Annotated in this window: 57 protein-coding genes and 2 riboswitches (1 of these 59 running past the window's edge); of the genes, 40 read left to right on the top strand and 17 right to left on the bottom strand. The window is 41.4% G+C overall.

Going from position 1 to position 57,671, the window contains the following annotated elements; genetic code table 11:
* Together L1611_RS18470 and L1611_RS18465 are read right to left on the bottom strand one after the other, a co-directional pair.
* On the bottom strand, positions 1–1,014 hold the 5' portion of the coding sequence (locus tag L1611_RS18470) for a sodium:solute symporter family protein (protein WP_236315188.1). 672 nt of this gene lie to the left of the window's left edge; 1,014 of the gene's 1,686 nt are visible here — the first part of the coding sequence; its start codon is at positions 1,012–1,014; the stop codon falls past the left edge of the window.
* Positions 1,011–1,337: a DUF4212 domain-containing protein gene (locus L1611_RS18465; protein WP_236315187.1), complete on the bottom strand. Its 327-nt coding sequence runs from the start codon at positions 1,335–1,337 to the stop codon at positions 1,011–1,013. Before L1611_RS18465 ends, L1611_RS18470 begins: the two co-directional genes overlap by 4 nt.
* Before the next feature lie 347 nt (positions 1,338–1,684).
* Here L1611_RS18465 and L1611_RS18460 point away from each other — a divergent pair, with 347 nt between their 5' ends.
* From L1611_RS18460 to L1611_RS18445, 4 genes are read left to right on the top strand one after another with little or no spacing between them, the layout of a single operon-like run.
* Entirely contained in the window at positions 1,685–2,512 is an 828-nt protein-coding gene (locus L1611_RS18460) for an electron transfer flavoprotein subunit beta/FixA family protein (protein ID WP_236315186.1), read from the top strand.
* Entirely contained in the window at positions 2,512–3,546 is a 1,035-nt protein-coding gene (locus tag L1611_RS18455) for an electron transfer flavoprotein subunit alpha/FixB family protein (RefSeq protein WP_236315185.1), read from the top strand. The genes L1611_RS18460 and L1611_RS18455 overlap by 1 nt, the downstream gene beginning before the upstream one ends.
* On the top strand, positions 3,530–4,825 hold the full coding sequence (locus tag L1611_RS18450; RefSeq protein WP_236315184.1) for an FAD-dependent oxidoreductase: 1,296 nt from the start codon (positions 3,530–3,532) through the stop codon (positions 4,823–4,825). Before L1611_RS18455 ends, L1611_RS18450 begins: the two co-directional genes overlap by 17 nt.
* Positions 4,825–5,124, top strand: coding sequence for a ferredoxin family protein (locus L1611_RS18445; RefSeq protein WP_225064517.1), 300 nt, complete (start codon positions 4,825–4,827; stop codon positions 5,122–5,124). The genes L1611_RS18450 and L1611_RS18445 overlap by 1 nt, the downstream gene beginning before the upstream one ends.
* A gap of 423 nt (positions 5,125–5,547) precedes the next feature.
* Here the strand turns inward: L1611_RS18445 and L1611_RS18440 are convergent, their stop codons facing one another.
* The 5 genes from L1611_RS18440 to L1611_RS18425 all read right to left on the bottom strand — a co-directional run bounded on the left by L1611_RS18440 (position 5,548) and on the right by L1611_RS18425 (position 9,925).
* On the bottom strand, positions 5,548–5,874 hold the full coding sequence (locus L1611_RS18440; protein ID WP_236315183.1) for a hypothetical protein: 327 nt from the start codon (positions 5,872–5,874) through the stop codon (positions 5,548–5,550).
* 233 nt (positions 5,875–6,107) lie between these two features.
* The gene (locus L1611_RS18435) at positions 6,108–6,311 is read right to left on the bottom strand and encodes a YjcZ family sporulation protein (RefSeq protein WP_407681746.1); all 204 of its coding nucleotides are present in this window, start codon (positions 6,309–6,311) and stop codon (positions 6,108–6,110) included.
* 166 nt (positions 6,312–6,477) lie between these two features.
* Positions 6,478–8,241 carry a Rieske (2Fe-2S) protein gene (locus tag L1611_RS18430; RefSeq protein WP_236315181.1) on the bottom strand — a complete coding sequence of 588 codons (1,764 nt, stop codon included), beginning with the start codon at positions 8,239–8,241 and terminating at the stop codon, positions 6,478–6,480.
* A 129-nt stretch (positions 8,242–8,370) separates the two neighbouring features.
* Positions 8,371–8,835 (bottom strand): CBO0543 family protein, encoded by a 465-nt coding sequence (locus tag L1611_RS20985; RefSeq protein WP_407681745.1) that lies wholly within the window; start codon positions 8,833–8,835, stop codon positions 8,371–8,373.
* Positions 8,759–9,925, bottom strand: coding sequence for a DUF2515 family protein (locus tag L1611_RS18425; protein ID WP_236315180.1), 1,167 nt, complete (start codon positions 9,923–9,925; stop codon positions 8,759–8,761). The genes L1611_RS20985 and L1611_RS18425 overlap by 77 nt, the downstream gene beginning before the upstream one ends.
* A 68-nt stretch (positions 9,926–9,993) precedes the next feature.
* On the opposite strand from L1611_RS18425, the gene shc reads away from it, so the two are divergent.
* From shc to L1611_RS18285, 28 genes are all read left to right on the top strand, one after another.
* Positions 9,994–11,877: a squalene--hopene cyclase gene (shc, locus tag L1611_RS18420; protein WP_236315179.1), complete on the top strand. Its 1,884-nt coding sequence runs from the start codon at positions 9,994–9,996 to the stop codon at positions 11,875–11,877.
* Between the two features lie 315 nt (positions 11,878–12,192).
* Positions 12,193–13,173 carry a ketoacyl-ACP synthase III gene (locus L1611_RS18415; protein WP_322972582.1) on the top strand — a complete coding sequence of 327 codons (981 nt, stop codon included), beginning with the start codon at positions 12,193–12,195 and terminating at the stop codon, positions 13,171–13,173.
* A 30-nt stretch (positions 13,174–13,203) separates the two neighbouring features.
* Positions 13,204–14,229: a serine hydrolase domain-containing protein gene (locus L1611_RS18410; RefSeq protein ID WP_236315178.1), complete on the top strand. Its 1,026-nt coding sequence runs from the start codon at positions 13,204–13,206 to the stop codon at positions 14,227–14,229.
* A 446-nt stretch (positions 14,230–14,675) separates the two neighbouring features.
* A complete protein-coding gene (nikA, locus tag L1611_RS18405; protein ID WP_407681748.1) occupies positions 14,676–16,190 on the top strand; it encodes a nickel ABC transporter substrate-binding protein in 1,515 nt (504 codons plus the stop codon).
* Positions 16,191–17,135 carry a nickel ABC transporter permease gene (nikB, locus tag L1611_RS18400; protein WP_236315176.1) on the top strand — a complete coding sequence of 315 codons (945 nt, stop codon included), beginning with the start codon at positions 16,191–16,193 and terminating at the stop codon, positions 17,133–17,135.
* Complete coding sequence (gene nikC, locus L1611_RS18395; protein ID WP_236315175.1) at positions 17,135–17,989, top strand: nickel transporter permease; 855 nt, start codon at positions 17,135–17,137, stop codon at positions 17,987–17,989. The genes nikB and nikC overlap by 1 nt, the downstream gene beginning before the upstream one ends.
* Positions 17,986–18,786: an ABC transporter ATP-binding protein gene (locus L1611_RS18390; protein WP_236315174.1), complete on the top strand. Its 801-nt coding sequence runs from the start codon at positions 17,986–17,988 to the stop codon at positions 18,784–18,786. Before nikC ends, L1611_RS18390 begins: the two co-directional genes overlap by 4 nt.
* Entirely contained in the window at positions 18,783–19,544 is a 762-nt protein-coding gene (locus L1611_RS18385) for an ABC transporter ATP-binding protein (RefSeq protein WP_236315173.1), read from the top strand. Before L1611_RS18390 ends, L1611_RS18385 begins: the two co-directional genes overlap by 4 nt.
* 217 nt (positions 19,545–19,761) lie before the next feature.
* Positions 19,762–20,244 carry a PCYCGC domain-containing protein gene (locus L1611_RS18380; RefSeq protein ID WP_236315172.1) on the top strand — a complete coding sequence of 161 codons (483 nt, stop codon included), beginning with the start codon at positions 19,762–19,764 and terminating at the stop codon, positions 20,242–20,244.
* A 542-nt stretch (positions 20,245–20,786) separates the two neighbouring features.
* Positions 20,787–20,968, top strand: a riboswitch (cobalamin riboswitch).
* Between the two features lie 132 nt (positions 20,969–21,100).
* Positions 21,101–22,072 (top strand): ABC transporter substrate-binding protein, encoded by a 972-nt coding sequence (locus L1611_RS18375; RefSeq protein WP_236315171.1) that lies wholly within the window; start codon positions 21,101–21,103, stop codon positions 22,070–22,072.
* On the top strand, positions 22,035–23,096 hold the full coding sequence (locus tag L1611_RS18370; protein ID WP_236315170.1) for a FecCD family ABC transporter permease: 1,062 nt from the start codon (positions 22,035–22,037) through the stop codon (positions 23,094–23,096). Before L1611_RS18375 ends, L1611_RS18370 begins: the two co-directional genes overlap by 38 nt.
* Before the next feature lies 1 nt (position 23,097).
* Positions 23,098–24,567: an adenosylcobinamide amidohydrolase gene (locus L1611_RS18365; RefSeq protein ID WP_236315216.1), complete on the top strand. Its 1,470-nt coding sequence runs from the start codon at positions 23,098–23,100 to the stop codon at positions 24,565–24,567.
* A complete protein-coding gene (gene cbiB, locus L1611_RS18360) occupies positions 24,519–25,529 on the top strand; it encodes an adenosylcobinamide-phosphate synthase CbiB (protein WP_322972581.1) in 1,011 nt (336 codons plus the stop codon). The genes L1611_RS18365 and cbiB overlap by 49 nt, the downstream gene beginning before the upstream one ends.
* Positions 25,504–26,583 carry a threonine-phosphate decarboxylase CobD gene (cobD, locus tag L1611_RS18355; protein WP_236315169.1) on the top strand — a complete coding sequence of 360 codons (1,080 nt, stop codon included), beginning with the start codon at positions 25,504–25,506 and terminating at the stop codon, positions 26,581–26,583. Before cbiB ends, cobD begins: the two co-directional genes overlap by 26 nt.
* Positions 26,562–27,125 (top strand): bifunctional adenosylcobinamide kinase/adenosylcobinamide-phosphate guanylyltransferase, encoded by a 564-nt coding sequence (locus tag L1611_RS18350; protein WP_236315168.1) that lies wholly within the window; start codon positions 26,562–26,564, stop codon positions 27,123–27,125. The genes cobD and L1611_RS18350 overlap by 22 nt, the downstream gene beginning before the upstream one ends.
* The gene (locus L1611_RS18345; protein ID WP_236315167.1) at positions 27,122–28,624 is read left to right on the top strand and encodes a cobyric acid synthase; all 1,503 of its coding nucleotides are present in this window, start codon (positions 27,122–27,124) and stop codon (positions 28,622–28,624) included. The genes L1611_RS18350 and L1611_RS18345 overlap by 4 nt, the downstream gene beginning before the upstream one ends.
* Positions 28,625–29,416 carry an adenosylcobinamide-GDP ribazoletransferase gene (gene cobS / locus L1611_RS18340; RefSeq protein ID WP_236315166.1) on the top strand — a complete coding sequence of 264 codons (792 nt, stop codon included), beginning with the start codon at positions 28,625–28,627 and terminating at the stop codon, positions 29,414–29,416. It begins immediately after the preceding gene.
* Entirely contained in the window at positions 29,374–29,991 is a 618-nt protein-coding gene (locus L1611_RS18335) for a histidine phosphatase family protein (RefSeq protein WP_236315165.1), read from the top strand. Before cobS ends, L1611_RS18335 begins: the two co-directional genes overlap by 43 nt.
* Complete coding sequence (locus tag L1611_RS18330) at positions 29,943–30,383, top strand: bifunctional adenosylcobinamide kinase/adenosylcobinamide-phosphate guanylyltransferase (RefSeq protein WP_236315164.1); 441 nt, start codon at positions 29,943–29,945, stop codon at positions 30,381–30,383. The genes L1611_RS18335 and L1611_RS18330 overlap by 49 nt, the downstream gene beginning before the upstream one ends.
* Before the next feature lie 12 nt (positions 30,384–30,395).
* On the top strand, positions 30,396–30,986 hold the full coding sequence (locus tag L1611_RS18325) for a cob(I)yrinic acid a,c-diamide adenosyltransferase (protein ID WP_236315163.1): 591 nt from the start codon (positions 30,396–30,398) through the stop codon (positions 30,984–30,986).
* Complete coding sequence (locus L1611_RS18320) at positions 30,983–31,474, top strand: ECF transporter S component (protein ID WP_236315162.1); 492 nt, start codon at positions 30,983–30,985, stop codon at positions 31,472–31,474. Before L1611_RS18325 ends, L1611_RS18320 begins: the two co-directional genes overlap by 4 nt.
* A complete protein-coding gene (locus L1611_RS18315) occupies positions 31,471–32,181 on the top strand; it encodes an ATP-binding protein (RefSeq protein ID WP_236315161.1) in 711 nt (236 codons plus the stop codon). The genes L1611_RS18320 and L1611_RS18315 overlap by 4 nt, the downstream gene beginning before the upstream one ends.
* A gap of 473 nt (positions 32,182–32,654) precedes the next feature.
* Positions 32,655–33,167: a ribonuclease H-like YkuK family protein gene (locus L1611_RS18310; RefSeq protein WP_407681747.1), complete on the top strand. Its 513-nt coding sequence runs from the start codon at positions 32,655–32,657 to the stop codon at positions 33,165–33,167.
* Positions 33,168–33,408: 241 nt separating this feature from the next.
* On the top strand, positions 33,409–34,551 hold the full coding sequence (locus tag L1611_RS18305; RefSeq protein ID WP_236315159.1) for a processed acidic surface protein: 1,143 nt from the start codon (positions 33,409–33,411) through the stop codon (positions 34,549–34,551).
* Positions 34,551–35,204, top strand: coding sequence for a class D sortase (locus L1611_RS18300; RefSeq protein WP_236315158.1), 654 nt, complete (start codon positions 34,551–34,553; stop codon positions 35,202–35,204). Before L1611_RS18305 ends, L1611_RS18300 begins: the two co-directional genes overlap by 1 nt.
* A gap of 220 nt (positions 35,205–35,424) precedes the next feature.
* Positions 35,425–35,518, top strand: a riboswitch (cyclic di-GMP riboswitch).
* 76 nt (positions 35,519–35,594) lie between these two features.
* The gene (locus L1611_RS18295; protein ID WP_236315157.1) at positions 35,595–37,232 is read left to right on the top strand and encodes a GspE/PulE family protein; all 1,638 of its coding nucleotides are present in this window, start codon (positions 35,595–35,597) and stop codon (positions 37,230–37,232) included.
* 23 nt (positions 37,233–37,255) lie between these two features.
* Positions 37,256–38,113, top strand: a complete 858-nt coding sequence (locus L1611_RS20845; RefSeq protein WP_236315156.1) for a response regulator — start codon at positions 37,256–37,258, stop codon at positions 38,111–38,113.
* A gap of 111 nt (positions 38,114–38,224) precedes the next feature.
* A complete protein-coding gene (locus L1611_RS18285; protein WP_236315155.1) occupies positions 38,225–39,256 on the top strand; it encodes a serine hydrolase domain-containing protein in 1,032 nt (343 codons plus the stop codon).
* A gap of 116 nt (positions 39,257–39,372) precedes the next feature.
* On the opposite strand, the gene L1611_RS18280 is transcribed toward L1611_RS18285, so the two are convergent.
* The 3 genes from L1611_RS18280 to L1611_RS18270 all read right to left on the bottom strand — a co-directional run bounded on the left by L1611_RS18280 (position 39,373) and on the right by L1611_RS18270 (position 40,619).
* Positions 39,373–39,672 (bottom strand): hypothetical protein, encoded by a 300-nt coding sequence (locus tag L1611_RS18280; protein ID WP_236315154.1) that lies wholly within the window; start codon positions 39,670–39,672, stop codon positions 39,373–39,375.
* Positions 39,673–39,829: 157 nt separating this feature from the next.
* Positions 39,830–39,973 (bottom strand): hypothetical protein, encoded by a 144-nt coding sequence (locus L1611_RS18275; RefSeq protein ID WP_236315153.1) that lies wholly within the window; start codon positions 39,971–39,973, stop codon positions 39,830–39,832.
* A gap of 55 nt (positions 39,974–40,028) precedes the next feature.
* Positions 40,029–40,619, bottom strand: a complete 591-nt coding sequence (locus tag L1611_RS18270; protein ID WP_236315152.1) for a guanylate kinase — start codon at positions 40,617–40,619, stop codon at positions 40,029–40,031.
* A gap of 170 nt (positions 40,620–40,789) precedes the next feature.
* Here L1611_RS18270 and L1611_RS18265 point away from each other — a divergent pair, with 170 nt between their 5' ends.
* Together L1611_RS18265 and L1611_RS18260 are read left to right on the top strand one after the other, a co-directional pair.
* Positions 40,790–41,119, top strand: a complete 330-nt coding sequence (locus L1611_RS18265) for a four-helix bundle copper-binding protein (RefSeq protein ID WP_236315151.1) — start codon at positions 40,790–40,792, stop codon at positions 41,117–41,119.
* 168 nt (positions 41,120–41,287) lie between these two features.
* The gene (locus tag L1611_RS18260) at positions 41,288–42,493 is read left to right on the top strand and encodes an MFS transporter (protein ID WP_236315150.1); all 1,206 of its coding nucleotides are present in this window, start codon (positions 41,288–41,290) and stop codon (positions 42,491–42,493) included.
* 94 nt (positions 42,494–42,587) lie between these two features.
* On the opposite strand, the gene L1611_RS18255 is transcribed toward L1611_RS18260, so the two are convergent.
* Positions 42,588–43,955, bottom strand: a complete 1,368-nt coding sequence (locus L1611_RS18255; RefSeq protein WP_236315149.1) for an LVIVD repeat-containing protein — start codon at positions 43,953–43,955, stop codon at positions 42,588–42,590.
* Positions 43,956–44,698: 743 nt separating this feature from the next.
* On the opposite strand from L1611_RS18255, the gene L1611_RS18250 reads away from it, so the two are divergent.
* The 3 genes from L1611_RS18250 (at position 44,699) to L1611_RS18240 (ending at position 49,910) form a co-directional block, all read left to right on the top strand.
* Positions 44,699–47,578 (top strand): 2-oxoglutarate dehydrogenase E1 component, encoded by a 2,880-nt coding sequence (locus tag L1611_RS18250; protein WP_236315148.1) that lies wholly within the window; start codon positions 44,699–44,701, stop codon positions 47,576–47,578.
* Positions 47,575–48,867, top strand: coding sequence for a 2-oxoglutarate dehydrogenase complex dihydrolipoyllysine-residue succinyltransferase (odhB, locus tag L1611_RS18245; RefSeq protein WP_236315147.1), 1,293 nt, complete (start codon positions 47,575–47,577; stop codon positions 48,865–48,867). The genes L1611_RS18250 and odhB overlap by 4 nt, the downstream gene beginning before the upstream one ends.
* A 200-nt stretch (positions 48,868–49,067) precedes the next feature.
* The gene (locus tag L1611_RS18240) at positions 49,068–49,910 is read left to right on the top strand and encodes an MBL fold metallo-hydrolase (protein WP_236315146.1); all 843 of its coding nucleotides are present in this window, start codon (positions 49,068–49,070) and stop codon (positions 49,908–49,910) included.
* Between the two features lie 253 nt (positions 49,911–50,163).
* Here the strand turns inward: L1611_RS18240 and L1611_RS20730 are convergent, their stop codons facing one another.
* Together L1611_RS20730 and L1611_RS20725 are read right to left on the bottom strand one after the other, a co-directional pair.
* Positions 50,164–50,832, bottom strand: coding sequence for an FAD-dependent oxidoreductase (locus L1611_RS20730; protein ID WP_322972580.1), 669 nt, complete (start codon positions 50,830–50,832; stop codon positions 50,164–50,166).
* On the bottom strand, positions 50,729–51,517 hold the full coding sequence (locus L1611_RS20725; RefSeq protein WP_265738513.1) for an FAD-dependent oxidoreductase: 789 nt from the start codon (positions 51,515–51,517) through the stop codon (positions 50,729–50,731). Before L1611_RS20725 ends, L1611_RS20730 begins: the two co-directional genes overlap by 104 nt.
* Before the next feature lie 156 nt (positions 51,518–51,673).
* Between L1611_RS20725 and L1611_RS18230 the strand changes: the two genes are divergently transcribed.
* Complete coding sequence (locus L1611_RS18230) at positions 51,674–52,297, top strand: flavodoxin family protein (RefSeq protein ID WP_322972579.1); 624 nt, start codon at positions 51,674–51,676, stop codon at positions 52,295–52,297.
* A 386-nt stretch (positions 52,298–52,683) separates the two neighbouring features.
* Here the strand turns inward: L1611_RS18230 and rnjA are convergent, their stop codons facing one another.
* Positions 52,684–54,345: a ribonuclease J1 gene (gene rnjA / locus L1611_RS18225; protein WP_236315145.1), complete on the bottom strand. Its 1,662-nt coding sequence runs from the start codon at positions 54,343–54,345 to the stop codon at positions 52,684–52,686.
* Between the two features lie 523 nt (positions 54,346–54,868).
* Entirely contained in the window at positions 54,869–55,060 is a 192-nt protein-coding gene (locus tag L1611_RS18220) for a helix-turn-helix domain-containing protein (RefSeq protein ID WP_225064476.1), read from the bottom strand.
* Between the two features lie 184 nt (positions 55,061–55,244).
* On the opposite strand from L1611_RS18220, the gene L1611_RS18215 reads away from it, so the two are divergent.
* Complete coding sequence (locus L1611_RS18215) at positions 55,245–55,400, top strand: hypothetical protein (RefSeq protein ID WP_236315144.1); 156 nt, start codon at positions 55,245–55,247, stop codon at positions 55,398–55,400.
* A 155-nt stretch (positions 55,401–55,555) separates the two neighbouring features.
* A complete protein-coding gene (locus L1611_RS18210; protein ID WP_236315143.1) occupies positions 55,556–56,689 on the top strand; it encodes a zinc-dependent alcohol dehydrogenase in 1,134 nt (377 codons plus the stop codon).
* 66 nt (positions 56,690–56,755) lie between these two features.
* Here the strand turns inward: L1611_RS18210 and L1611_RS18205 are convergent, their stop codons facing one another.
* Both L1611_RS18205 and L1611_RS18200 read right to left on the bottom strand, forming a co-directional pair.
* Complete coding sequence (locus L1611_RS18205) at positions 56,756–56,935, bottom strand: YjzC family protein (RefSeq protein ID WP_236315142.1); 180 nt, start codon at positions 56,933–56,935, stop codon at positions 56,756–56,758.
* Positions 56,936–57,057: 122 nt separating this feature from the next.
* Complete coding sequence (locus tag L1611_RS18200; RefSeq protein ID WP_236315141.1) at positions 57,058–57,471, bottom strand: CBS domain-containing protein; 414 nt, start codon at positions 57,469–57,471, stop codon at positions 57,058–57,060.
* Between the last annotated feature and the right edge of the window lie 200 nt (positions 57,472–57,671).

Raw genomic sequence — 57,671 nt, 5'->3', positions numbered from 1 at the left:
CCCATCACCATTTTTATCTTCCAATGACAGGAGTCCTGTTTCCTCCCATTTGGTTACCCATGCCTCTTCACGGACTTGTTCAATTGATTGATCATTGAAGCTGTTGATCAGGTTGTATTTCGCAAATACTCCGATCGCAGGTGCTGTTGTATAAAGGAGGGCGATAAAGAGTAAGGCCCAGCCAGCTGACCAGCGTGCCGCACGGACATTTTTCACCGTATAGAAACGGATGATCACGTGTGGCAGTCCTGCAGTACCGATCATAAGTGCAAGGGTGACAGCAAATACATTCAGTGCCGACATGTTTGTAAATGGTGCCACATACTCCGTCAAGCCTAATTCAACCTGCAAAACACTCAGCTCTTTAGCAATATCACTGAAGGTCAATGCTAACTGCGGCACTGGATTCCCGGTCAATTTTAATGAAATGGCAATCGCCGGGATCAAAAAGGCAACGATCAGGATCGTATACTGGACAACTTGCGTCCAAGTGATTCCTTTCATACCGCCAAGTACGGCGAAGAAGGCTACAATCGCCATACCTATCAATACGCCGACAATGATATCAACTTGTAAATAACGGCTGAAAACAATTCCCACACCACGCATCTGACCCGCTACGTATGTAAGGGAGATAAAAAGCGTTGCGACTGCTGCAACCGCTCGTGCACCATTCGAGTAATAACGATCTCCAATAAAATCGGGTACCGTATAGCGACCGAACTTACGAAGATAAGGTGCAAGCAAAAGGGCAAGAAGGACATAACCGCCTGTCCAGCCCATGAGATAGATCGTGCCGTCGTATCCTAAGAATGAAATCAGACCAGCCATCGAAATGAATGATGCTGCTGACATCCAATCTGCTGCAATCGCCGCACCATTCGCTGCTGCAGGAATATCATTTCCGGCTACGAAAAAGTTACTCGTATCTTTTACTTTCGAACGCCATCCGATATACAAATAGATCGCAAATGTAATCACAACGAGGGTCAGCGTCAGAGCTTCAACACTCATGTCGATACCCCCTTGTCCTTGTCCTTAGATGAAGGTTCTTCCGTCAAAATTACTTCTTGGACGTCATATTCCTTATCCAGTTTATCCATCCTTATCGCATAATAAAAAATCAAAAATAAGAATATGATGATCGATCCTTGTTGGGCAAACCAAAATGATAATGGAATACCAAAGAATTGTATACCACTAAGAGGTTTTGCAAGGATAATCGCAGCAACTAAAGAAACAAGTGCCCAGATTACAAGTAAAACTCGGATCAATCGCGTATTTTTCTTCCAATATTCTTTCTGCTTACGTGTCAAATCCTGCTGTGTTTCCTTCATGATATTTCACCTCCATACATCATTCCGTGACAAAAAGGCCTGATTCCAGTGACTATGACTTTCCATCGATCACCCCCTTTAAGCAACATATCGACATGAAAGCCCTACCATTTCTTTATTTACTAGAAATTATACAATAGTTATTTGAAAGTTCAAAATATTATGAAGGGTATATTTTAATCTACCATTCTTACATCCTCTGGATGGGTTTATAAAAATAGGGCATTATAGGGGGATTCTTATTAAAAATCAGCATTTATCTTCAAATCCTTCAATATAGTAGGAGTAGATAGGCATACTTAGCATTTTACAAAAAAGCGATTTTCGTAGTAAAGGAGAGGTGTCAAATGCTTCATATCATCGCTTGCATCAAGCAAGTGCCTGATACGAAAATCATCAAGATGAATCCTAAGACGAACACAATGGATCGGGCAAGTGCACCTGCGATTTTGAATCCTTATGATGCACATGCCGTTGAGGAAGCGGTACGGATTAAAAAGAAGTATGGCGGAATCGTTTCGGTTTTGACAATGGGGCCGCCGCCAGCAGTTAAAGCTATCAAGAAATGCATCGAAATCGGAGCAGATGAGGGGTACATGATCTCAGATCGAAGGTTTGCGGGGGCAGATACACTCGCGACCAGCTATGCCCTTACCAAAGCTTTGGATAAGATCCAGAAAAGCCGACCAGTGGATCTCATTTTATGCGGAAAAATGACCATTGATGGTGATACTGGACAAGTTGGACCCGGTATCGCGCGGCGTCTGGATATTCCACCGCTTACATCGGTGAAAAAAGTAGAGTCTGTTCATCAAGAAGAGGGACATATCATCGTTCACCGTAAGATCGAAGACGGCCATGAAGTGATCCAATCAACCCTTCCATGCTTACTATCGGTTGAAAAAGAAATCAATGAAGTTCCTTACTCCTCATTCCCGAATATGATCAAAGCTGCCAGGTACGATCCTGTAATCTGGTCAGTTGATGATCTTGAAGATGTAGACATCAAACAGCTCGGACTGAAAGGTTCCCCAACCATTGTGGCAAAAGTCTGGGCGCCGCCGAAACCTGAAGGTGGAAAAATGTTGGAGGGGAGTCCACACGATCAAGTTGATCAAATTCTCTCGGTCATATTAGAAAAGAAAGAATTATTTCAAGCGAAAGGGGGATCATGATGAATCTCGAGGAGTATCATGGCGTATGGGTTTTTATAGAGGAACAGGAAAATACAATCGCCCCCGTTTCGCTAGAGTTGTTAGGAGCTGGAAGGCAGTTGGCCGATAAACGGGGGGTAGAGCTTGCTGGTGTGATCATCGGCAGTCAAGTGACAACCCTTGCCTCAACAGTATTCGAGTATGGAGCAGATGTCGTCTATGTTTACGACCAACCGATTTTCAAGGATTATCGTACTGAATCCTATATGAAAGCACTCCTGCATTGTTGTGAAACATATAAGCCTGAAATCATTTTATTCGGGGCGACTTCTACGGGAAAAGACCTGGCAAGCGCAGTAGCAACTGATCTCCCGACTGGATTGACCGCTGATACGACGGAATTGGATGTCGAAGAAGATACGGGCTTGTTACTTGCGAGCAGACCTGCATTCGGGGGAAACATCATGGCGACGATCCTTTGTAAAAAATACCGTCCACAAATGGCTACCGTAAGACCAAAAGTCATGAAAGCACTCGAAAAGGAACCTGGAAGGACAGGGAAATTGATAGAAGAACAGATTAATATAAAAGAAGACGATATCCGGACGAAGGTGTTGGAAATCGTTCGGGCAACCACAAAAAAAGTCAGGATAGACGAAGCTGACATCGTTGTCGCTGGTGGTAAAGGGTTGGGAAGTGCTGAAGGATTCCAGCTGATCCACCGGTTGGCAGAGACCCTGGGAGGAGCTGTCGGCGCCAGTCGGGATGTCGTCGAAGCTGGGTGGATCGAGCATCATCATCAGGTTGGTCAGACAGGGGTCACCGTTACACCAAAGATATATTTTGCAATCGGCATCTCCGGGGCGATCCAACACCTTGTCGGAATGAAAAACGCCACTATGATCATTGCGATCAATAAAGACCCTGATGCTCCGATTTTCGAAGCTTGCCACTATGGAATCGTCGGGGACGCCTTCGAAATCATACCACTTTTAGTTGAACAATTCAGTCGAGCTATAGCAAAAGAGGAGGTCAACCATGTCGGAGAGGTTTGATTGTATCGTTGTCGGAGCAGGCCCAGCCGGAATCGCCTGTGCGTATGAGCTTGCCAAAGGCGGTGCGAAGGTGGTCCTCATAGAACGCGGGGAATATCCAGGCTCCAAAAACGTCATGGGAGGTGTCCTCTACCGACAAATGATGGAGGACGTCATCCCAGGATTTTATCAAGAGGCTCCTTTAGAACGTCCGATCGTCGAACAGCGATTCATGATGATGGATAAAGAATCCGCCGTCACATTCGGATATAAAGGAATGGAATGGGGGAAGGAGCCTTACAACAATTTTACCGTATTGCGGGCTAAGTTCGACCAGTGGTTTGCTTCCAAAGCGGTTGAACAAGGTGCTTTACTGATCAATGAAACGGTTGTAACAGAATGTATCGTTGAAGAGGGAAGGGTGGTCGGTGTCCGGACGGATCGCCCTGATGGTGAGGTATATGCTGATGTTGTGGTGCTTGCTGACGGAGTCAATTCATTATTGGCGAAATCACTCGGTTTTCATAAAGAGTACAGACCAGATGAAGTCGCCCTTGCAACAATGGAAATTTTAAAATTAGATAAAAAAGTTATCGAAGACCGGTTCAACCTTGAACCGAATCAGGGATGTACAATCGAGTTATTCGGTGATGCGACCAAAGGAATCCTCGGGACCGGTTTCCTCTATACGAATAAAGACTCGTTAAGCATAGGAGTGGGTACGTTACTATCCGGGCTCATCAAGCATAAAATCAGACCATACGAACTTTTGGAATATGTCAAGGATCATCCGATGATCCGCCCTTATCTACAAGGCAGCGAGCAGCAGGAATATTTGGCTCACCTCATTCCCGAAGGCGGTTACAAATCGATGGGTAAGGTTGTCGGAGATGGTGTGATTGTTGTTGGAGATGCTGCTCAGCTTGTCAATGCCATCCACCGTGAAGGTTCCAATCTAGCCATGACATCGGGACGTATTGCTGCGGAAACGATTCTTTTAGCCATGCAAGCTGGTGATTTTTCAGAGGCGTTACTGGACCGGTACCGTGTAAAATTGATGAATAGTTTCGTAGGTCAAGATATGAAAAAATATAAAGATTCTACCCATCACTTCGATAAGTTCCCACAGTACTTTGATCAATATATCCCGATGATGAACCGTGCTGCAAGTCAAATGTTCACTGTAGATGGAAAATCAAAATGGGAAAAACAAAAGAAAATCTGGAAGGACATCGGGTCACCTCGGGAGAAAATCAAAATTGCTCGAGACGCTTATCGGGCTTGGAGGGTGATGAAATAATGAGTGAAGAGAAGAAAAAGGGACAGTCAATCGAGGAAAAACAATACCTTGTCCGTTTCAACGCTGATACAAAATCCCATCTTCATGTAAAAAATCCAGAAATCTGCATGACCGATTGCCCCGATAAAATTTGTACGATTTTCTGCCCGGCTGAAATCTACAAATGGGAAGACATCAGGATGCATATCGGTTATGAAGGCTGTCACGAATGTGGCAGCTGCCGGATCGGATGTCCGCACGAAAACATCGACTGGGTCTATCCGAAAGGTGGCCATGGAATCATCTTCAGGCTGGGATAAGGGAAGGCATGTGAGAGCGAGCATTCGGTTCTCACATGTTTTATTTTGTATAGAGTGCAGTTTTTGTTACAGCACATTTTCGAACCGATAAAATCAGTCACACGAGGTAATTGTGTGTGTGGCCTCCCAGGTTCAGCGTGGTCGAATGTCCGTATAGAGCATTTATGGAGCACTTTCACCCGATTTTTCTCGCTACGAATGTCCGTATTGAGTATTCATAGAGTCAGGTCCATTAAGTGGTGTAAAATTCATATACATTGTATTTAACTATGTTATGTAAGACCTTGATATAATTTTATATGGAGGAATACCTGGGGATGAAAGAGGGGATCAAGGAGAGTTATGTATCCGTCTTACTTTGTACATTGTTTCACATATGTGATCAAAAAGAGAGAAAATTAGTTCAGATTTTTTTCTCTTTTTTTAATTGGCAATCTTACATAGTTGATCTTCTTTTGCTTTCTTTTCGAGCTGAACGGTGTAATCAATAGCTTCATGTATCGATTGGAAGCATTTAGATACATAGAATGGTTGATGGTAGTTGAATCCTCCGCATTTTTTGGAAGGGAAGACAAAGACATTCCATTGGTATGCACCCGTTACTTTATCTATTTCAGTTCCTTCAAGGGCAATGAGCCAGTGAGTGAAAAATTCACTCTCCGGTTTTTCCTGGACTGATAGGGAGTCATCTTCACCAATCAACACTAATGATCTCTGATAGAACTCGCCATAATTAGGGGCGTTTTTCATAGGCATCACTCCTTTTTAGAATTATAACCTGTCTTATTTTTACAGGTTAGTGAATGATTGATATTACATTCAGTATATGTTCCATTTTCCATAAAGATTTTAATTTTTTATAATTTTAAAAATATTTATAAGGCTGAAAGGAGTGATCACGGTTGCTGAAAAAATGCTGAACATCTACTGGTGTGTCCACTAAAAAGAGGACCTCTGATAACGAAGCCCTCCGAACAAGTATTTTAGTAGCCATATCCTCCGTCGCAGCAGCCACCATAGCCGCCATGACTGCCACCATAGCCACCGCCATAGCCGTCACCGTAACCGCCATGACCGCCACCGTAACCACCATAACCACATGCTGTAGCTCCGATGATCACCAACAAGATGAATAAAACGACAATCAACGCAAAAATACGTCCATGGCCAAATCCTTTACCACTCATATTTTTCATCCTCCTAAAAGTTAATCGACACAATAGCAATATATGTGGATAAAAAATGATAGTCTACATATTTGGACGAAAAACCCTAAAAATAGGCATCTGAATACTTGTCTCGTAAACATAGACCTAATTTAAGCAGGATCAGCCAAGAATTTTCTTCGTTACATCAATCTTCCTCAAAAAGTTTTTCACCTTTGTGTAGTCTCATTGCAATACGAGCTGTATGTGGCATTTCCCGTGCTGTGGGAGCATGCCCAGCTAAATACCTGGTAATGGCAAGGATCAGCGTTTCTTGTGCTCGTTCCGATAATGGCGAATCATCCTTAGCCCAGTAATCATGTTCCACAATCCCAGCTTCATACATTTGGAATGAATGGAACTCAGCATCTTCTCTTAACAGGGCATGGCCCAGCGTATTAAAGAGCGCTCCTTTTTCGCCCCCGCTGCCCAAATAAGTCACCACCCAACGAGCACTTTCTGCTACCTGTTGTTGTTTGTTCATGAGATTGAGCAATTCGGATGGATCTTGGGGTTCGGTTATTCCTTCAACTGGTTGAGGTTTTCGTGCAGCTGGCATATTCAAGAACCGATCGAGATAGACACTCATCGCCCCATGGAAAACTGCCCTTGTCAATTCAACCGTTGTAGAACGTCTTAAACTTTGGTGTACAGCATGTGCGTGTGTAAAAGTGTGAAGGACTGTGATCCAATCACTGAAATCATTCTGGGTGTGAAATCGTGCAATTCTTTCGGCAGCCGCCAAAGCGACCAACTGTGATAACCGTACCGGAGAGACTCCTGACTCCAAGGCATCCATCATCCTATCAACCGTTTTGACGGGCTGATCAGACAATAACTGTTCGACGAATGCTTCTTCATCAAACGTTTTTCCATCTATCACGTTTTTTCTGCTAATGATGTCTGGCAACTTTTCAAAAGCTTTTTTTAATGGAGTGACTAAGTCCACGGGTGATTGCCAACTGTGGGATTCTTCACTTCGTGAGACATCCGATATTCCGGGAAGTAATGACGTAAGCACATAAGATCGATAATCATTCCCGACATGTCCCAGCACTTCAAAGGCCTTATTATGGAAATCGAGGGTATGACCAGCATTAATATAAAAATGATCAGTAACTGCGGTCATCATCATATCCGCTAGTTGATCCTCTGACCATCCAGATCTAATCGCGGTAAGCAAAACTCTTTCAGCACCTTGTGAATCACGGACTTCTACACAATGACGGTACCATTTCGTCAACGTTTCAACAGATTGTGTTTCCATTTCATCCGACCCTGGAAGCGAGCCTAGTAGGAATCGCGTTCCCATCCCTGAACTTTCCCTTGCCACATGGACAAGCCCCTGATACAACGCAAGAATCTGGCCGGTTTTATCAAGTTTGGGTAAAATATTCGTCATTGCTGTCAAAATCGTGAGTCCTGATCGCCATCCGCTTTGCCGGTGCTTCGTACCGAATTCCACACCGACTTTTGCAATTTCACCTGGTACTATGCCTGCCTCAACCAATCCAACGACCGCTTTTGCGATTACCAGGCTTAAACTCTGTTCAAGGCCTTCTCGAAGGCGTCGTCGTAATTTCTCAACGGTGACTTTTTGATGTGGTACAGTGTGGACCCAAACTTCACCATTCTTCACTTCTACAGGATAGGTAGGTACATCATCCGCCCAAGGATCTAACGTCCCGCCGCTTTTTACATCGAATCGTGCATGGTGCCAGTGACAAGTTAAGATACCGTCACAAAGGCTGCCCATATGTAGAGGAAAGCCCATATGAGGACACCGGTTATCGACTGCGTGAAGCTCTCCTTCATGAAAAAACACAGCAATGCCAAGGTTCCCATCTTTTACGATTTTCGCACCATCCATTTTCAACTTCTCAAGTGGACCAACAAGGATTGATTCTGCCATGGAATACACTCTCCTTTTTTTCGATTATCCGTACTTCTCACCTACTACTTTAAATTAATTATCAATAAGCGAAATCCTTCATAAGTTGAAGATTTTCTCATTCGAAAGTCTGAGATTCAAATGAGGTGTTTACGAGGTTTTTCTTGCTGTCCACTTGAATATGGTCCAAATCATCATAAAGAAAAGCATATATCCGAAAAAGGAAAATGCATGGGACCACTGAGGGCTATGTACTAGTAAACCGATATTATCGCTGATCATTTCACCGACCATCATAATGAAAGAGGTAACAAACAGAAAAACGATCCTTGCTTGTTTTTCCAATATAGTTAAAGCAAAAAGGACTAAAGAGGTCACTACCGGGACACCAATCAATGTAAAACGGATATCGATCGGGAATAGTTGAGGGAAGGGACGTTGCGGAAAAGAATAAAAGCCAAGCCCTGTAAAAAGCAATTCCAGATAAGTGCATGACAAAGCGCTGGTTAATACCACAACAATATAAGGGATAATATTTTTACCCCTTCCTGAGAAAGATCGCCTTCTTTGTAAAGATCGTAAAGGCGAGTTTTTCAAGCGATTTACAATAGGCATGCTGAATCTCTCCATTCACTCTATCTGGAATATTGATCAGATGATTGATTGTCTTGCTATCCTTGCACCAATCCCCCTGGGAGGGTCCATTATGCTTGATATCACCCCACGCAAATTGAAGTGGAGGGCTGTACAAATGGCTTGCTCCTTGTTTAAGATTGCAATCTTTAATTTGTGGATTGTAAAGCCGTCCAGGAATCGTTTCCTTTACCTTTTTGAAAAGGTTGGACCAATAATCACTTCTCGATCCGGTGTGTGGATGATCTGTGGCCCATTGAAGAAAATCGGCATATTTCGTTGCATCGGAAAATAATAATGTGTACATTCGTTTACCTAGCTCTATTCTTTCGTGAAGAGAAGTGAATTGGTGCAATGTTTGTCCCATTAATTTTGTCTTACCATTCCGAGCAAAGGGGAAAAGGATGTGGTTCAGGCTTAATACATCCTGGAGGCTGAACTCGATCGTATGAAGAACATTCGTATAGTGTCCATCCTTCAGCAATTTTTCTTCCAAATAACTTTGCTCATTGATAATCAATGAAACAGCCAACAAAGGACGATCTCCCCATCGCCAGAAAAAATCCCAAACCGTCTTCATAAATACGGAAACCGAAAGGCATGGCAGGAGATGAAATAAAGGCCGCTCAAGCTGTCTGCTTTTTTCATAAAGAAGCAGCTGCGGAAAAACATCCTGGAAAATCAACCAATTTCCTCGTTCCAAAAAAAGAAAGAAATCCTGCTGTTCCCTCTCGGTCAGAAGCCGGGAAAGGAACTCACCTTTCAAATCCGTCATATTCCACCCACCGTTACGGGAGACCATATGCCCTAAAAAGGCCCAGTGAATTTCTGGATTCCGCAAATAAAAATCAAGGTAAGCCTGCGTTCTGGTAACATTGTTTAAATTAAAATCTCTTGTTCTTGTATTTATGTCTTCCATAATCATCCTTTCAAATTTTGATAATTTTGAATTTGTAAGACCCGATGAATATGGCTGATTTGACAGGTTATCTTCAAGTTCTTCTTGCAGGAGCAGTAGATATCCAGGAATCGTTTGATGAAAAGAATTTTTCTTGATGAATTTGTAAATCATGACCTGCTCCTCTCATATGAATTCTAATAACATGAAACGAATATGTATGGTTGTAGTATGGGAGGTTGATGAACTTGAAAGATGGTATTGAGCGTGAGATGAATCGACTTATTTCAATCTTGTTAAGAGATCAGACCCGTGACGGTTCATGGAATTATGCATTTGAAACAGGAATTGCAACAGATTCCTATATGATCATATTATTACGATCATTTAAAATAAATGATGAAAGGTTGATCCAAGCACTTATCAGAAGAATAATCAATAATCAGGAGGAGAACGGTGGATGGAAGTTATTTCATGATGCGGGAGAAGGAGACTTGTCATCTACCATACAAGCCTATTACGCATTATTGTATTCAGGATATCTCGATAAAAATGACCCGCGTATCATAGCAGCGAAAAACTTTATCATTGAACAAGGGGGTATTGAGAGAGCAGAGACTTTCACCAAAACCCTTTTGGCGATAACGGGTCAATATTCATGGGACTCACTCGTTCCATTACCGATTGAAATCATGTTGTTCCCACAGAGTTCCCCGCTCAACTTCTATGACTTCTCTGTTTTCGGGAGAGCCAACATAGCACCCATTCTCATCCTTTCTCATTTCCGTTATCATCGAAAAACCTCTCATACTCCCGATCTTTCTGATCTGTATGTCAACCACATGACGGGTCAACCCGGTAAAAGGAATGAAGAATGGCGTAATTTGCTAAGCTTTATGAAGGATCAACTACAAAAACTGACCACTAAACCAGCAGAAATAAAAAAGAAGGCAGTAAGCTCCGCTAAGCAATATATACTCAAACGTATTGAGCCTGATGGTACTCTATTAAGCTATTTCAGTTCAACCTTCTTGATGATTTTTGCACTGAATGCTCTCGGATATAAGCTCGATGATCCTTTGATCAGGAATGCTATTGACGGATTAAGATCCATGGCTATCAGGATTGACGACGCTATTCATATGCAATATACAACGGCAAATGTTTGGAACACAGCACTGATTTCCCATGTGCTGCAAGATGCAGGTTTACCCAGTAAAAATGCCGCGATACAGCGTGCCAATCACTATTTGTTGTCTCGCCAGCATACCCGGTTCGGAGACTGGGTATTGAGGAATCCGAATACCATGCCTGGTGGTTGGGGATTTTCCAATATCAATACGATCAACCCTGATGTGGATGACTCGACGGCCAGCCTCCGATCGATTTGTGAGCTTGTTGAAATTGAACCCGCCTATCAACAAGGCTGGACTAGAGGAATCAGATGGGTATTATCAATGCAGAATGACGATGGGGGGTGGCCCGCTTTCGAGCGTGGCGTCAACAAAAAATGGTTGGCAGTCGCTCCGATCCAGGGTGCTGAACATTTGTTACTAGACCCATCCACATCGGACTTGACAGGGAGGACGCTTGAGTTCCTAGGGAATTATACTTCATTAAATAAAGATTCACCCATAATGAAAAAAGGTGTGAATTGGTTGAAGAATAACCAACGAGAGGAAGGATCATGGTATGGGCGATGGGGGATCTGCTATATATATGGTACATGGGCGGCTTTGACTGGCATGGCTGCTGCCGGAAAAACATTACACGACCAATCTGTCCAGAAGGCAGTAGAATGGCTTCATTCGATCCAGAATAGCGATGGGGGATGGGGGGAATCATGCAAAAGCGACATTGAAAGAAAGTATATCCCATTAGGTGAAAGTACACTGACACAAACGGCATGGGCATTAGATGCGTTAATTGCAGTTACGGATGAAAGTACAGCCGAAATTGAAAAGGGAATAGTATTCTTGATCAGAAATGGCGGAAAAGACGACTGGACGACCCGATATCCGAAAGGCCAAGGGATGGCAGGCGGGTTCTATATACACTACCACAGCTATAGATATATCTGGCCATTGCTCACATTAAGCAATTATCAAAAAAAGTTCACCGGATAAAACCAACTTTCAAACCGTCAATTAACCCTTCTCCTGTTGGTAACAGGTTCAATTTTTGAAAGGCACGCAGTACAAATACACACACGAAATCACCTTCGTTTTCCCATAAAAACGAAGAGGCTGTCCCATAAGTCAGGTTCTCACCGTTACTAACAACATGTAGAGAAAAAGCATGGTTTTATACAAATATTATTTTGGTGGTATCAAACACGATTGTTTTGGGTCAGCCTATTATTTTTTTGTGTTTAATTAGTACCTGGTATTAATAGTTAGTGTTAAAATATGAATAGAATCTTAAAAAGGGAGGAATCGAATATGATGTCAAAAGCATCTATCAAGGCTATAGGATCCTATGTACCTGAGAAGAGGCTTACAAATCGAGATTTAGAGGAACTGGTTGATACAAATGACGAATGGATTGTTAAACGCACCGGAATGAGAGAACGCAGAATAGCGGATGAAAATGAATATACAAGTGATCTAAGTGTGAAAGCTGTAAAAAATTTGATTAAACGGTATGATAAACAAGTAGAAGATGTAGATATGATTATCTGTTGTACGTTAACTCCTGATTTTAAAACACCTAGCACAGCTTCATTAGTTCAAGCCAAGCTGGGTATCAAAAATGCTGGAGCCATTGACCTAAACGCTGCTTGTGCTGGATTTACATATGGATTATATGTGGCGAATGGTTTGATAACGTCTGGTCTAAACAAGAAAATCTTAGTGATTGGAGCAGAAACACTTTCAAAGATTACCGATTATAGTGATCGGACAACGTGTGTATTATTTGGTGACGGCGCAGGTGCTGTCCTTATCGAATATGACGAAAAGAGTCCATCTTTTATTTCTGCCCACGCTGGATCCGAAGGGGAAATGGGCGACAGTTTATATTGTACTGACCTATCCAACAACATGTTTGATGAACAATTGAAGGATAGCGGCTACATCGTTCAAAATGGAAGAGAAGTATATAAATGGGCAGTCAATACGGTACCTGAAGGAATAAACACTTTATTGGAGAAATCAAGGATCCAGTTGGGGGATATTGACTGGTTTGTTCCCCATAGTGCCAACTTAAGAATTATTGAATCCATATGTGATAAAAGTAATATACCCATTGAAAACACTTTGTACAGCCTTGAGTATTATGGGAATACTTCATCAGCTACAATACCGCTGTCTCTGGATATGGGAGTTCGAGAGGGTTTATTGCTCCCGGACCAAACCGTTCTGCTATATGGATTCGGCGGAGGATTAGCCTATGCTGGCCAGATTATTAAATGGACGGTTTAATTTATTTTCATTGAAACGGGGGATATCAGGTTGTCAAATATAATTGACCAATCCTATCTTGATGACATTACGTCAAATGCTGTATCTAAAAAAAACATTTTTGGTACAGTAATTTGTGTAGAGAAAGGTGATGGCTCTTTATCTCTTATAAGTAATGCAGGTAATTTGACTGCAGACCAACCCTTTTTTATTGCAAGTGTAACGAAATTATACGTTACAGCTGTTTTACTAAAATTAAGAACTGAAAATCAACTTCAATTAGAAGACAAAATTTCCAGTTATCTCTCAGATGATATCCTCCATAAACTTCATGTCTATAGAGGTGTTGATTACTCCAAGGAAATTACAATTAAACATCTAATGTCAAATACATCAGGGATTCCAGATTATTTTTCAGCCAATGCTGTTTCTGAATTAACTGCAGGGAAAGACCAAAAATGGGGCTTCGATAAAACGATTACTCATGCAAAACGGAAGAAACCAAAATTTGTACCGGGAAAAAAGGCTCAGTATTCCGATACAAACTTTCAACTTTTAGGAAAAATCATAGAAATAATAACAAAAAAAGATATAAACACAGTCTTCAAGGAACATATATTTAATGAACTGAATTTAGTAAAAACATATTTATATGAAGATGTAAATGATTCTAGACCAGCTCCGTTATTTTTCAAAGATAAGGAGCTGCATTTACCGGTGTATATGTCATCTATAGGGCCTGAAGGTGGTATTGTCTCCACCGCAGAAGAGACTATGATCTTCCTGAAAGCTTTTTTTAGTGGGTGCTTCTTTCCGAAAGAAGCTTTCAATGAGCTGAAAAGTTGGAAACTTCTTTTTGGTCCTGGATTATTTTATTATGGGACTGGTATTGCAAGCCAGCCAATCTCATTGTTAGAGTTAAAGGACGGACTAATAGGGCACTGGGGTCAATCTGGTTCATATGCCTTTTATCACCCCAAGACTGATCTTTACTTTTCTGGAACCGTTAATCAGTTTTTCGGACATAGAATAGCAGCAAAACTAATGATGAAAATTATAAAAATTCACAAAAAGTGATCGTTTACTATTGGAATCATTTTCATTAAAACAATCGGGAAGCTCTACTTTTTTACTGTTTAAACATTTGTAGTTCATTAAATTTGATTTAAAATCGGCTTGGCAGTCAATTCGTATCGTTCATTATACTCCTTCATAAAGAGCACCTCTTCTGTTTAGATGAGGTGTTTTTTGTTTGTCAAAGAGCATATTGTCAAGGGTTGCATCAAAGTATTACATATCAGGGACACATTGAATTGCCAGGTGTGAAGCTTAAGTAATTAAGCTGGTGAAAAACGTTTGGATCAGAACCTATGTTTTTCCTTGTCAAATTAGAAGCATTCCTATAATATATAAATCGAAATGATTACGATATACTATAAATCGGAATGATTACGCCAAAGGGGAGTTCACACATGATAACAAATAAGTATTGGCAAAGCTACATCAGTTTCAAAAGGATTAAAATGGCGATTTTATTGGTCTGTGTCAGTTTGTTAAGTGCTTGTACGCAATCAACAGGAAGTACAGGTGAGAAAAAAGCAGAAGACAAGCACATCAGCTTTCTCTATAATTTCTCTACTAATTCTCTAGATCCTCATGTTGATTCAAGTTATGTACCGTTAAGAGCGGGGATAACTGAAACGCTAGTCCGACTAGATGAAGATAATTTAACCATTGCCCCATGGCTAGCGGAAAGCTGGGAGGGTGAGGATGGGCAACATTGGACGATTAACCTCCGTAAAGATGTCACATTTCAAAATGGAAATAAAATGGATGCTGAAGCAGTGAAAGCCTCCCTTGAACGAGCCCTGAAAGAGAATGTTGCGATTCAAAATGCACTTAAAATCGATAAGATTGAAGCAGATGGCTATACATTACATATCACAACAAAGGAACCTTTTCCGGAATTCGTTTCGGAGCTTGTCAATCCAAATGTTTCGATCATTGACGTAACAGAGGAGGACATAGTCAACAAACCGGTCGGTACAGGACCATTTGCATTGAAGTCGTTTACACCTGGAAGCAAGCTTGAACTCGAGCGCTATGCTGATTATTGGGATGGGGCTTCAAACCTTGATTCAGTAACATTCGCTTTTAATGAGGATGCTAATGCTCGTACGCTTGCGCTTCAATCTGGGCAGGTGGATATTGTTTATCGTCCAGAGGTGGTAAGCTTGGAATCGTTACGAACACAAGATGGGATTGAAGTTGAATCGACAGCGACATTCCGTGTACATCAAATGACAATGAATATGGATCGCGAAAGTTTACAAGATGTCAATGTGCGTCGCGCTGTTGATGCCTTGATTGACCGCGAGAAGATTGTTGATTCAATTCTTTTAGGGTATGCTGAACCTGCTGTTGGGCCATTTTTGCCATCACTGCCGTTTGCCCCATCATATGAGAAGAAGGAATCAGGAACGGATATAGCTGTCAAATACTTGGAGGAGGCGGGCTATTCACTTGAAAACGGGGTGATGCAAAAAGATGGAGAGCCTCTTGAATTTACCCTTTTAACTTATAGCGCAAGAGCAGACTTGCCATTAATCGCTCAAGTTTTTCAATCGACCGCAAAAGGGATCGGAATTGATGTTAAAATTCGCCAAATCGACATCCCTGAGGAATATATGGCCACAAACCGTGGCTGGGATTTGGCTACGTACAGTAATTTAACAGCCCCGCGTGGTGATGCTGGTTATTATTTGAATGCAACCTATCACCCTACTGGTGCTCTCAATTTTAGCGGCGCTCATGAGCCTGAACTGACTGAAATCATTGACAAGCTCAATCAAACGGTCAGTCAAGAAGAACGAGCTGTTCTTGCAGAGCAGGCGGCTGATTATGTTCATGACAATATGATCAATTCATTTGTCTTGCATCCTTCCACCATTGTTGCGTATAACGAAAACAAAGTTAAAAATTGGGTGACGACACGAAGTGAATATTACATGATCACCAACGAGCTGGATGTGAAGTAAATGGTTCAGATTCTTGCTCGGAAATTCTTTGAAGTTCTATTTTTCATGTTATTTATCACATTTGTTAGTTTTTTGTTTGTTCGGCTAGCACCTGGGGATCCTGTTTTGACAATTTTGAATGTTGATGAGCTGTCGGTTAGTCAGGAGCAAGTGGAGGAATTACGAGAGGAAATGGGATTTAACAAGCCATTGTTCGTCCAGTACGGACTTTGGCTGCTTAAATTTATCCAGCTTGATTTTGGGGTGTCTTATGTCACTGGCCAACCTGTAATGGATATGATTGTAATGGGGTTGCCTGCCACTATGGAATTAGCCTTTGGTTCGTTGGTTGTCATGCTGGTCGTATCAATTCCATTAGGATCGCTATCTGCTCTTTATCGTAATAGCTGGATTGATCAAGTGAGCAGAATTCTATCTATTCTTGGTGCGGCCATCCCAAGTTTTTGGCTTGGCCTTATTTTTATTAATTTATTCGGTGTACGTTTCAACTGGCTGCCAACCATGGGGAGGGATGGCTTCGTCTCATTGATCTTACCCTCATTGACACTTGGTCTGGCCATTTCAAGCGTGTATGTCCGTTTGCTTCGTTCCAGCTTGCTGGATTCGCTTAGCCAGGAATTTATCCGTGCAGCGAGAGCACGTGGGTTGTCGGAAAGGCGAATTTTTCTGACCCATGCATTTCGACACAGCCTTCCTCCTGTTATTACCGTATTTGGAGTCAGTTTAGGAAGTCTGATTGGCGGTGTTGTAGTGATTGAAGTTTTATTTGCGTATCCAGGGATAGGAAAGCTTGTCGTTGATGCGATACGTCAACGTGATTATCCCCTTATACAAGGGTATATTTTAATCATGGCGATCATTGTTTTCTTTGTAAATACATGTGTGGATTTATCTTACAGATATTTAAATCCCGAGATGAAACTAAAAGAAAGGGAGACCAACTGATGAAAGGATTGTCTGTAGGTATAGGTTTGCCAAAGGTAAAAAAACACAGTTGGCAAGGGCTTATGGCGGTGATATGTGTTATCTTTGTTTTTGTAGTCGCCGTATACGCTTTTTTTTATTTACGGCATGATCCCACATTAACAAATCTCGATCATCGACTTCAGGATATGAGCCTTCAACATCCTCTTGGGACAGATCAGCTCGGTCGGGACGTACTGACCAGACTCTTACTGGGTGGTCAGCAAACAATCGGTTATAGCTTGCTGGCGCTGATTGTCGCCCTTATCATCGGGATCCCCTTTGGTCTTATTTCCGGGTATAAACGCGGGTTGGTAGACCGGATATTCATGCGGATTGCCGATGGATTTTTAGCCTTTCCGGATACGATTGTCGCCATTGTTCTAAGTGGTCTACTTGGACCGGGCATCGGTAACCTCGTGCTTGCTATTGTGATGGTCAAATGGGTAAATTATGCCCGTCTTGTCCGTAGCACGGTTTTATCAGAATCCCAAAAAGATTATGTGCTGATTGCCCGTATTAATGGCCTACCTTCAAGTGAAATTATGCGTAAGCATTTATTTCCTCACATTATGGGGCATGTTTTTGTACTCGCAAGTCTTGATCTAGGCAAAATTATTTTGCTCATTTCTGCCTTTTCATACATTGGACTTGGAGCACAGCCCCCAGTTCCTGAATGGGGGGCAATGCTGAATGATTCTCGTCCATATTTTCAGTCAAGACCTGAATTAATGATATATCCAGGTTTAGCTATTATGGTTGTTGTGCTGTTAACGAATATGCTGGGAGATTATTTACGTGACCATTATGATGTGAAGAAAGAGGTGCAGCAATGATTTTATCAATTGAACAATTATCCATCAGCAGCAAAGAAAAGAAAATTATCGATAATGTATCACTCTCTATTCGTGAAGGAGAATGGTATGCGCTGGTTGGACAAAGTGGAAGCGGCAAAAGCTTACTTTCACAGGCAATTGGAAGAATGCTTTCACCTAATTTGCAGGTTGAGGGAAAGATTCTTTTTAAAGATGAAGATTTACTATCGTTATCTCCAAAACGGATGAGGTCATTCCGTGGCCAAAAATTGTCTTATGTTTTCCAAGATTATCAAGGCTCTTTTACACCGTTTAGAACTATCGCACAACATTTTGAAGAATATCAGAAAGCCCATGGTATTCCCGATACCAAAGACCAGCAAATAAATTCAATGGAAGCACTTGACTCAGTTGGGTTAGATGAAGCTTTGTATAATCGATACCCTTTTCAATTAAGCGGGGGGCAACTTCAGCGGGTTTCGATTGCTATGGCACTTTTGCTGTCACCTGATTTATTGATTGCAGATGAGATAACCACAGCACTTGACAGCGTCTCCGGCCACAGGATTCTAGAATTGCTTGCAAAGCGGCAAAAGGAAACAGGCTGTACGATTTTATTCATCACCCATGATTGGCGCCATGTCAGACGCTATGGGACTCGTCTAGCTGTCATGAAGGAGGGGAAAATCGTTGAATCCGGCGGTAAGCATCGTATACTTGACCATCCGCAGCATGAATATACCAAGCAGTTGATCCAAGCTGCACCCAGGATAGGACACGACCTTCCATCTGGGTTAAAAGAGGTTGAAAACGTATGAGTCTGCTTACTGTTGAACGACTGAAAAAATCATACCAAGAAACAAAAACAGCGGTGAACAATCTCTCATTTGAACTGAACAAGGGTGAATGTCTAGGCCTCGTCGGTGAAAGTGGTTGTGGTAAAAGTACTTTGGCTCGTTGCTTGCTGAGGATCGAACCAATTGACAGTGGCTCGATCTATTTTAATGATGAAGCAATTGAAAAGCTTAGTGAGCGTCAGTTGCACCCTTACCGGAAAAAGATTCAAATCGTGTTTCAAAATCCATCAGCTGCTTTAAACCCAAAGCTTAAAATAAAGGATTCACTGATTGATCCTTACGCCCAGTACAGGAAGGAACTTAATCTAAACTATTTTTCTTACACCTCTAGGGATGATTTTGTAAAGCAGCTTCTTGAAGCCGTTGAGCTTCCGGCTGGCCTGGCTGATCGATATCCCCATGAATTAAGTGGTGGACAACGTCAACGTGTGACGATTGCCCGTGCTATCAGCATTGAACCAGAGATTATTGTTCTCGATGAGCCAACTGCAAGCCTTGATGTAATCTCGCAAGGGGCAGTGCTTACTTTATTGACAGAACTTCGCGAAATGTTAAATCTCTCTTACTTGTTTATTTCACATGATCTGGCAGCTGTCAGCCAAATGAGCCAACGGATCATAGTCATGAAAGAAGGGAAGCTTGTCGATCAATTCAACCGCGATCATTTATTTAGTGAGGAACGCCATCCTTATACTAAAGAGCTAATTTCAATTTTTTAGATAGAACGATAGTGAACTGGCACCTATTCACTCCATTTCATCCATATCGTATTTTAATAAATTGAGATGGAATCTTTGGGAAGAGAATTTAATTTCTCATCTAAGGGATTGAAAAATGATAATGCGAGTGTCACAAAGATAAAACATTTTAATCCCCCTCTATTGAAAAGATAGTGGTATGATAGATGTGAAAATCCACAATGGAGTGAACTTGGAAATGAAAAAGTACAGCAGTTTATTCTTGGTATTTATCCTTAGCCTTCCGCTTTTGGGTGCTTGTTCTGATGAAGAACACAAGGATCATGATGGGGTCCATCAAGCATCAAACGGTGATTTACGGGAACAAACGGAATCGGCGGAAGTCATTCCAACATTTTTGGATGACAAGTCTGAGAATATGCAAAATATATATAGAGCAGCAGCCATGCATCAAGATCTCCTGGAAAATATCCCTTGCTATTGCGGTTGCGGCGAATCAGCCAACCATAAAAACAACTACGATTGTTTCATACATGAAAACAAGAAAGATGGCTCTCTTGTATGGGATGATCATGCTACTAGGTGTAAAGCATGCTTGGATATCGCAGTGAAATCTATATTGGAATATAAAGACGGAAAATCGATCAAAGAAATCCGTACCATGATCGATGAACAATACAAGGATGGATTCGGAGAACCGACACCTACACCTGAAGTTTAAAAAGCCCCTGTCAAGGGGTTTTTATTTTTTCGAAATAACTACAATGAAGAATAAGAGCAACGGGTTTTGTTTTGGTTGTACACATTTATAATTCGCACGTAAAAAACGTAAGTGGTTTTTACATTCAGGATCTTGTTTATATTTCAAATGCTTTCGTAAGATTCATCATCTAGACCTTTACTTCGAAAGTTCGTCAGTTCCTATTTCAGAAAACGATTCGTACCTTAAGAAGGAACTTATCCACTCCGAAGGGGCTGACCCAATGGGTCAGCCCCTCCAATTTATCTATATAAGAAGGGGGTAGGTAGGGGAGGTGCTTGGCATCCCCTATAAACTGATCATAACAATTTAAAAAGCTTGTTTTATAAATATGTGATACTTTTGATAATTGTGTTAGTAAGAGCTTTATCTATAAATCGTATTGAAGTCATTAAATTTACAAGAGGTTTAGTCCGAGGATGTCTTTTTATATTGAAATTTATCAGAAAGACCTTGCCTATAGCAGTCGATTGTAGTGTATAATCAAACATAGCGGAAAATTTCATACATATAACAGAGTTGGTGTCTTTTTGAATGAAGACTTGAAAGGGAAGTTGGTTAGATTCCAACGCGGTCCCGCCACTGTAATTGGGAGTTCACTGCAAAATGCCACTGTTTATCGTACGGGAAGGCGCAGTGAACGATGATCATGAGCCAGGAGACCTGCCAACATCTGTATGCACTGAAAACCTACGCGGATAGGGGGTGTGTCAACCGGTAGATTACTAATTTTACATTTAAAATCTATTTCCCGGCATCTCCATGTTCTATGTGGAGATGTTTTTTTATTCCATCAATCAATAGGAGGCTTTATGAAATGAATAAGTTACTATCACTCATACTCATGTTATTATTATCAATCGGATTGGTAGCTGGATGTGGAGATGACAAAACTCCAGTTGATGAAACCACTACTAATGAAGGTAGTCAAGAAAGTAATCAGGGTGAGGCATATCCAGTAGCCATAAAGGATGCCCTTGATGAAGAAGTCATCATTGAGGAACAGCCTGAAAGGATCGTTTCGCTTATCCCCAGTAACACGGAAATAGCCTATGAATTAGGCCTTGGTGAAGAAATTGTAGGGGTTTCAGACTTCGATAATTATCCAGAGGATACGGCAGACAAAGAGAAAATCGGCGGCCAAGAAATGAATATTGAAAAGATCATCTCTCTTAAGCCTGACTTAGTATTAGCCCATGCATCAAGTGCACATAATTCAACTGAAGGATTCCAGCAATTGAAAGACGCAGGTATCCCAGTACTTGTCGTAAATGAAGCTCAAAACTTCGACCAAGTCTATGAATCTATCGAAATGATCGGAAAGGCATCTGGAAAACAACAAGAAGCTGGTCAAATCGTAAGTGAAATGAAAGAAGAAATAGAAGCAATCAAAGAAAAAGCCCAAAGTATTTCACAAAAAAAATCCGTGTTCATTGAGGTTTCTCCAGCACCAGAAATATATACTCCAGGAAAAAATACATTCATGGATGAAATGTTATCCATCATCAATGCAGAAAATGCATCAGGTGATTTAGAGGGTTGGGCAAAAATCGATCAAGAAGCAGTTGTCGAGAAAAACCCGGATGTCATTATCACAACGTATGGCTACTATACTGAAAATGCAGTAGAACAAGTCTTGTCAAGAGACGGATGGAAAGATGTAACGGCTATAAAAGATAAACAAGTCTATGACGTTCATTCAGATCTTGTAGCCCGCTCAGGGCCTAGGCTTGCTGAAGGAGTAGAAGAACTTGCAAAGGCGGTTTATCCAGAAACGTTTAATAAATAATAGAATACTAGCTTACCTATTTGCAATTACTTTTCTAATCATTTCAATCATTTTAGGCATTTCAGTCGGTACCGTTTCTGTTCCTGCCTCTATGATCATTCAAATAGTAGGTCATGAAATTTTTCCGTTCTTATCGATCGATGCTATCGACTCAATGTACACAAGCATTGTCATGGATATCCGACTTCCAAGAGTGATTCTTGCTGGTCTTGTAGGTGCTGCTCTCGCTATAGCGGGTGCAGCCTTCCAAGGTCTTTTAAGGAACCCCCTAGCCGATCCATATACGCTAGGTGTATCATCAGGCGCTTCTGTAGGGGCTGTCATAACTCTTTTTTTCCAACTATCGATTCCGTTCATCGGGTCTTTTACACTGCCTTTGTTGAGCATTCTCTTTTCATTTATCACGATTTTCCTTGTCATCAGTTTTGCACGAAAAATTGAACGTTCTATGAAAGTCGAAACCATCATTTTGACAGGGATCATTTTCAGCTCCTTTCTTGGAGCGCTCATCTCCCTAATGATTGCGTTGACAGGTGATGAATTGAGGCAAATCATCGGATGGCTATTAGGGAGTGTTTCCATGAGAGGGTGGGAATACATAAAGATCATATTTCCATTCTTCGTGATTGGTTCAGCGATTCTTCTAATAAATGCAAATGAATTGAATGCAATGTCATTCGGTGAAGAAAGGGCTCATCATCTTGGAGTGAATGTTCAACAAAGAAAGTTGATTGTGTTGACTGCTGGTTCGATATTGACGGGAGCTGCAGTAGCCGTTTCAGGGACGATTGGATTTGTCGGTTTGGTCATTCCACATTTGACAAGGTTGTTATGGGGACCGGACCATAAACATTTATTGCCATTGTCGATATTAACAGGAAGCGGGTTCTTGATCCTTGCAGATCTTGTAGCAAGGACAGTGATTTCACCGACTGAGCTTCCGATCGGTGTCATTACAGCTCTAGTAGGAGCACCTGTATTTGGACTGATTTTAATCAAGCGCAGGACGGAAAGAAGTGGTTGAATTGCTATACGTAGAAAACCTATCAGGCGGTTATGGCGAAACGGACATTTTGAAAGAGATAACTTTTGAAGTGGATAAGGGGGAAATGTTTGGTGTCCTAGGTCCGAATGGGAGTGGAAAGACCACCTTGCTGAAAATGATCAGCGGGATCCTGGGCTTCCAACAAGGCATGGTTTCCGTCAAAGGAAGACCTATTGAAAGCTATTCATCAAAAGAATTGGCGAAAATCATTGCCGTCCTTCCACAGCACTCTGATCAAGGGTTTTCGTATTCGGTAAAAGAAACGGTTTCTCTAGGAAGGTATGCCCATCAAAAAGGCTGGTTCCAGTCATGGAGCATAGAAGATGAATCCATTGTCAAAAAAGTGATGGAGCAAACAGGGATCACAGAATTTCAGGATAAAAATATCCAATCTCTTTCCGGTGGGGAACGTCAACGAGTTTTTTTAGCTCAAGCTTTAGCCCAAGAACCTGATATCTTATTGTTGGATGAACCGACGAATCACTTGGACCTCTCCTTTCAGAAAGAGCTGTTGGATTTGTTGAAACAGTGGACAGAGGATCGGGGATTAACGGTCATATCGATTTTCCATGATTTGAATCTGGCGGGATTGTACTGTGACCGGCTGTTGCTATTGGAGAAAGGTGTTATCAATATCCAACATACGCCGAACGAAGTCTTGCGTCAGGAAAGGATCCAATCCGTTTATCAGACGACAATCGAAAAGCAGCCGCATCCGAAAGTTCCAGCACCTCAAATGGTACTGCTTCCAAAACAATCGTCCGACCGACGGAACGTAGTCCGAGTCGATTCCTCAAACGTTACCATATCAGATGAACGAATCGTACTACGTACGCCGATTCCATTAAAAACGATGTCTTCAGGTGTAGTCGGATCTGGAACAGGCTGGCACCAGACCTTCATCAACAGGCATGTCGCTCTTGATTATGACTGCACTGACCATAAGCAGGAAATGGTCCAATATTTGAAAAGTCATGGATTTGAACCTTCTGACACTGTCGGGATGATGACAGCGGTCCAGTTGAAAGACGCAGCATTACGTTCTTATGAAGGAGATGGATTTTCCATTTTCGTCCTCATAACAGCCGGAGTAGGAAACGCCATCGACGCCTCTAAAAGTTACCTGCATGACTTTCAAATCCAGCCAGGAACCATCAATACATGGATATTCGTCAATGGGGAAATGACAGAAGAAGCATTTATCCAAAGTATGATGACAGCCACAGAGGCTAAAGTCAAAGTGTTGCATGATCAAGGGGTAACGGATAAAGTAAGCTGTACATTTGCAACAGGGACGTCCACTGACAGTATTTTGATCGCTGCTGCCCAGACCGGAAGAAAGCTTGAATTTGCAGGTACGATCACACCTCTTGGAAAACTGATCAGTAAAGCAGTTTATGAATGTACGAAAGAAGCGATTCAAAACTACGAAAAAAGGAAACAGTCATGATTCTCTTTCACCTGTACGCAATTACACTTGCCTTGGTTATTGATGCACTAGTCGGTGATCCTCCAGAGTGGCCGCATCCAGTCCGATGGATAGGAAGATTGATAGCCTGTTTGGACATAAAAATGAATAAGGTACCATTTCGATTGCAAAAAGGAGTTCTCATGCTCCTTTTTGTCATATTGACAACCGGAACGATCACATTCTTGTTCGTATGGTTTACTTATCAAGTGAATCCGTTCATAGGCGTATTCATAGAGGGGTTGATCATCTCGACAACCATTGCCAGAAAGAGTTTGAAGCAGGCTGCAATGGAGGTCCATCAGCCACTCTTACAAGGTAATATCGACAAAGCTCGTAAAAAACTTTCCTACATAGTCGGTCGTGATACTGATAATTTGGATGAGGGAGAAATCACTCGTGCTACTGTTGAAACCGTTGCCGAAAATACGAGTGATGGGATCACCGCACCATTGTTCTGGGCTCTGATTGGCGGCGCTCCATTTGCCATGATCTACAGGGCAGTCAATACCTGTGACTCTATGGTTGGATACCGGAATGACCAATACCGACGATTCGGCTGGGCTTCTGCCAGGATGGATGATATTCTTAACTGGATTCCGAGCCGATTGACTGCTTTTGTTATGTTAATATGCAATAGACCGAAGCATCACTACAGAATGACCACCTGGAAGTTGCTTTTCCGGGATGCAAAAAAGCACCCAAGCCCTAACAGTGGTTGGGGCGAAGCAGCTGTGGCAGCACTGTTGGGCGTTTCACTCGGCGGCACCAACTATTATGGGGGGAACATCTCCCGACGGGACGTCATGGGGGAAGCGGTCGTACCTTTGACGAAAGGTCATATCTTACATGTAAACACAGTCATGGAACATACACTTTTAGGATTTTTGTTTGTTTTATGGATAGGAGGGACTTTACTTGAATTGGCCATCACATGGTTCTAATCCAAACTATCTTTATGAAGCTCTCGATTTACCAAAGCCCGAGATATTGATCGACTTCAGTGCCAATATCAATCCGCTTGGCCCGCCACCTGAATTGGAAGCACGGTGGATGGAAATCTTCCGTAGGATCACGGATTACCCTGACCCTGATGCAACGGAACTTAAAAAAACCATATCTGAGATTGAACAAGTGGAGCCGCCATCGATCTTGATCGGAAATGGCGGCGCAGATCTGATCAGCCTCGTGTCAAGGATGTTAAGTGGGAAAAACGTTTTGATCATTCAACCGACATTCTCTGAATATGAGAAAAACTGCCATCTAAATGGATGCAAGATCCACTATCACCACCTCGAGGCGCCCGATTGGGAAATGAATGTAGAGCAGCTACAAAATAAGCTTAAAGGAATAGATGCCCTTTTTCTATGTAATCCGAACAACCCAACTGGCGTGCAATATCATTTTGAATCAATCATTCAGCTGCTCAAAGCCAGTAAAGAAGCGGAGTGTCTATTCGTATTGGATGAAGCCTTTTACGACATGGTGTCGGACTACGAGCCGATTATCCCGTTTACAAAGGAATTCCAGAACCTGATCATCATCCGTTCGATGACGAAGATGTTCGCGATACCAGGCCTGAGGCTAGGTTATATGATCGCACACCCAGAGATCGTCCGACGAATCAAAGGCTACCAGACTCATTGGAGTGTAAACGTTCCTGCACTTGCTGCAGGAGAAATCTGTTTGAAGAAACAGCCCTTTATGGTCGAAACAAGCAATTACATAGGTGAGGAACGACGGAAACTGTTTACCTTTTTCAAAAAAGAACGTTATGCGTTCTCTCCTTCTAAAGCAAACTTTTATCTATTGAAAGATACAGATAAGGAAGATCAGTTACCGCTGCTCCGTCATCTATTGAGAAACGGAATCGTACCAAGGCATACGTATAATTTTCCTGGATTGGATGGAAGATGGCTTCGTTTTGGAATCAAACATTCATCTGAAAATGACCGTTTGATCGAGGTGTTGAAGCAATGGAGGCAACATCATCAATGATATTCATTACTGGTGGAGTCCGTAGCGGCAAAAGCAATTTTGCGGAAAAGATCGCTACGGAAAAATCAATTGCCAGCAATGGAAAGCTCAATTACATCGCGACAGGGTTACGTTCTGATCTGGAAATGGAGAGGCGTATTGAAAAACATGAACGGGACAGGCAACATTCTAACCAGTTTTGGAAGACGTGGGAACAACCGAGGAATATTGGAAAACTCGCTGAAAACTTTACTGCTAGTGATATCTTGCTTTTGGATTGTTTGACAACCTTGTTGAATAATGAACTCTTTTACCCGGACACACATCCCGATGACAGGTTGATTGATTCCATCATAGATGGAATCGGACAGTTAAGGGAGAACTGCCATACATTGATCATCGTCAGCAACGAAATTTTAAACGAACCTATACAGGATAACGAACTTGTCTTGACGTATAAAAAGACATTAGGGATCTTGCACCAATATATCGTATCCACTGCAAATCAGGCATTTTTGGTCGAGTCGGGTGTACCGATATTGATGAAAGGGGTGACTAAATGAAGGGAATCATGATCCAGGGAACAGCTTCAGACGTCGGCAAGAGCTTGGTTGCAACAGGGTTATGCCGTTTGTTCGCTATTGAAGGTTTGAAGGTCACACCATTTAAGTCACAGAACATGTCCAATAACTCATATGTCACCATTAATGGTGAAGAGATCGGCAGGGCTCAGGGCGTTCAGGCTGAAGCTGCCAAAACAGAAGCGTCCGTCTGGATGAATCCGATCTTGTTGAAACCCCGATCTGATCAACAGTCAGAGATCATCCTGCTGGGAAAAAGTTCTAAAACAATGTCCGGGAGCGGTTATCGGGAGCAGTTTTATGAAAAAGGAATAGAAGTGATCCGCTCCTCCCTTGAATATTTGGAACGCCACTATGATGTACTGGTCATTGAAGGTGCTGGCAGTCCCGTGGAGATCAATCTGAAAGACCGTGAACTAGTCAACATGAAAGTCGCTGAAATGGCGGATGTTCCCGTTTTGTTGGTTGCAGATATCGATCGGGGAGGAGTCTTCGCGAGTATTATCGGGACACTTGAGTTACTTCCCCTTGAGGAACGGAAAAGAGTCCGAGGATTGATCATTAATAAATTCCGAGGAGATATAGGCTTGTTCCGAGACGGCATCCAATGGCTGGAAGAACGGACTGGAATACCTGTTCTCGGTGTTTTACCCTATATCCATCATCACGGGATCGATGGGGAGGACTCCTTATCCTTGCAAGACCAAATGAACAAACACCAAGAAGGTGAGATCGACATAGCCGTCATATATCTCCCCTATGTCTCCAATTATAGTGACCTGGAACCGTTCACATATGAACCGGATGTATCTGTCCGCTGGATCAAACATAGTTCTGAGTTCGGAAGCCCTGATGCAGTCATCATTCCAGGTACGAAGAGTACAATCAATGACCTGAAGCACTTAAAAGACACTGGACTCGATGGTCCTATTAAAGAGTTTGCAGAAAAAAGCGGTGTCCTTATTGGAATTTGCGGAGGCTATCAAATGCTTGGTGAATGCATTATTGATGAAGCTGGCACAGACACCGGCTCAATTGGTGAGAAAGTGGAAGGGCTCGGACTTATACCTGCGGAAACGATCTTCCATCCGGTCAAAGAGACGAACAGGGTCAAAGGGTCTATCAGCGCCAAAGGCCTCAAGGTAACCTCACATGTCGAGGGCTATGAAATCCATTTGGGGAAGACGGTCCATTTCAAAAACGATCAATATTTCATCCAGCTCGAAAATGGCCAAACTGATGGGTACTGCAATCGTACAGGAACAGTCATCGGAACCTATCTTCATCACCTGTTCCATAATGATGGTTGGAGGAATGCGTGGTTGAACCTGATTCGTGAACGGAAAGGCTTAGAAAAGAGGACTCCTATTTATGCTGCTGATTTGAAGGAAGATCGGTATGATGCCCTGGCTGCTCACTTACATGAAAACATCGACTGGCCACTTTTGAAAACAATCATTTACGACAAGGAGAAGGTATAGGTGAAGTATATAAAAGGGTTTATCATCAACCTGCAATTCTTCACGATGATTCCTATACCGTTAGAGGTTCCAATGGATGATGATCACCTGGAGAAAGCTGTGAGGACCTTCCCGCTGTTAGGCTTATTCCAGGGACTAACATACGCTTTCCTTGTCTATATTCTCGTCCATTGGACACCCTTTTCAAGTCTTGCTATCGCCTTTTTCCTTTGGATCATGATGATCATTCTGACAGGCGGTATTCATCTGGATGGCTGGATGGATGCGAGTGATGCCTATTTTTCATATTGTAGTATCGAAAGACGCCTGGAGATTATGAAGGATCCGAGAATAGGAGCCTTCGGTGTTCTTTCAGTCATCATTTTGTTAAGTACTAAATTCTTATTCATCTATGAAATTGTAACAACACTTACTTTGACATCCTATTTTGCGATCGTGTTCATGCCATTCTTGAGCAGGGGCTTGATGGGTATCCTTCTCGTGCTGGTGAAACCCGCTAAGGAAGAGGGACTCGCACATCATTTCGGAAGTACTGTGGACTCCTCATTATTCGGGATATATTGCGTATATATACTGTTGGTCAGCGGAGCCTTTATGTTCATGGATAAGAAAGCTCTCCCAGCTTTCATGATCATGCTTATCGTCACGGCGATATGTTTTGTTTTCATACGTTCAAAAGTAGGCAGGTGGTTTGGCGGCATTACAGGTGATGTTTTAGGTGCATCTGTAGAAGGAGTTGAATTGATGTTATGGATGACGATATGGTTATTGCATTATTCCGTCATGCTCTGACTGAAGAAAATAAACGGAGGGGATATCTTGGTTGGTCCGACTCACCATTATGTCCCGAAGAGTCCAGTTCCATCCAGCCTCTATCCAGGTCATATGATCTTCTTTTCTCAAGTGATTCCGGAAGATGTGTCCAAACAGCAGAACTCCTGTTTCCAAACAAGGAGAGGATATGTTTATTCGAATTACGAGAGATGAACTTTGGTGAGTGGGAAGGAAAAACCTATACTGAATTGAGAGGGCATACCGATTATGAAAATTGGCTGAAGGATCCTTGGAAACATTCTCCACCCCAGGGTGAAAGCTTTTCAGAATTTCAGGATCGAGTCAATACTGGATGGGGGAAAGTGATGGAATATGTGCTAGCTGACAAGGCTCCTAGGGCTGCGGTCATGACCCATGGAGGGGTGATCAGGGCATTATTGAGGGATTTCGCCCCGATCCAGAAGGAGTTCTGGGAATGGGATGTACCACATGGAATCGGATTTGAGCTTACTTTCAAAAAAGGAATCCTAAGGAGGGGTGGACGATGCACTTCATTACAGGAGGTGCCTTTAATGGCAAAAAATCATGGGTGAAAAAACATTACCAGATTGAAGGTCATTCACATTACCAGTGGGTATCGGCTTATCAACAAGACCCATTACCGTTTGATCTCTCGACATTTGGAAAACAACTTCTGTTCCTTGAAGGGATTGAGCAATGGATCAAAGGACTCCTCCTTGAAATGGATATGGATGAAAGCAGAAGAAGTTGGCATGAAAGATTAGTAAAATGGCAGAGGTGGGAGGACAAGAACAGACTAAACAGGATCATTCTGATCGGGACAGATATTTCCAAAGGGATTGTTCCATTGGAAAAAACTGAACGCACATGGCGGGATGTTACGGGTTGGTGTTACCAGGATTCGGCGGAAAAAGCTGAACGTGTCGACCTGGTATGGTATGGAATCAATCAACGAATCAAGTAGGAGGAGAAAAAGATGCGAATCTATACACGGACAGGTGATAAAGGACAAACAAGCTTGATTGGAGGAAGAGTAGATAAAGATGATGTCAGGGTAGAAGCCTATGGAACGGTTGATGAAGTGAATTGTTTCGTTGGCCAAGCCATGACCGAGCTTGATCCAGATATTTTTCAAGATGTTCTCGAAGACCTCGAAAAAATCCAACATGAATTATTTGATTGCGGTGGAGACTTATCGAACGTTTCAAAAAAGCGGGCCATGAAACTGACTAAGGAATCGATCACTTATTTAGAGGATAAAATCGATGCATTCATCGAGGAAGCGCCTGAATTGGAAAGGTTCATTCTACCAGGTGGTTCTAAACCTTCAGCCTCGATCCACATTGCAAGAACAGTTACAAGGAGAGCAGAACGGCTCGTGGTACGTTTAATGAAGGCTGAGCAAGATGTTCCGGAAATCCCTCTGCAATTTTTGAATCGGTTATCCGACTACTTTTTTGCGCTGGGACGAGTGATCAACTTCCGGATGAATGTAAAAGATGTGGAGTATGCTCGAAGTGCTAAGGTATTCAGGAATGGAAATAGAAAGAGTAGTGAGGAGAAATGATCAGTAAGCAGATCAGCTTATCAGGGCTTTTCGCTGGACTTTCTGTTGTTGGAGCTTCCATTAAAATTCCTGCTATCATAGGAAGTGTTGCGCTTGATGTCTTTCCAGCATTAGTTGCTGCGGTAATGATAGGTCGTTGGTCAGGAGCATTGGTGACTGTTGTTGGTCATCTCGTCTCCTCCTTGTTGGTGGGAATGCCGTTAGGTCCGTTCCATTTCATAATCGCTCTGGAAATGGCTTTTTTAGTATGGGCATTTGCGACCCTTTACGAGAAAGGTAAAAGGATGTGGGCTGGTTTGATTTTCATCATTGGAAATGGACTGATCGCTCCTTTACCATTTATCTACTTGATCAGCCAATCTTTCTATGTCGCCATCGTACCATCCTTGCTGATTGGTTCAATTATCAATGCTGCTATCACCTTTCTGCTTGTCCATCGGTTCCACTCAATGGTGGTTAAAAACAACATTCAAGAGGCCGGAAGATGAGAAATGCGATTATCGTCCCCTTTAATGAAGATGAAAAGCTGATCATCACAAGTGATAATAGTGGATCTGTAGGGGAAAAAGATCAAGATGATGTCATTGTACCTTATGATGTCGTGTCCTATTATTCCTTTCGCGTAGCCGTGATGGAATGTATGGCTTCTGGAGGAATCCCGATATCTGTCGTTATACACAATTTCTGTGGTGATGAAGTATGGAGATCACTTGAAAAGGGTGTTGAAAAAGGGTTATCAGAACTTGAATTGGACCAAGTGGAGGTCACAGGAAGTACGGAAAGTAATTTTTCACTTAATCAGTCTGCTGTTGGTGTGGTGGTGATGGGAAGAGGTACGGATACTGAAAAGGAAATCCGATTTGAAGAGTTACAAACTGCTGTGATCGGAAGTCCTCTAGTAGGTTCCGAAGTGATCGCACAAAATCAACAGGTTGCTCCGTTATCTATTTTCAACAGTGTCTTGGAATTAGAGGATCTTTACGTTTGGCCAGTCGGTTCTAAGGGGATCCGTTACGAGTTGTCGAAAATGAATTCAAGATGGGCGTCACTTGATGTACATATAGAATCTGATGTGGATTTGGCCAAATCGGCAGGACCTGCTACATGCTTCATCGTCTCATACCCCCCTGAACTTGATTCCTGCATAAGGGATTTAACCGGTATCCTATACCATCCTTTGATTGTACGGACCTGAATCATTACTATTTGGTTCAGGTTTTTTTGGAGGATAAGAAAGCATAAAGATTTTGGTTGCGGTGAAGAAATGTCTAGCTCCCCCCACCACCACTTGGATCACTTCAGTCCTCCTGCGGCGGTCGACACATTGATTTAGATCGAAGGATTTACCCACGCAGAACCGAACTTTGTTTGGTTCGAGCCTCCTCGTCGGTCTTCCAGTGACCTTCGTGGTTTACCAGGGCGCTTGCGCTTTTCTTTATTTTCTTCTTCCAAGAAATCCCGCATAATACATTCGTCAAATTCATTTATTAAAAAGAGGACCTTTTAACTTGTTCACCCCTTGAATAAGCGACGAATAGTATAGTGCAAGTACATGAAAAACCAACCCAAAATAAATAATATAGGGCATGTCAGGTTATTTTAATAGGACAAGAAAACGACAAAAGGAGATGGATGCAAGTGAATGGCAATTTCTTTGCAGACCAGCCAATGGCGTTTAAGAACCTTACTTATCCGTATTTGACTTTTGAAGATGTATTTCAGCACATCGTGACCTTTATGAAAAAGGAACCGATGGGCAACTATAAGCTTATGATTGGTACGGATTCACATGTTTATCAGAATGAGACGATCTTCATCACTGGACTTGTCATACAAAGAGTAGGCAGGGGAGCCTGGGCCTGTTATCGAAGGATACGATACCCTGAAGCAATCCGTAATCTCCACCAGAAGATCTCTATCGAAACTTCTTTAACAGAAGAAGTTGCTTTCCTGTTCAATGAGCAACTGAAGAATAAATTGGTCCAGATTGTTTTGCCCCATGTGTATAAAGGGTCGAGTTTTATAATGGAAGGGCACCTGGACATCGGGAAAGGAAAACGAAATAAAACAAGGGAGTTCGTCGCAGAAATGGTCGCGAGGATCGAAGCGCATGGGATAGAAGCAAAAATCAAGCCAGAATCTCTGGTTGCCTCAAGTTATGCCAATCGATATACAAAGTGAGAAAGAGCCCATCAAAAAAGTTTGTACTTTAATAACAAAATAATTTATGGAATTATCGAAAACAGGTTCGAAAATACGGAGCTGTTTTTTTATTTTTTGCAAGTGCTTAAAGCCCCATGAGGATAGTATTTTAATTCGAATTTTCCGTGCCAATATTTGCCGAAAAATAAATCTATCTTTTTTTATTTTTCAAGATTATACTATTCTAGAAATTACTACATTTTCAGGGGGAAAGATCAAGTTGAAACGCATACTGTCTGCAATTTTTATTCTGGTTTTATGTGTTGCGGCAATACCACATTATGCTTCTGCTTCACCAGCAGAAAAAGACCTCCAAACCTATTTGGATCAAATAGGATGGACGAAAGAAGAATTAATAGAATATCTCGATTTCTATGAGATGGCAATGGAAGATTTCAAGGACATCGAGGAATTGAAAGACTTCTTAGGACCTGTCCTAACGGAAGAATTATTAAATGAGTTATTAAAAGAACACCGATTGACGCTTGAAGAAGCAACTGAACTACTGGTTGCCAATGGTGAAATGGAAGAAGGAGAAGGAATTCTAGATGTCTATACATTTGTAGATGACTTGGATAGTGATCTTTATTTCTATTCATTGACTCCGATTACTGATGAAAGCTTAAACGAACTCCTAAAACAATATGATATGACGAGAGAAGAATTGAAATCTCTTTTAGCAGAGAATGATGATGAACTTGCTAACTATGAAACAATCGAAGACCTTGAATTCATGCTTGAGTTCTATATAAACGGTCCAGAGGTCGATATGGCAGAGTTTGATGACCTTCTAAACCAAATCGGTTTTACAGAGGATGAGTTCGAGAGATTGTTCAATCACCTGGAAACAATAGACTATGAGGATCCTGCTTTTCTTGAGAGATTGGACAACCTTGCCAACCGTATGATGGCATTTGAGGAGTTTGACACAGCAGCAGAATTGACTGCTGAACAGATTGCAGAATTACTTGATATTTTCAACGAATTGATGGACTTATTTGAGCTAGATGTGAAATTTTATCTCGTAAAAGGGGATGAAGTAAAAGCAATCTCATTTAAGGCATTGATGGCCATGGAAGACTCTCAAGGATACGACCTTCGTATTGAACTTTACAACAAGAATGGAGAATTTCTTGCTGATTTCCTCTTTACGGCAGATATGTTCGGTTCGGAGTTTGTAAAAGAAGTAGGAAGTGATTTAAAACAAACAGAACAAGTCGTTCAAAAACCAGTTACCAAAACAGTAAAGGGTGCAAAACTTCCGAAAACAGCTTCAAATTACGTTGAAAATACAGTCGCTGGCTTATTCGCAGCGATGTTAGGGTTCATTTTATACCGCCGGTACAAAGTGAAGATTACGTAATGGTGAAGATGAACAAAGGAAGAATCAAGCAATTGGTTCTTCTTTCCCTTTCTATCGGACTGATTGTAGGCGGGATCTGGCTCTCAAGTACAAATGCGTATAAGTTTCTAAAGGGTTACCTCTTATTTAAAACGGGACAAGTATCAACTGTAGAAGCTTCACCTGATAGTGAAATTCAGGAGTCGATAAAAGATTCCGGACGAAATGATAAGGCGAGCGTTCTATATCCTGCGAGACCTGAAAGGGGTGAACGGATTGGGGAACTGGTCATCCCGAAACTTGAGGCGACATTACCAATCTATCATGGTACAGATGAAGATGACTTGGAAAGAGGTGTCGGTCATTTTGCTGGAAGCGTTCTGCCTGGAGAAAATGACAACTCAGTCCTTGCAGGCCATCGGGATACGGTCTTTCGTAAATTAGGGGAGGTTGGCGTTAACGATATTTTGATCGTAAAGACTTCAGCCGGAGAGTTCACCTATAAAGTTCGAAAAGTAAGGATAGTGGATGAAGACGATCGTACCGTCATAGTTCCGAAACCCCGAGCTACGCTTACGGTCTCGACCTGTTATCCATTTGATTTTGTCGGTGCTGCCCCAGAACGATATGTTCTTATTGCAGAACTGAAAGGAAAAACAAACAAAAGCCGTTGACATTGTTCGACGGCATTTTTCGTGAATTTCATAAGAATAATGACCTATATTGAATTGTCTGAATACCTTTAATGTTAAAATAATGGTTCTTTTCAACTATTTTGGAAATTAGTGATAACGCTCTATTTTTCCAAATCTTTCTTTCAAGTATAATTGAACCATGTAACAAAAGGGTATTTTTTCCTAGACAAATTTTTCTTCTTTACACGAAAGCCAAGTGAATGATAAAAGGCAAACCCGTTCGAAAGTCGGGGACGCAAAGCTACGAATCTAAACCATCTCGATTAGGATGGCATGACCGTCGGGCCGCTCAAGACACTTGGCTTTTTATGTCTTTTTTGGTAAATAAATACGATTCTATCTATAGCTAATAATTTCAAGGAGGTCCATATGCGCATTGGTGAACTTTTGATCATGAATGGTTTGATAACTAAAGAACAACTGGAAAAAGCACTACAGCAACAGAAGCACTCGTTTAAAAAAATTGGTGAGATTCTCGTAGAAGAAGAGATGATTACCGAACGGCAATTAGTAGAGGCATTAGAATTCCAGCTAGGCATTCCTGTAATCAATATGGATGAAGCGGCACCAAGCCGTGCAACATTGCAACTGATCCACGAATCGGTCGCTCGAAAACACTGCATGATCCCAATCGAACAAAAGGATGGAAGAGTAAAAGTAGCAATGGTAGACCCCTTGAATCAAGAGGCGATGAAAGATGTACAAGTTGCTTCAGGCATGGTTGTTCAACCATGCCTGGCCACACGTAGCGAACTGGAGATGGCTATCATTGATCATTATGGTCTATTAGATTCAGTTAAAGAATTATCCGAAGTCATTGATTATGGTCTCCAGCAAAATGCAAGTGATATCCACCTTGATGCTGATAAAGAGGGGCTTATTGTAAGATATCGGATCAACCATATGCTTAAAAAACAAAAGACGATCCCTAAACAATTGCAAGAAGCTGTCATTGGAAGAATAAAGACGATTTCAAATATGAACACCTCAGAACGAAAACTACCACAGAACGGATACATACATAAGGATTTTTACAATAATGACTTTGACATTCGGGTTTCGACTGTACCGACAATCGATGGTGAAAGTGTTGTCCTGAGTCTGATGAAGCATTCGGAAGACTTTTTCAAAATTGATGATTTCGGTTTTACAGAAGAGAACAAACGTAAATTGGAGGATGCATTGGAAAAGAATAATGGATTGATATTGATTTCCGGTCCAGCAATCAGCGGTAAAACAACTCAACTTTATTCCATTTTGAATCATCTCAACGTAGATAAACGGAAGATCGTATCAGTGGAAAGTCCTGTCGAGCGAAGAATCAACGGCATCATGCAAATAGAGGTGAATGAATCTTTGGGCTTTACATTTCCAAATGGCCTTAGGACAATCATGAACCAAGACCCGAATATCGTCATGGTCAGTGATGTGCCTGATGCTGAGACAGGAGAAGTTACAACAAGAGTCGCACTCTCTGGCCGGTTAGTCGTCGGCTCCATACACGGGTATGATACGATCCATACCATTAGACGCCTATTGGATATGGGGATTGAACCATACCTGGTTGCTTCATCATTATCATGCATCATCGGCCAAAGGCTGGTTCCCCGCATTTGTGAGCGATGTGCGAAAAGCATGCCTGCTTCAGATGAAGAGTCGAAGCTTTTTGAAGCACATAATCTTTTAGAGGTATCAGATCAAAAGGAAAAAAGTAAAATCGGCAATTTCCGCTCCTTCGTCACTACGAATAAAAGTTCAAAAGTGGCAGTTGTAAAAGGGGATGGTTGTAAGTTATGCAACAATTCAGGATTTAAAGGTTACACTGGCATCCATGAGATTTTGACAGTTGATGATGAACTGCGTGAATTGATTTTGAAAAAGAGCCCGATTGAAGAATTCCATGAGTATTTAAAGAAAAGTGAATTCAAAACGATGCTATATGATGGACTGTCAAAAGCTCGCGAAGGAATTACAACAGTGGATGAAGTCTTGAAAGCAGTCAATTGAAGCAAAATATAGGGGGAATAAGGATGTCTTATAAATTTTTAGTAGTGGATGATACCAGCTTTATGCGTAAAATGGCGACTGATTGCCTTAAACAGTATGGTCATATCGTAGCTGGTGAAGCAGTCAATGGAAAGGAAGCGGTACAAAAATACAAAGCAATCCAGCCGCAAGTGGTCATGATGGATCTTACAATGCCAGAAATGAATGGTATTGAGGCGATTAAAGAAATCTTGAAATTTGATGCTGAGGCAATCATCCTTGTTTGTTCAGCCAGCAATCAAAAAGATATGATCAAGGAAGCGTTGGATGCTGGAGCAATAGGATACTTGATGAAGCCATTCAAACCGGATTATATGAGTGAAATCATTAAGAAATATGTTGAACCACAATTGAGATCAGAAAAAACTGAAGAAACTGTGGAAGAAGAAAATGCGGAAGTTGTAGAACAAGAAGAAGAAAAAGAACCTGAAACCGTTTCATCAGAAGAAGCATCACTTGTTGATCGAGCAGTAGAAGAAACAGAGGTAGCAAAATCTGAAGCAGCAGTATCACTAAATACCGCTGCCAAGGATGAAGTTGATCACCCTGTTCCGTCACCAGAACCGGTGGTTGAGCATTCAAGGGAAATGTTCAAGAATCGGAAGCCTGCCAGGAACAGTAAAATCAACTTTGTAACAAGTTACATGTGCAATTGGGAGGAAGAGATTCAAGGGGAGAAGAAACATTTCGCTTTCACTTACACAGAGAATGATCAAAATATCTGTTTGGAAATGAGCAGCGAATCCAATGAAAAACAGACGATCTGTCTATCCCTCGATGGTTTCCGTGACCTTCACGTATGGCTGGAACAACGGATCGAAGAAGGAGAAAGCATGAACTAAAGCAAAAACTACATCTTTAACCGGGTGTAGTTTTTATTTTTCAAAAGGAAATTCCAATCTATTGTAGAAAAGAACTGAGAACCAATTTCTACTTTTCAGGAGGCAGCCATAATGGTCAAAAACGATATAATGATCGAACCCAAATTAAAACAAGTCATAGAAGACGAAGTTTTTTCCGGCACGATCCATATGAAGAGGAACAAGGAAGATGTCATCCTTCTTGCAGCAGGTTATGCGAACCGTTCAGAAGAAAAAAAGAATGAATTGAATACAAGATTCGGAATAGCCTCCGGGTGTAAACTTTTCACAGCTGTCGCAATTGGTCAACTGGTGGAAAAGGGAGTTATCTCGTTTGAAAGCAGCTTGAAAGACTGTCTTGATATTGAGTTTCCTAACTTTGCCACAAACATAACGATCCATCATCTTTTGACACATAGTGCTGGAATTCCTGATTACTTTGATGAAGCCGAAATGGATGACTTTGAAGATTTATGGAAACAGCAGCCAATGTATCTTTTGCGGAATTTGAAGGATTTTGTACCTATGTTCCAAGAGAAAAGCATGGTGTTCAATCCCGGTGAGAAATTTCATTATAATAATGCCGGATTCATCTTACTGGGGTTGATTATTGAACATAAGACGGGACTTCGATTTATCGATTATATTGAAACGAATATTTTCAAGAGGTGCAATATGCATGATTCGGGGTATTTCTCTATGGATCAACTTCCTAAGAATACTGCTTCAGGCTACATTGAAGAGGAGGACGGAACCTGGAGGACAAATGTTTACTCAATCCCTGTAATAGGAGGGTCAGATGGCGGGGCGTATGTCACTGCTCCAGATATGAATAAATTCTGGGAAGGTTTACTCAACAATATGCTGTTGGAAGAACCGACTAAAAATATGTTGTTGGAACCCCATATTCAAGTTAAACAAGAAGTGTATTACGGGTATGGAATTTGGATCAACAAAAGGGCAGGGGAGATATCCAAATACCACGTGATGGGCTACGATCCAGGGGTCAGCTTTCATTCAGTAGTCTACCCAAACCCTGGGATCATCCTCACAATTTCTTCCAATAAAAGTAAAGGACCGTTCAAAATCATGAAATTTCTTGAAGATGAGTTGATCCTAATATAAAGCAAGGTTAAATTCCCGAACCATATACAATTAACTCAAAAATAGAAAAACCCATGGAAGAATATTCATTTCCTCCATGAGTTATTCTCATTATTCGTAGTAACCTAACTTCACTCCTATGTCCTGCGCTTTTCAATTTCCTCTGTGACAATAAAGGCAAGATCATCGTTACCGAACATGGATAAGACGGCAAGCAGGGTCTGATCTCCGATTTCCCCTGCTTCCTCTTTAGGAACTGTAAGCGCCCATGCTTGCTTAAGCTCAGGATTCGAAGCTTGATTAGGATAAGCTTTTTTATAAAGTTCTTCTGGATCAAGATCATGATTGATACACCACTGAGCAAATACAAGAATCATCATTTGTTCATCACGTTGATAATTCTCGATGACCTTCTCCTGCACCTCTTTTGAATTCATACTAATACCCCTTTGTCATTCTTATATGGCTCATTATAACGAAGAATCTTGCCAATATATACACCTTTATGATTTAAAGGTTCCCCTAAGTAACAAAATCAAAAAAAATAAAGCGGATCCTGATACCTCTTAGGATACGCTTTATCTAAGTCTAGAGTTAATCCTTATTCAAAAAATCGATAAACTCCTGTACGATCTCAATATCCCCTGTAATCAATAGGGCAGGGAGGAACATGATGAAACCAAATACTGCAAGGTTCGAAATCACAATGATTCTGAACGCCTTTTTGACAGCTCTCATTGCTTTCACTTCCTCACTGAAAGATATAAGCTATCCTTTTGTCCTTATGATCTTTTTAATACTCCGATTCGATGTAATCCCTGTTCAAATATGATTCGACTAGTTCACTGATCTGATAGGACACTTGAGGCAGATCATAATTTTCAAAGGCATGTTCACATACATTCAAATAATTCATCGTTTCATCATAATGCTTTATATGACGGCGGATAGCAGCAGCATCATCCTGGCGTTCTTGTTGTCTTTTGATGACTGTGTCCCGATCCGCATAGATGAAAATCCTGATCACATTCTCACCGTACATGTGTTTTAATTTGTCTGCACCTTCAGGATTTAAAGCAAGATAGACTAATTTATGATCTTTGAAAGTGTCAATAATATCCTTTTCCCGTATACCGTAATGGAAGCCATCAATATCGACACTTTCGAGGAATTCATTTTGCTGGTGCATCGTTTGGAAAGCTTCCTCGCTTACAAAATGATAGTCTTTCCCGTCAACTTCATAATGCCTGCGGCTCCTGGTCGTATAAGAGATTACCGTCTCCATATCAAAAACAGTAGCGACCATCTTCGCTAACGTTTTTCGGCCTGATCCGTCCGGTCCGGTATAAATGAAAATTTTTTCATCATCTTTTACTTGGTACATATAAAACCTCCTTATAAAATTTTAGAAATTTCAGTTATTTATATTATACCATATTTATGATTCAGAACTGCCAATTTTACAAAATTTTTCAACAATTTAAAGGTATTATGTTTATTGGAAAAACAGTTTAGGGTATTGCAATAGTACCACTAATGAAAAGGAGGTAAATGATGTCACATGAAAAGTACCAATCCTTGATTGATACCTTGCATGAGTGTATGGTAGCTTGTAATCACTGTTATGACGCATGCTTAAAGGAAGATGACGTCAAATTGATGGTGGATTGTATCCGCCTGGACAGAGAATGTGCTGATATGTGTGCATTTCTCGAGCAAGCATTGGGAAGAGGAACTCCATTTACCGCAGAATTAGCAAAAGCATGTGCTGACATCTGTGAGGCATGCGGAAACGAATGTAAAAAGCATGATCATGACCATTGTCAAAAATGTGCAGAATCATGCTTCAAATGTGCTGATGCATGCAGAAATCATGCCGCATGAACAGCCAATGAAAGACAGGGACTTAAGTATAAGATTCCTGTCTTATTCATTTGATTCGTAGGAAATCACTTACATATGGAAAGTGAATATTTAGACTAAATCACGCTAAAAATACCAAGGTGCAATCCATTAGTCTAATCAACCTTTAAAAATGATGGAGACAAAAAAATGAAAGAGAATAAGTTTGCTCTTTTGGCCTTAGCCTCGATTCCCCTAATGATGACATTAGGGAATTCAATGTTTATCCCCGTCCTTCCAGTCATCGAGAGGGAAATCGATATTACGGCCTTCCAATCAAGTCTGATCATCACCATTTACTCCATTATCGCTATCGTCCTCATCCCTATTGCGGGGTATCTTTCCGATCATTTCGGCCGGAAGAAAATCATTATCCCCAGCTTGATTCTCGTTGGGATAGGAGGCATTGTTTGTGGGTGGGCATCCATTTCCTCGGATAACCCATATTCATGGATTTTGTTTGGCCGATTTTTACAAGGAGCTGGCGCTGCAGGCGCATTTCCCGTTGTCATACCAACCGTGGGGGATCTGTTTGAAAAGGAAGAAGAGGTAAGCGCCGGTCTTGGCCTTATCGAAACTTCAAATACTTTCGGGAAAGTTCTGAGCCCGGTTTTAGGAGCTGCCTTAGCCATATGGGTTTGGTATATCCCTTTTTGGTCTGTACCCCTGTTTTCAGCTATCGCGGTCATCTTGATGTTGGTTTTTGTCAAAGCTCCAAGAGAAGAAAACGAACCTTTACCGTTTAACGCTTTTTTGAAGACGATCAAGCAGAGCTTTAAAAAAAATGGTCATTGGTTATACGGGGTTTTCATGATTGGCGGCATTAATATGTTTGTTGTCTTCGGCTTCCTCATTTATTTGTCATCTTCTTTGGAAGCCAAGTTTGGAATTACAGGGGTTCTTAAAGGTGTATACTTAGCGATTCCACTACTTGCACTTTGTATCGCTTCCTATTTAACAGGGAAAATGATCGGAAAAGATAACCGAATTATGGACCGTTTGATTTTTGTCGGTAATTTAGTTTCTACGATAGCTTTATTCATATTGTTGTTCACAAACTCGCTATTGATGATCATCCTATTCCTGTCTGTTTCGGGGTTAGGAATCGGGGTCGTCTTGCCCTGTTTAGATGCATTGATTACAGAAGACATTGAAAAAGAAGAGAGGGGGACGATCACCTCTTTCTACAGCAGTATGCGGTTTATAGGGGTAGCAGCCGGTCCGCCTGTCATATCTCTATTATTAAAATCATCTGACAAACTGGTTTTCATCACACTTGCTTCAGTTAGTGTATTGGCCATCGCTATCACGTTATACGCTTTGATTCGGAAAACGGCAACAGTTCGGCAAACATAAAGAACTTTCTTAACCCAAACCAAAACCTTTATCCTTATCTTTAAAAAAGGAGCGGCACAGGTGTAATCCCGATGCCAGCTCCTTTTTCATTTCCTTATTCTTTACCCTTGTTTTTCAAAAGAACTTTAAGTCCTTGACCCATGTCAGATGCTAGAATGAAGTTGCGATCTACGAACACACCCCAGAAGTATGCCTGCTCTGGTACGTACTTACCGATTTCAACAGGGTTCGATGGGTCCGTGATATCAACTGCACGAATGCCTCCAGCGTAATGGGACAGGTACAACGTGTTACCATGGACCTTTGGATCATGCACCGTGTTCGCAAAGGTCACGCCATCTTCAACATTATCTACTAAATCCGTTTTGAACGTACTTAACAATTCAGGATTGGATTTATCCTTTATGTCAAAGATACGTGTATAACCATAAGCCTCTTCATATCCTTCACGGGTAGGCGCATATACTTCACGGGTTTCAATCAATACATTTCCGCCTTTTGCAATAGCAGCTGAATGTGCTGAACCTTGAACGTCAGGTGCGAAATCAGTCCGCCCTAAATATTGTACATCATCTGGATTGGAAATATCGAGAATAATCGTTCCGAGATCCCAGAATGAGAGGTAGGCAGTCTGGCCGTTCCCATCAGTCATCGTGCTATGGTTGAAAACAGGTCTTGTCTTCCCGTCAGGAGAATTCCAGTGATACCCGTTGAAATCTTCAGGAACTTCTTCTAACATTCTTGGATCGAATTCATAGACGGTATTTGGGTCTGTCGGGTCAGACACATCAACGAGTGCAAAATCTTTCTGCTCCCCGTGCGTATAATAATCAGCATATGGGTTCGCTGTTAACACAAGCGGTTTATTACCTTGAACCGTCAAATACAACTCATGTGTTCCAGGGACCCTTTTATCAAGCTCCCAAAAGCCAAGTTTCTCCGGATTATGTGGATCTGTTACATCGTAAAGGAGGAAACCACCTTTTGACAACGGGTTATTACGATTCAATTGCTGAACACTTACAACGGCAAGGTCACCTTTAAAGTGGGGTGTACTCACCGTTTTTACGATGACCTTTTCTTGCCAGGTTCCAGGTATTTCTTCTGCGAATCTTGATATTTCAACAGGATTGGATGGATTCTTCAAATCAAATACTCGGACACCGCCGTTCCCTCCTCCAGAGACATGGGTCCCTAGGTAAGCGTAACCTTTGTGGGCGTAAACATCTGCTGTTGAATTCTTTTTGCCGTCGTATTCCTTAAGAGGAACTGCTGCGGCTTCTTTCCAGTTATCCAGGTTTTTGGATCCTTCAAGTGTCGGTATTTCGTTCAACTCAGCCTCATGGGAGCCTTTCTCTATTGAGATATCATCTAGTTTATCATGGGCAGACACCCCAGGCGTAAATAAAGAAAAGCTCATGATCCCAACTAATGCAGTATGTAGGACTACTTTCTTATTCAATATAATACCTCCAATACAAATTGTTTCCAACAAGATAGCACATTCTCCCTGTAAAATCAGCAAAATTCTGAAAAATAAACCGTTAAGCAGGGGCGGAAAGTTATAGTGGATAGGATTTAAAGACTAGTTAATCTATACAATCATCCAGTGTAAAGGGATAATAAGGTTCTTGGTCACGATTAATGAGTTTTTAGGGCTGTTTCAAATGTCAGAGAGGTGGAATCAGATGATAGGGGTACGAAAAGCGCACCTAGAGGTGTATTAGTATGAAAGGGTTGACAAATGACTTATTGGAAAATGAAATGTACTCTGCGGGGGATAAAGTCCAGGAATAGCCCACAACTCTATCTAACTACCGAAACGGTCCGAAAGAACTACCAGCAAAAAACCGAAAATGAGTTCGAAACCGCCATGCAACTCAACTACAATCTTTTTATGAAGTTTTCTGATGGCGATAATTGGTATAACACCTCCATCCATATAATCTAAAACCTGGATATATGATCATTTATGTAATGAGTTTTCCTGTTTTAAGACTCGTTTTTTTACATTTGGGGTATATAAAGAACAGGATGATCCATACAACATTACCACAAGCTTCCACGGACATTACAAGTTTAAAATTTTGACACTTTTTTATTTGTACTAAAGGCATGAAAACGATACACTAGTAACAGCAAATTTCTTTATAATACCCAACGAAACCAGAAAAATCACCAAAAGCACTTTGGAGGTATTGACAAATGAGTACTAACCAACCCAAAAAGGGACAGCCGTGGGCGGGTTTTGATGGACCCAACCTTGGTTATGCGATCGAATTATACGATCAATATGTAGAGGATCCCAAGTCTATAGACCCAGAAGTAAAGGAACTTTTTGATAACTGGGGGGCACCGCCAGCTTCTACTGATGAACTTACAGACAAATCTTCCGTAACATCACAATTGATTAGTGATGCAACAACGATGAAGAAAGTAGTTGCTGCAGCCAAGCTTGCAGAGAATATACGAACTTACGGACACTTGGCCGCCGATATCAATCCCCTGGAAAAATCGAAAACAGATGCGCCTTTCCTTGACCCGGAAAATTATCAACTTAGCAACACAACTTTGAAAGCGATTCCTGCTAAAGTTGTTTGGGAAAACGCACCTGAAAATATCAACAATGGTTTAGAAGCCATTGAAAAACTTAAACAAATCTATACCAAGTCCTTAGCATTTGAATTCAGCCATGTTCATGATGATGAAGAACGGAAATGGCTCGATGAAATGGTGGAGTCCGAAGCAATCTATCCATCGCTGTCTCCTGAAGACCGGATTGAACTTTTGCATCGATTGACAGAAGTAGAAGGATTCGAAAAGTTTTTGCACCGAACATTCGTAGGGCAAAAACGCTTTTCGATTGAAGGTCTCGATACAATGGTTCCGATGCTTGACGAAATCATCCATGCAGGTGTGCATGATGGCGCACAAAATGTCATGATCGGGATGGCTCACAGAGGCCGATTGAATGTACTCGCTCACGTATTGGGAAAACCTTATGAGAAGATTTTTTCTGAATTCCATCACGCTCCAAACAAAGAGCTTGTTCCTTCCGAAGGTTCAATGGGAATCAACTATGGATGGACAGGGGATGTCAAATATCACCTTGGAGCAGACCGGGAAATTGAAGAAGAGAATCATGAGCCTGCATGTATCACCTTAGCAAACAATCCGAGTCACCTCGAATTCGTCGATCCTGTGGTGGAAGGGTACGCACGTGCAGCCCAGGAGGACCGAAGTTCAGCAGGTTATCCAAAACAAGATGTCTCCAAATCTTTTTCGATTTTGATTCACGGTGATGCCGCTTTTCCTGGAGAAGGCATTGTTGCTGAAACCTTGAATTTAAGCCAACTTCCTGGGTACAAAACAGGTGGTACCGTTCACATCATCGCAAACAACCTTTTAGGTTTCACAACGAAAAGTTCTGACTCAAGATCAACTAAATATGCAAGTGATCTAGCAAAAGGTTTTGAAATCCCGATTGTCCATGTGAACGCTGATGATCCTGAAGCTTGTTTAGCTGCGATCATCCTAGCTTACCAGTATCGGAAAAAGTTCCAGAAGGACTTTCTTATCGATCTGATCGGATATCGCCGTTTTGGACACAACGAGATGGATGATCCTTCTGCGACTAATCCGCAGCTTTATGATAAAGTCAACAACCATCCTACAGTGCGCCATCTCTACGCTGAAGCATTACAAGCACATGGGGTTTTGACGAAAGACCAGGCCAAAGAAATGGAAAAGGATATACAAGACAACCTGGATGATAAATATGGAAGGGTCTCGAAGGATCCGGATGATAGTGTGAATGAAATCGAAGCACCAGAACAAATTGTCAATGGCCTGCCTGCCATTGAAACGTCAGTACCGTTGAATGACTTAGAAGAAATCAATACGAACCTCTTGAAATGGCCTGAAGGATTCACCGTCTATCCTAAATTGGAAAAAATCCTTAAGCGCCGCGAGAAATCTCTCAATGAAGGTGGAAAAATCGATTGGGCATTAGCTGAAACACTCGCATTTTCTACAATCCTGAAAGATGGAACACCAATTCGATTGACAGGACAGGATACGGAACGTGGAACATTTGCTCATAGGCATTTGATACTCCATGACCCTAAAACCGGCGAAACATTCTCGCCATTGCACATGCTTCCTCAAGCGAATGCATCTTATGCCATTCATAACAGCCCGTTGTCTGAAGCATCGGTAGTTGGTTTTGAATATGGTTATAATGTATTTGCTCCTGAAACACTTGTACTTTGGGAGGCGCAATACGGAGATTTTGCTAATGCTGCACAGGTCATCTATGATCAATTTGTTTCTGCGGGAAGAGCAAAATGGGGCCAGAAATCCGGACTCGTCTTGTTACTGCCTCATGGTTATGAAGGCCAAGGACCAGAGCATTCAAGCGGACGTTTAGAACGCTTCTTGCAGTTATCAGCTGAAAATAACTGGACAGTAGCAAACCTGTCAACTTCTGCACAATATTTCCATGTTTTACGTAGACAAGCAGCGTTGACGACTAAAGAAGAGGTCCGGCCTTTGATCATCATGACACCGAAAAGTCTGCTTCGAAACCAAAGAGTTGCATCAACGCCTTCAGAATTCAGTGAAGGGCAATTCAAGGCAGTTTATAACCCATCAAATGTCGGTACGAAGAAAGAAGAAGTCAAGCGATTGGTCTTATGCAGCGGTAAAGTTGCGATCGATCTTGATACTGCTGTGGAAGCCAATGAACAAGATTGGGATTGGGTCGATATCCTTCGAATCGAGCAGCTTTATCCATATCCAGAAAAAGAAATGGTTGAACTGCTTGATCAATACAAGAATTTAGAAGAGGTTGTTTGGGTTCAAGAAGAACCGAAGAATATGGGGGCGTGGTCTTATATCGAGCCGAAAATAAGAGCTTCGGTATCAGATGACATGAAAGTGACTTATGTAGGTCGACCTGAACGGTCCAGCCCTGCTGCTGGCGAACCGAATGTTTATAAAAGAGAACAAGAACGTATCGTCAACGAAGCCTTGAAATTGAAAAAGACAGACACAGTTACCACTGAAGGAGGAAATGTATCGTGAGCGACATCAAAGTACCAGAACTAGCAGAATCCATAACAGAGGGGACGATCTCAGAGTGGTTAGTCAAGGTAGGTGAGAAAGTCACTAAAGGGGATTATCTTGTTGAATTGGAAACCGATAAGGTCAATGTCCAAGTTAGTGCCGAAGACGATGGCGTGATCACTGAGTTGTTGAGAGAACCTGGTGACACAGTTGAAGTAGGGGAAGTCATTGCAACCCTCGGTGAAGGTGACGGGGAAGCAACAAAAGAAGGTCCTTCTGATAAAGAAAAGGAAGAACCGAAAGAAAAAGAAGAGAAGGCTGAGAAGAAAGAAGCAAAGCCTGAAAAAGAAGAAGCTCCTGCAAAAGAGGAGCAAAAAGAAACGGATCGTCCAGTCGCTTCTCCTGCTGCCCGTAAGCTGGCAAGAGAACTCGGAGTTGATTTAAATGAAGTAAAGACGAAAGATCCAATCGGACGAGTCCGTCCTGAAGATGTAAAGAGTCATGCTGATCAATCTTCTGCAAAGACAGAAAAGGCTGAAACAAAGAAATCCAAACCCGAAAAATCAAGCCGTCCTACACAGCAGGCTGCTGAAGAAAAATCAGATAAGCCAGTTGAACGTATAAAAATGTCACGCAGACGCCAAACGATCGCAAAAAGACTTGTAGAGGCTCAGCAAACAGCAGCAATGCTTACAACGTATAATGAAGTTGATTTGACTGCGATCAATGATCTCCGCAAACGACGCAAAGAACAATTCTTACAGCAGAATGACGTGAAGTTAGGATACATGTCCTTCTTTACGAAAGCAGTTGTTGCAGCATTGAAGAAGTTCCCAAGAATCAATGCAGAAATTCAAGGGGACGAAATGCTTCTTAAAAAGTTCTACGATATCGGTATTGCAGTAGGAGCTGAGGAAGGTCTTGTCGTGCCTGTCGTACGTGATGCGGATAAACTGAGCTTTGCAGAAATTGAAAAGGAAATCAAATCTCTTTCCAAAAAGGCGAAGGACAAAAAGTTGACAATTGATGAGCTTCAAGGTGGTACATTTACGATTACAAATGGTGGCGTCTTCGGTTCACTAATGTCTTCTCCGATCTTGAATACTCCGCAAGTAGGTATACTCGGAATGCATAAGATCCAATGGCGGCCAGTCGCAATAGATGAAGAGCGGATGGAAAACCGTCCGATGATGTATATCGCTCTTTCTTATGACCACAGGATCGTTGATGGTAGTGAAGCCGTTCGCTTCCTCGTTAAAGTGAAAGAACTGTTAGAAGATCCAGAATCCTTATTATTGGAAGGATAAATGGAGAAACTAGAATAAAGCGATCATAGAGCACTTCCACCCGGTTTTACGTGTTCGAATGTTAAGTGGCTGAACTCAAAGGTTCAGCCACTTTTTTTGCACTTCATTTTCTGTTCAATGATAACCGGAAGATAAAGAATAGAATTGCTTCGTCTCGAGAATAATGAGGTATGATATATAACTTCTGGAGGTGGACAAGAATGAATGAAGAGGTAAGAGATGCATTCCTCCCGTTGACATCTGTATCTAGCGGTAAAGGAAGTCTCGTGATACCTGATGTATATAGCTATACAAATCAAATCGTCAATTTGTTTTTTGTTATGAATAAAAGTGATGACTGGGTTCTGGTCGATGCTGGAATGCCTAAATCAAAAGAAAAAATTATAGAGGCTGTTGAAAAACAGTTTGGACAGAACCATCCACCCAAAGCCGTCATCTTAACACACGGACACTTCGATCATGTCGGAAGCGTTGAGGAGCTGGCAATCTACTGGGAGGTTCCGGTTTATGCCCATCCATTGGAATTCCCTTACCTAACTGGTGAAGAGGATTATCCTAAAGGAAATCCGGAGGTAGATGGGGGGATGGTCAGTGAAATGTCTCCACTCTTTCCTAATCATTCGATTGATATCCAAGAAGTATTGAATGAACTGCCAGCTGACGGTTCAATACCTGATTTACCCGAGTGGAAGTGGGTTCATACACCAGGCCATACACCAGGGCACATCTCTTTATTCCGTGAATCTGATCGTGCCCTTATTGCCGGAGATGCCTTTGTAACAGTAGACCAGGAGTCCTTGTATAATGTATATACACAAAAGAAAGAGATCAATGGCCCTCCAGCCTACTTCACAATGGATTGGAATCAAGCAGAAAATTCCGTAAAAGTTCTCGAGCAGCTTAAGCCTTCTGTTGCTATTACCGGACATGGTGTACCAATGTCAGGAAATCAGCTACAGAATGAACTGCTGTATCTTGTCAATCATTTTGATGAGGTTGCCGTCCCAAAAATCTATCAAAACAAAGGGAATGAATCAGACTGATCAAAAAGTTCTACACAACAACTTTTAGTGGACACAGGAGACCTCATTTTGCCGAAAACCCCATACTTTTTAAAATAGAGGACACCAGAGTCCCTATTTGGTTAATATCATTCCAAACCAGGAGCCTTTTACCCGGCCAATAGAATAGATGACCTTAAAATTCCAGTCCATCTTTTCCTGTATACTCAAAAATGAAAACCCATGATGAATTTTCATCTTTCATGGGTTTTTGTCATTGTTAAAGAATTTAAGATCAGCTTCTATTTCCATCTTCAACAAGCTTTGCTGCTTTCATCCCAGATGTTGCGGCTCCTTCCATGGTTGCGAAATAAGGCTGCAACGTATAATCACCAGCCAGGTAAAGGTTCTTGATCGGAGTGGTTTGTTTTGGTCTATATTGGTTATTACCTGGAGCCAGGCTATAAAAGTCGTTTGGATGATCAATTTTTTGATAATCGATGATTTGTTCTCTCCCGATATGGATCTTCACCCTTTTCAAGTCTTCAAGGACAATTTCTAAGGTTTCCTCTTTAGAGAGCTCAAGGAATTTTTCAGGTGGTGTCAATATGATCGATAATCGGCCCTTGGATCCTTGGAATGTGGACCTTGATTGTTCACTAAAACTTCCCAGGCATGAATTGGGACCGAACGTCGTAATATCTTTTGACAAAACCGGTTCTGTCAATTCAATTTGGAAGGTGCAAGCATGCATCATTTTCAATTTTTCAATTTTTTTAAACCAGGTAGTCTCGGCAAAATGATTTCTGAAAACATTTTTCATCGCAACCACAGATGTAGCCCAAACGACATGGTCAGCTTCAATTCTCTCTCCCACCACGTTCAAAACTCCATGAACCTTGTTGTGATCTTCTGAAAGTAAAAGAGAGTCGATTGGTTGGTTCAAAAAAAATTTCTCCCCCACATTCCTTGATTCTCTCACCGATCGGATTGCACATGATCTCAGACATCCCACCAAGAAAAGCACCTATCCGCATTTTATAAAACTTGGGAATGCCAGGGATAAAAAGCCCGAAGAAAACATAAGCTGAATAACGCTCAGGTGGCAGGAAGAAAATACCTGATGATAAGGGAATAATCAAATAATTGAACGCATGATCACTTACATGATAAAGGTCTGCATATTGTCTGATACTTACCTTGTCAAGCTTTTCTGGATTCAACAAATAGTCTTTGAAACCGAATATAAAAAATGAGATAAGAGAGGTCTTGTCCTTAGTAGATAAAGTGGGATTGTTACCGAGGATACTTCTGATCAATTTCAATGGACCAAAGAACGGTGATACACCCATCACGACAGATTCGTCCTTGTCAGGTATCCTAATTTCGACCTGTTCCTCCCAGGTTACCATTTTGTTCAAATCGATGCCTGCTTTATGAAGAACTTTAGGCATATTCGAGTAATAACCTATATATCTGTGAAATCCTGATTCTACATACATCCCATTTTCATTCCAGGAGGAAGTCCGTCCTCCAAGATAATCATGTGCTTCAAATAATGCAACTTTCTTGTTTTCAAGAGATAATTCAAGTGCACAAGTGAGTCCTGCTAAGCCACCACCAACAATGATACAATCATATTTCCTCATATTTCACACCTTCAGTAAAAAGAGATACGGTTAGTATTCACAAAAATAGGAACTTAATAATCCTTTACTCATCTTTTTCCTCTAATGCCTTAAAAGATTAACTTATTATCGTTCAGGGTAATAGGTTAATGTACAAGAGAAAGGAGAGGATACGTTTTGAACCTGAATGCGGTAGTGCTGAACTGCTCATTGAAATCCAGTAAAGAAAGTTCTAATACACAAGCATTATTAGAAGAAGTGGTTCAAATTTTTGAAAAGAATGAGGTTCATACAGATATCTATCGGCTTGCAGACTATAATATACGTTATGGGATCTCCGATGACATGGGAGAAGGAGATGAATGGCCTTCAATCTTCCAGAAAATCAAAGAGACGGACATTCTGCTTATTGGAACTCCATTATGGTTAGGTGAGAAAAGCAGCGTGGCAAAACTTGCGATCGAGAGGCTATATGGCGGGAGCAGCCTTACGAATCATAAAGGACAGGGGATCTATTATAACAAAGTAGGTGGAGTCGCTGTCACCGGGAATGAAGATGGAGCAAAAAACGCCTGCCGGTCAATCCTATATTCGCTTACCCACATTGGGTTTACAGTTCCACCCAACGTTGAAACCTATTGGGTCGGTGACGCCGGGCCAGGACCATCATATATCGAGGCAGAAGGATACAAACACGAGTTCACTCAAAAAAACGCAAGGATGATGGCCTATAACCTGATCCATCTCGCAAAAATACTTAAGGATAATCCAATCCCTGCTGAAGGAAATGTTGCTGATTGAAGAACTGATTTAAAAGTATTTTTCGCCCCCCTTAACTCTGCGCTTAAAATTCATTTTTAAGGAGACGAATGGTGTTTGTGAAGAGTGAAGTATATACAAAGATTCTTGATATGGAACAGGCTGACCTGAAGGATAATTTTCAGGCCAGCCATTTTGCTAGTCATATAATTCGATAGTTGGGTTTTTATCTTTGAACCATTTTAAAGCAAAATCACTTTCGAAAATAATCACTGGTTTTCCTAATTGATCATGGACTAAGTAATTAGGACTCTTCCTAGCATCAGGATGTGAGATGATTGCGAAGGTCTTTCTTTTATTGATTTCATTTTCTAGTTGGGATGGTTTCCTCATAAGACATGCCTTTCTATATTCATGACATAGTGATTTCAGACTTCCATGATGACTGGGAGAATCATTGGGTTCCGTTTTGTTTCTTCAAAAAAATAAGATGTGAGAAGGTCGGAAATTTTTTTCTTCAATTCAGACCATTTGGTGACTCCTTCTTGCAACATGGAGTTGATTTCCTTTTCAACAAGTCGTTCAGCTTCACTTAACAACTCTCCGGATTCTTTCATGAAAACAAAACCTCTTGACACAAGTGTAGGTCCTGAAAGTAACTTGGCATTCTTGGAATCGATGGTAACAGTGACAACAACTGTTCCGCATAATGAAAGGATCCGTCGATCTCTCAAAACAATATTCCCAATATCTCCAATTCCTGTTCCATCCACATAAACCGGATTTGCTGGAAAGGATTCCGATACCCTTCCACTTTCCTCATTTAATTCCAGAATGTCTCCATTATCCAATACAAAGGTATTTTCTTTTACAACACCACAATCAACTGCCAATTTCACATGGTTGATAAGCATTCGATATTCACCATGAATTGGAACGAAATATTTCGGTTTCAATAAACGGATCATCAATTTTTGTTCTTCCTGTGTTCCATGTCCTGAAGTATGGATGTCACTCATTTTATTATGTATGACATCTGCCCCGATCCGCTCCAGCTGATCAATAAGCTTATAAACCTGCTTTATATTTCCCGGAATAGGGGAGGAGGAAAAGATGACTGTATCACCAGGTATAACTTGGATTTGACGATGAAGACCTTTCGCAATTCTTCCTAAAGCTGCCATTGGTTCCCCTTGACTCCCTGTGCATAAAATCATTATTTTACTAGATGGGTATCGATTGATTTCATGTCCTGAAATGAAGGTATCCTCAGGAGCACGGATGTAACCCAACTCCCGACCGATCCTGATCGATCTTTCCATACTTCTACCGAAGATGGCTACCTTACGGTTGAATGCGATAGAAGCTTCAATAGCTTGCTGCAATCGATAGATATTAGAGGCAAAGGTCGCAAAGATAATCCGACCCTCGATTTGTTCAACGATATCAAATAACGTTGCTTTAACCACTGATTCTGACAAAGAGAAGCCAGGGATTTCACTGTTCGTACTATCTGACATCAAACAGAAAACACCTTCATTTCCGATTTCGGCTATCTTGCCGATATCATAGGAGGCTCCACCAGGTGTAAGGTCGAATTTAAAATCGCCTGTATGGACAATGTTTCCGTATGGAGTATTTATACATATTGCCAGGGAATCAGGAATACTATGACTTGTCCGCATAAACCGCATTGAGAAATGCCCCAATTCCACAACTGAGTTCTCATCAACTGTTTTTAGAATAGAGGTGCCAAGAAGACGATGTTCTTGCAATTTATCTTTTATGAATCCAATTGATAATTTACCAGCATAAATAGGTACGTTTATTCGTTTCAACAAAAAAGGGATCGATCCTATGTGGTCTTCATGCCCATGTGTGATGAAAACACCTTTAATCAAATCTTTATTTTTTTCTAAAAATGTGAAATCAGGAATGACATAATCTATTCCCCGTAGTTCTACATCCGGAAACTTGATCCCGCAATCGACCAAAATCATTTCATTTTCATACTGAAGGCCGTACATGTTTTTTCCGATTTCGCCCAGACCGCCAAGGGCAAACAACTTAATAGGTTGTGTGGCATTCATATATAATCCTCCATGATTCATTTTTACTCGATTATTTGATGTTTTCCTATTTGGAACTCTTAAATTGACAGGTTCTTTCAAGTATGTACTCGGTCTCATCGCAATGAGGACAGCCTTTCATACTCCGATTTGCTTTCGTAAATAACGGGCGTTTATATACGATGTTAATGGTCAACGATTCGTACATTCCTCCAGATTTTAATATTCCATATATTCTTGATGAATGTTTTTTCATTTGGAACATGTTCAATTGTTTCGCAGCTAAGGCTCGTATCAAACGTTCCAATCATGTTAACCAACCCTATATCGAGGACATTCACTAATTGTTATTGAAGAAGAGCTGATTGCAATGAATTGACTACCATCCCCTGAGCTACAAAGTAATTTCTAAAACCCTGCCTTTTACTTAAGGCAGGGAAAAGAAATGACGTGCTATATGTTCCAAGTAATGGCTGTTGCAGGCTCATCTCATCAGGGATGATGCGCTTAACGGTTTTTTTTAACACGATAGTCATCATTTTGATCAGATTTTTTCACCATTTTTCAATTTTTCAATAAAAATAGAAAGGTCTTCTTTTTTTACCCGCCAATGACGGCCGATCTTAAAACCCGGTATTTTCTTTTCCTGTACGAGTTTGTAAGTTGTCATTTCACTGATCTGCAAATATTCGGCAACCTGTGAAACCGTCATGATTTCAGGATATTTATCTTCCATCAGGACAACGCTCCTCTTTATAAATCTAATTATAATTATAACAAACTCACTTTATGGATAAAAGTAATAGGGAACAATAAATGATAATCAGTTATAAAAGAATTGATTAAAATAAAGATTAGTCATATGAAATGAAATTTATTGTGTGACACTATACTACAGATTAAGAGTTAGGAGAATACTTATGGGTGCCGATATAAAGGTCTATTTAACTGCAGAAGAATGTTTACGCTTCAAAAAATTTGAGGATATCTTGTTCCAAGAGGTTAATCTTGATACCCTGAAGCGTGCCCAGACAGAATGGATCGTACTGATCGAAAAAGCATTGTCAGGAAAATAAGAGGGCAGATGAAACATTGACCCTTTAAACTGTATTCGTGACAAAGGTGACCTCGAACTTATAAAAACTGAAGCTTTGGTTTTTCTGTATAAAAATCATCTTCAGGATGAACAATAAAGGCGCTTTAACCTAAATGTAGATTGGAGCGTCTTGTTATGAAAGCAGTTACCTATCAAGGACCAAATAAAGTGGCAGTCAAAAATGTTGAGGATGCGAAAATTGAGAAAAAAGATGATGTCCTTGTCAGGATCACTTCAACTGCTATCTGCGGATCAGATTTGCACTTATACCAAGGGAATATGCCTCTTCCTGAGGGATATATCATCGGTCATGAACCAATGGGTATCGTAGAAGAGATTGGACCCGAAGTAACAAGAGTGAAAAAAGGGGACAGGGTAGTCGTACCATTCAACGTCTCCTGCGGTCAATGCTTCTATTGCCTGCAGGAAATGGAAAGCCAGTGTGATCACTCAAACCCTCATTATGATTCTGGAGGTTATTTCGGTTATACAGAAAAATTCGGCAATCATCCTGGTGGACAAGCTGAATACCTAAAAGTCCCTTTTGGGAACTTCACTCCATTTGTGATCCCGGAATCTTGTGAGCTAGAGGATGAAGCCTTACTCTTTTTGAGTGATGTCGTTCCGACAGCTTACTGGAGCGTTGACCATGCCGGTGTCAAAGATGGAGATACAGTCATCGTACTCGGGTGTGGACCTGTTGGATTGATGGCTCAGAAGTTTGCTTGGATGAAAGGTGCTAAACGCGTGATCGCAGTCGATTATTTAAGTTACCGGTTAAATCATGCCAAAGAGAAGAACCGTGTTGAAGTTTTTGATTTTACCCAATATGATGATATGGGCGAACATTTGAAGGAAATCACACAAGGCGGGGCAGATGTGGTGATTGATTGTGTTGGGATGGATGGAAAGAAATCGCCGCTTGAATTCATTGGGCAAAAATTGAAAATTCAGGGTGGGACGATAGGCCCGATCCAGATTGCAACAAAAGCGGTACGAAAATACGGAACATTTCAAATTACGGGAGTTTATGGAAGTAACTACAATAACTTTCCTTTAGGGGCCTTTTTCTCACGGAATATAGATCTTAAGATGGGTCAGGCACCAGTCATACACTATATGCCCGAGTTATTACAGAAAATCACGGATAAAGAATTCGATCCCACAGACATTATCACCCATAAAATCACTTTGGACGATGCAAGCAAAGCTTATAAATTATTCAACGATCATGAAGACGACTGCATTAAAGTCATATTGAAGCCTTAGAAAAGAAATTAGGGGCTGTCTCAACACAGCCCCTCTCGTTCAAAACTTTCTCGTATTCGTTCCAATTTATGAGGCTTTCACCCAAAAAGCTGCTTCATTACTTGAAGGTGATGGGGGAAACTGTTCTCCTTCTTCAAGTTTTACTTCGGTATTATCCTCATTGGAATTGTTTCCATTGACTAACTTGTCTACCTTGTACGTGCCTGATTCAGGAGCCTTTTCACCAGTCTTATAATTTGTTGCCATTATGAACACCTCCAAATTTTTTTAGAAAAGCACCTTGCCTTTCTATATTTAACTGTGTACCCGGATCTTTTCTTCATAAACACCGTTTTTTGATCTGTAACTTTCCCGAAATAGCAAATACTTTATTTTGAAATTTCACTTAAGGCATTACCAGCAGCTTGATCAGCTTGTTTAGAGGCTGCTAAATCTCCGAGAGAAACAATCCCTTTCAGCTTTCCGTCATCTACAATCATCAATCTTCTGATTTGATGATCCTGCATGAGTAAAGAGGCGTCTTCGACAGGCATATCAGGTTTACCGGTAATGATCTTTTCTGTCATGACATCACCTATACGGATTTCATTGCTTCCAACATCTCTCGCAAGTCCTTTGACCACTATATCCCGATCCGTCACACAACCGACTAATTTCCCATCACTTTCAACTGGAACCATACCTACATTTTCATCTTCCATGACACTAGCAACCGTTCGAATATCATCGGATGGGCTACAGGTCCTGACGTTTTCTGTCATAAACTGTTGAAGGACAGCCATAGTTGATTCCTCCTTCTGTAATGATTTCCTGAACTTATTTGATTTGTAATACTCTATAACCGATTCATACAGAATTAAACATAAAAAACTGCCTTTCCTTTGTAGAGTGACCCAATAAAATGAGACAGGAAAAAACACCACCTAAGTCGTATAAACAAATATCGACATATAGGGGTGTTTTTCTTATGGGGAAGAAGAAA

The organism is Pseudalkalibacillus salsuginis (assembly GCF_021646685.1).
Lineage (GTDB): Bacteria > Bacillota > Bacilli > Bacillales > Fictibacillaceae > Pseudalkalibacillus > Pseudalkalibacillus salsuginis.
The sequence above is the reverse complement of the archived record's forward strand: the minus strand, read 5'-3'. Positions and strand labels throughout refer to the sequence as shown.

Coding starts and splice junctions, on each gene's coding strand:
- L1611_RS18205 (WP_236315142.1), bottom strand. CDS start 56,935: ATGGCAACAAATTATAAGACTGGTGAAAAGGCTCCTGAATCAGGCACG.
- nikC (WP_236315175.1), top strand. CDS start 17,135: ATGAAAGGATTGTCTGTAGGTATAGGTTTGCCAAAGGTAAAAAAACAC.
- L1611_RS20845 (WP_236315156.1), top strand. CDS start 37,256: ATGTCTTATAAATTTTTAGTAGTGGATGATACCAGCTTTATGCGTAAA.
- L1611_RS18265 (WP_236315151.1), top strand. CDS start 40,790: ATGTCACATGAAAAGTACCAATCCTTGATTGATACCTTGCATGAGTGT.
- L1611_RS18425 (WP_236315180.1), bottom strand. CDS start 9,925: ATGATTTACAAATTCATCAAGAAAAATTCTTTTCATCAAACGATTCCT.
- L1611_RS18460 (WP_236315186.1), top strand. CDS start 1,685: ATGCTTCATATCATCGCTTGCATCAAGCAAGTGCCTGATACGAAAATC.
- L1611_RS18275 (WP_236315153.1), bottom strand. CDS start 39,973: ATGAGAGCTGTCAAAAAGGCGTTCAGAATCATTGTGATTTCGAACCTT.
- L1611_RS18315 (WP_236315161.1), top strand. CDS start 31,471: ATGAGAAATGCGATTATCGTCCCCTTTAATGAAGATGAAAAGCTGATC.
- L1611_RS18250 (WP_236315148.1), top strand. CDS start 44,699: ATGAGTACTAACCAACCCAAAAAGGGACAGCCGTGGGCGGGTTTTGAT.
- L1611_RS18350 (WP_236315168.1), top strand. CDS start 26,562: ATGGAGGCAACATCATCAATGATATTCATTACTGGTGGAGTCCGTAGC.
- rnjA (WP_236315145.1), bottom strand. CDS start 54,345: ATGAATGCCACACAACCTATTAAGTTGTTTGCCCTTGGCGGTCTGGGC.
- L1611_RS18375 (WP_236315171.1), top strand. CDS start 21,101: ATGAATAAGTTACTATCACTCATACTCATGTTATTATTATCAATCGGA.
- L1611_RS20985 (WP_407681745.1), bottom strand. CDS start 8,835: ATGCCTATTGTAAATCGCTTGAAAAACTCGCCTTTACGATCTTTACAA.
- shc (WP_236315179.1), top strand. CDS start 9,994: ATGAACTTGAAAGATGGTATTGAGCGTGAGATGAATCGACTTATTTCA.
- L1611_RS18260 (WP_236315150.1), top strand. CDS start 41,288: ATGAAAGAGAATAAGTTTGCTCTTTTGGCCTTAGCCTCGATTCCCCTA.
- L1611_RS18465 (WP_236315187.1), bottom strand. CDS start 1,337: ATGAAGGAAACACAGCAGGATTTGACACGTAAGCAGAAAGAATATTGG.
- L1611_RS18300 (WP_236315158.1), top strand. CDS start 34,551: ATGGTGAAGATGAACAAAGGAAGAATCAAGCAATTGGTTCTTCTTTCC.
- L1611_RS18455 (WP_236315185.1), top strand. CDS start 2,512: ATGAATCTCGAGGAGTATCATGGCGTATGGGTTTTTATAGAGGAACAG.
- L1611_RS18200 (WP_236315141.1), bottom strand. CDS start 57,471: ATGGCTGTCCTTCAACAGTTTATGACAGAAAACGTCAGGACCTGTAGC.
- L1611_RS18380 (WP_236315172.1), top strand. CDS start 19,762: ATGAAAAAGTACAGCAGTTTATTCTTGGTATTTATCCTTAGCCTTCCG.
- L1611_RS18240 (WP_236315146.1), top strand. CDS start 49,068: ATGAATGAAGAGGTAAGAGATGCATTCCTCCCGTTGACATCTGTATCT.
- L1611_RS18430 (WP_236315181.1), bottom strand. CDS start 8,241: ATGGCAGAATCAATCCTTGTTGGTCCACTTGAGAAGTTGAAAATGGAT.
- L1611_RS20725 (WP_265738513.1), bottom strand. CDS start 51,517: ATGAGGAAATATGATTGTATCATTGTTGGTGGTGGCTTAGCAGGACTC.
- L1611_RS18295 (WP_236315157.1), top strand. CDS start 35,595: ATGCGCATTGGTGAACTTTTGATCATGAATGGTTTGATAACTAAAGAA.
- L1611_RS18285 (WP_236315155.1), top strand. CDS start 38,225: ATGGTCAAAAACGATATAATGATCGAACCCAAATTAAAACAAGTCATA.
- L1611_RS18435 (WP_407681746.1), bottom strand. CDS start 6,311: ATGAGTGGTAAAGGATTTGGCCATGGACGTATTTTTGCGTTGATTGTC.
- L1611_RS18345 (WP_236315167.1), top strand. CDS start 27,122: ATGAAGGGAATCATGATCCAGGGAACAGCTTCAGACGTCGGCAAGAGC.
- L1611_RS18320 (WP_236315162.1), top strand. CDS start 30,983: ATGATCAGTAAGCAGATCAGCTTATCAGGGCTTTTCGCTGGACTTTCT.
- L1611_RS18215 (WP_236315144.1), top strand. CDS start 55,245: ATGGGTGCCGATATAAAGGTCTATTTAACTGCAGAAGAATGTTTACGC.
- L1611_RS18220 (WP_225064476.1), bottom strand. CDS start 55,060: ATGGAAGATAAATATCCTGAAATCATGACGGTTTCACAGGTTGCCGAA.
- L1611_RS18210 (WP_236315143.1), top strand. CDS start 55,556: ATGAAAGCAGTTACCTATCAAGGACCAAATAAAGTGGCAGTCAAAAAT.
- nikB (WP_236315176.1), top strand. CDS start 16,191: ATGGTTCAGATTCTTGCTCGGAAATTCTTTGAAGTTCTATTTTTCATG.
- L1611_RS18270 (WP_236315152.1), bottom strand. CDS start 40,619: ATGTACCAAGTAAAAGATGATGAAAAAATTTTCATTTATACCGGACCG.
- L1611_RS18440 (WP_236315183.1), bottom strand. CDS start 5,874: ATGAAAAACGCCCCTAATTATGGCGAGTTCTATCAGAGATCATTAGTG.
- nikA (WP_407681748.1), top strand. CDS start 14,676: ATGGCGATTTTATTGGTCTGTGTCAGTTTGTTAAGTGCTTGTACGCAA.
- L1611_RS18335 (WP_236315165.1), top strand. CDS start 29,374: ATGGATGACGATATGGTTATTGCATTATTCCGTCATGCTCTGACTGAA.
- L1611_RS18390 (WP_236315174.1), top strand. CDS start 17,986: ATGATTTTATCAATTGAACAATTATCCATCAGCAGCAAAGAAAAGAAA.
- L1611_RS18385 (WP_236315173.1), top strand. CDS start 18,783: ATGAGTCTGCTTACTGTTGAACGACTGAAAAAATCATACCAAGAAACA.
- L1611_RS18330 (WP_236315164.1), top strand. CDS start 29,943: ATGCACTTCATTACAGGAGGTGCCTTTAATGGCAAAAAATCATGGGTG.
- L1611_RS18445 (WP_225064517.1), top strand. CDS start 4,825: ATGAGTGAAGAGAAGAAAAAGGGACAGTCAATCGAGGAAAAACAATAC.
- L1611_RS18450 (WP_236315184.1), top strand. CDS start 3,530: ATGTCGGAGAGGTTTGATTGTATCGTTGTCGGAGCAGGCCCAGCCGGA.
- L1611_RS18310 (WP_407681747.1), top strand. CDS start 32,655: ATGGCGTTTAAGAACCTTACTTATCCGTATTTGACTTTTGAAGATGTA.
- L1611_RS18280 (WP_236315154.1), bottom strand. CDS start 39,672: ATGAATTCAAAAGAGGTGCAGGAGAAGGTCATCGAGAATTATCAACGT.
- cbiB (WP_322972581.1), top strand. CDS start 24,519: ATGTACGAAAGAAGCGATTCAAAACTACGAAAAAAGGAAACAGTCATG.
- L1611_RS18325 (WP_236315163.1), top strand. CDS start 30,396: ATGCGAATCTATACACGGACAGGTGATAAAGGACAAACAAGCTTGATT.
- L1611_RS18415 (WP_322972582.1), top strand. CDS start 12,193: ATGATGTCAAAAGCATCTATCAAGGCTATAGGATCCTATGTACCTGAG.